This is a genomic window from Methanosarcina sp. UBA5, assembly GCF_002505485.1.
In the GTDB taxonomy this organism is placed as follows: domain Archaea; phylum Halobacteriota; class Methanosarcinia; order Methanosarcinales; family Methanosarcinaceae; genus Methanosarcina.
Window position 1 is genome coordinate 1 of record NZ_DAVG01000126.1, and the last position, 51,746, is coordinate 51,746.

General features: G+C 38.2%; 37 protein-coding genes and 1 pseudogene. 25 read left to right on the forward strand and 13 right to left on the reverse strand.

Annotated features, from left to right (window positions below; translation table 11 throughout):
* Positions 1 to 142: 142 nt before the first annotated feature.
* The 4 genes from larA (BP621_RS15970) to larA (BP621_RS15990) all read right to left on the reverse strand — a co-directional run bounded on the left by larA (BP621_RS15970) (position 143) and on the right by larA (BP621_RS15990) (position 5,572).
* Positions 143 to 1,429, reverse strand: coding sequence for a nickel-dependent lactate racemase (gene larA / locus BP621_RS15970; RefSeq protein ID WP_292391639.1), 1,287 nt, complete (start codon positions 1,427 to 1,429; stop codon positions 143 to 145).
* Between the two features lie 537 nt (positions 1,430 to 1,966).
* The gene (locus BP621_RS15980) at positions 1,967 to 2,536 is read right to left on the reverse strand and encodes a UPF0228 family protein (protein WP_292391640.1); all 570 of its coding nucleotides are present in this window, start codon (positions 2,534 to 2,536) and stop codon (positions 1,967 to 1,969) included.
* A 290-nt stretch (positions 2,537 to 2,826) separates the two neighbouring features.
* Complete coding sequence (gene larA, locus BP621_RS15985; RefSeq protein ID WP_292391642.1) at positions 2,827 to 4,089, reverse strand: nickel-dependent lactate racemase; 1,263 nt, start codon at positions 4,087 to 4,089, stop codon at positions 2,827 to 2,829.
* 214 nt (positions 4,090 to 4,303) lie between these two features.
* Positions 4,304 to 5,572, reverse strand: a complete 1,269-nt coding sequence (gene larA, locus BP621_RS15990) for a nickel-dependent lactate racemase (protein ID WP_349682091.1) — start codon at positions 5,570 to 5,572, stop codon at positions 4,304 to 4,306.
* 591 nt (positions 5,573 to 6,163) lie between these two features.
* On the opposite strand from larA (BP621_RS15990), the gene cooS reads away from it, so the two are divergent.
* The gene (gene cooS / locus BP621_RS15995; RefSeq protein ID WP_292391700.1) at positions 6,164 to 8,068 is read left to right on the forward strand and encodes an anaerobic carbon-monoxide dehydrogenase catalytic subunit; all 1,905 of its coding nucleotides are present in this window, start codon (positions 6,164 to 6,166) and stop codon (positions 8,066 to 8,068) included.
* 138 nt (positions 8,069 to 8,206) lie between these two features.
* Here cooS and BP621_RS16000 read toward each other — a convergent pair whose 3' ends face one another.
* Positions 8,207 to 8,899, reverse strand: a complete 693-nt coding sequence (locus BP621_RS16000; protein ID WP_292391643.1) for a metal-dependent hydrolase — start codon at positions 8,897 to 8,899, stop codon at positions 8,207 to 8,209.
* Between the two features lie 245 nt (positions 8,900 to 9,144).
* On the opposite strand from BP621_RS16000, the gene BP621_RS16005 reads away from it, so the two are divergent.
* The 7 genes from BP621_RS16005 to BP621_RS16035 all read left to right on the forward strand — a co-directional run bounded on the left by BP621_RS16005 (position 9,145) and on the right by BP621_RS16035 (position 17,242).
* Positions 9,145 to 9,294, forward strand: a complete 150-nt coding sequence (locus tag BP621_RS16005) for a DUF2117 domain-containing protein (RefSeq protein ID WP_292391644.1) — start codon at positions 9,145 to 9,147, stop codon at positions 9,292 to 9,294.
* Positions 9,295 to 9,380: 86 nt separating this feature from the next.
* A complete protein-coding gene (locus tag BP621_RS16010; protein WP_292391646.1) occupies positions 9,381 to 9,995 on the forward strand; it encodes a DUF2117 domain-containing protein in 615 nt (204 codons plus the stop codon).
* A gap of 1,380 nt (positions 9,996 to 11,375) precedes the next feature.
* Complete coding sequence (locus BP621_RS16015) at positions 11,376 to 12,014, forward strand: MarC family protein (RefSeq protein ID WP_292391647.1); 639 nt, start codon at positions 11,376 to 11,378, stop codon at positions 12,012 to 12,014.
* Positions 12,015 to 12,235: 221 nt separating this feature from the next.
* The gene (locus BP621_RS16020; protein ID WP_292391650.1) at positions 12,236 to 12,688 is read left to right on the forward strand and encodes a hypothetical protein; all 453 of its coding nucleotides are present in this window, start codon (positions 12,236 to 12,238) and stop codon (positions 12,686 to 12,688) included.
* Positions 12,689 to 12,995: 307 nt separating this feature from the next.
* Positions 12,996 to 13,196, forward strand: a complete 201-nt coding sequence (locus BP621_RS16025; protein ID WP_292391652.1) for a hypothetical protein — start codon at positions 12,996 to 12,998, stop codon at positions 13,194 to 13,196.
* Positions 13,197 to 13,253: 57 nt separating this feature from the next.
* Positions 13,254 to 13,508 (forward strand): hypothetical protein, encoded by a 255-nt coding sequence (locus BP621_RS16030; protein WP_292391654.1) that lies wholly within the window; start codon positions 13,254 to 13,256, stop codon positions 13,506 to 13,508.
* Between the two features lie 2,591 nt (positions 13,509 to 16,099).
* Complete coding sequence (locus tag BP621_RS16035; protein ID WP_292391656.1) at positions 16,100 to 17,242, forward strand: cation diffusion facilitator family transporter; 1,143 nt, start codon at positions 16,100 to 16,102, stop codon at positions 17,240 to 17,242.
* Positions 17,243 to 17,759: 517 nt separating this feature from the next.
* Here the strand turns inward: BP621_RS16035 and BP621_RS16040 are convergent.
* A pseudogene (locus BP621_RS16040) lies at positions 17,760 to 18,284 on the reverse strand (PKD domain-containing protein); the annotation flags it as partial.
* Positions 18,285 to 19,596: 1,312 nt separating this feature from the next.
* Between BP621_RS16040 and BP621_RS16045 the strand changes: the two are divergent.
* From BP621_RS16045 to BP621_RS16055, 3 genes are all read left to right on the forward strand, one after another.
* Complete coding sequence (locus BP621_RS16045; RefSeq protein ID WP_292391657.1) at positions 19,597 to 20,865, forward strand: right-handed parallel beta-helix repeat-containing protein; 1,269 nt, start codon at positions 19,597 to 19,599, stop codon at positions 20,863 to 20,865.
* A gap of 278 nt (positions 20,866 to 21,143) precedes the next feature.
* Positions 21,144 to 21,563, forward strand: a complete 420-nt coding sequence (locus BP621_RS16050) for a hypothetical protein (protein ID WP_292391659.1) — start codon at positions 21,144 to 21,146, stop codon at positions 21,561 to 21,563.
* Positions 21,564 to 21,971: 408 nt separating this feature from the next.
* On the forward strand, positions 21,972 to 22,193 hold the full coding sequence (locus tag BP621_RS16055) for an SHOCT domain-containing protein (protein WP_292391661.1): 222 nt from the start codon (positions 21,972 to 21,974) through the stop codon (positions 22,191 to 22,193).
* Positions 22,194 to 22,427: 234 nt separating this feature from the next.
* Here the strand turns inward: BP621_RS16055 and BP621_RS16060 are convergent, their stop codons facing one another.
* The 3 genes from BP621_RS16060 to BP621_RS16070 form a co-directional block, all read right to left on the reverse strand.
* On the reverse strand, positions 22,428 to 23,066 hold the full coding sequence (locus tag BP621_RS16060) for a GNAT family N-acetyltransferase (RefSeq protein ID WP_292391663.1): 639 nt from the start codon (positions 23,064 to 23,066) through the stop codon (positions 22,428 to 22,430).
* A gap of 513 nt (positions 23,067 to 23,579) precedes the next feature.
* On the reverse strand, positions 23,580 to 26,348 hold the full coding sequence (locus BP621_RS16065; RefSeq protein WP_292391665.1) for a DUF2254 family protein: 2,769 nt from the start codon (positions 26,346 to 26,348) through the stop codon (positions 23,580 to 23,582).
* Between the two features lie 1,257 nt (positions 26,349 to 27,605).
* Positions 27,606 to 28,061 carry a hypothetical protein gene (locus BP621_RS16070; RefSeq protein WP_292391667.1) on the reverse strand — a complete coding sequence of 152 codons (456 nt, stop codon included), beginning with the start codon at positions 28,059 to 28,061 and terminating at the stop codon, positions 27,606 to 27,608.
* 277 nt (positions 28,062 to 28,338) lie between these two features.
* On the opposite strand from BP621_RS16070, the gene BP621_RS16075 reads away from it, so the two are divergent.
* From BP621_RS16075 to pncB, 3 genes are all read left to right on the forward strand, one after another.
* Entirely contained in the window at positions 28,339 to 28,608 is a 270-nt protein-coding gene (locus BP621_RS16075; RefSeq protein ID WP_292391669.1) for a hypothetical protein, read from the forward strand.
* Between the two features lie 86 nt (positions 28,609 to 28,694).
* Entirely contained in the window at positions 28,695 to 29,336 is a 642-nt protein-coding gene (locus tag BP621_RS16080; protein ID WP_292391671.1) for a sugar O-acetyltransferase, read from the forward strand.
* Between the two features lie 2,949 nt (positions 29,337 to 32,285).
* Entirely contained in the window at positions 32,286 to 33,491 is a 1,206-nt protein-coding gene (pncB, locus tag BP621_RS16085; protein ID WP_292391673.1) for a nicotinate phosphoribosyltransferase, read from the forward strand.
* A 348-nt stretch (positions 33,492 to 33,839) separates the two neighbouring features.
* Here the strand turns inward: pncB and BP621_RS16090 are convergent, their stop codons facing one another.
* Positions 33,840 to 36,248, reverse strand: a complete 2,409-nt coding sequence (locus BP621_RS16090) for a PGF-pre-PGF domain-containing protein (protein ID WP_292391675.1) — start codon at positions 36,246 to 36,248, stop codon at positions 33,840 to 33,842.
* An 890-nt stretch (positions 36,249 to 37,138) separates the two neighbouring features.
* Here BP621_RS16090 and BP621_RS16095 point away from each other — a divergent pair.
* The 4 genes from BP621_RS16095 (at position 37,139) to BP621_RS16110 (ending at position 46,005) form a co-directional block, all read left to right on the forward strand.
* Complete coding sequence (locus BP621_RS16095) at positions 37,139 to 38,935, forward strand: right-handed parallel beta-helix repeat-containing protein (RefSeq protein ID WP_292391677.1); 1,797 nt, start codon at positions 37,139 to 37,141, stop codon at positions 38,933 to 38,935.
* 283 nt (positions 38,936 to 39,218) lie between these two features.
* On the forward strand, positions 39,219 to 39,815 hold the full coding sequence (locus tag BP621_RS16100) for a sugar O-acetyltransferase (protein WP_292391678.1): 597 nt from the start codon (positions 39,219 to 39,221) through the stop codon (positions 39,813 to 39,815).
* A gap of 1,183 nt (positions 39,816 to 40,998) precedes the next feature.
* The gene (locus BP621_RS16105; protein ID WP_292391679.1) at positions 40,999 to 44,178 is read left to right on the forward strand and encodes a PKD domain-containing protein; all 3,180 of its coding nucleotides are present in this window, start codon (positions 40,999 to 41,001) and stop codon (positions 44,176 to 44,178) included.
* Between the two features lie 366 nt (positions 44,179 to 44,544).
* On the forward strand, positions 44,545 to 46,005 hold the full coding sequence (locus BP621_RS16110; protein WP_292391681.1) for a WD40 repeat domain-containing protein: 1,461 nt from the start codon (positions 44,545 to 44,547) through the stop codon (positions 46,003 to 46,005).
* Between the two features lie 199 nt (positions 46,006 to 46,204).
* On the opposite strand, the gene BP621_RS16115 is transcribed toward BP621_RS16110, so the two are convergent.
* Positions 46,205 to 46,852 carry a TatD family nuclease-associated radical SAM protein gene (locus tag BP621_RS16115; RefSeq protein ID WP_292391682.1) on the reverse strand — a complete coding sequence of 216 codons (648 nt, stop codon included), beginning with the start codon at positions 46,850 to 46,852 and terminating at the stop codon, positions 46,205 to 46,207.
* A 309-nt stretch (positions 46,853 to 47,161) separates the two neighbouring features.
* On the opposite strand from BP621_RS16115, the gene rpl7ae reads away from it, so the two are divergent.
* The 7 genes from rpl7ae (at position 47,162) to BP621_RS16150 (ending at position 50,957) form a co-directional block, all read left to right on the forward strand.
* A complete protein-coding gene (gene rpl7ae / locus BP621_RS16120; RefSeq protein WP_292391683.1) occupies positions 47,162 to 47,524 on the forward strand; it encodes a 50S ribosomal protein L7Ae in 363 nt (120 codons plus the stop codon).
* A 24-nt stretch (positions 47,525 to 47,548) separates the two neighbouring features.
* Entirely contained in the window at positions 47,549 to 47,770 is a 222-nt protein-coding gene (locus BP621_RS16125) for a 30S ribosomal protein S28e (protein WP_011308299.1), read from the forward strand.
* A gap of 15 nt (positions 47,771 to 47,785) precedes the next feature.
* Positions 47,786 to 47,974 (forward strand): 50S ribosomal protein L24e, encoded by a 189-nt coding sequence (locus tag BP621_RS16130; RefSeq protein ID WP_292391686.1) that lies wholly within the window; start codon positions 47,786 to 47,788, stop codon positions 47,972 to 47,974.
* A 45-nt stretch (positions 47,975 to 48,019) separates the two neighbouring features.
* Positions 48,020 to 48,469, forward strand: a complete 450-nt coding sequence (ndk, locus tag BP621_RS16135) for a nucleoside-diphosphate kinase (RefSeq protein ID WP_292391688.1) — start codon at positions 48,020 to 48,022, stop codon at positions 48,467 to 48,469.
* A 5-nt stretch (positions 48,470 to 48,474) separates the two neighbouring features.
* Positions 48,475 to 48,609, forward strand: a complete 135-nt coding sequence (locus tag BP621_RS16140) for a hypothetical protein (protein WP_292391690.1) — start codon at positions 48,475 to 48,477, stop codon at positions 48,607 to 48,609.
* A gap of 14 nt (positions 48,610 to 48,623) precedes the next feature.
* Positions 48,624 to 50,399, forward strand: a complete 1,776-nt coding sequence (gene infB / locus BP621_RS16145) for a translation initiation factor IF-2 (protein WP_292391692.1) — start codon at positions 48,624 to 48,626, stop codon at positions 50,397 to 50,399.
* 147 nt (positions 50,400 to 50,546) lie between these two features.
* Complete coding sequence (locus BP621_RS16150) at positions 50,547 to 50,957, forward strand: 30S ribosomal protein S6e (RefSeq protein ID WP_292391694.1); 411 nt, start codon at positions 50,547 to 50,549, stop codon at positions 50,955 to 50,957.
* 39 nt (positions 50,958 to 50,996) lie between these two features.
* On the opposite strand, the gene BP621_RS16155 is transcribed toward BP621_RS16150, so the two are convergent.
* Both BP621_RS16155 and BP621_RS16160 read right to left on the reverse strand, forming a co-directional pair.
* Positions 50,997 to 51,158 carry a CDGSH iron-sulfur domain-containing protein gene (locus BP621_RS16155; protein ID WP_292391702.1) on the reverse strand — a complete coding sequence of 54 codons (162 nt, stop codon included), beginning with the start codon at positions 51,156 to 51,158 and terminating at the stop codon, positions 50,997 to 50,999.
* Positions 51,159 to 51,298: 140 nt separating this feature from the next.
* The gene (locus BP621_RS16160) at positions 51,299 to 51,712 is read right to left on the reverse strand and encodes a pyridoxamine 5'-phosphate oxidase family protein (protein WP_292391696.1); all 414 of its coding nucleotides are present in this window, start codon (positions 51,710 to 51,712) and stop codon (positions 51,299 to 51,301) included.
* Positions 51,713 to 51,746 lie beyond the last annotated feature (34 nt).

The following is a 51,746-nucleotide window of genomic DNA, read 5'->3' on the forward strand; positions in this document are numbered from 1 at the left end:
ACTTTGGTTTCTATTATCCAGCCCGCAGGGCAGAGAGATTGGCTCTGTAGAAACCTTCATGAGCCTTTGGCACATGCATGAAACATAAAAAAATTTATACTGATATCTAAGTTTTTCATAGAAAATCCCTTAAATTAAATAGTTACACTGTGTTTTTATAGTTATTATGTCGTAAATCTTTTCTTACCGGTAGGGTCTGCCCTCCATGAGGCATAAGGTGAATTTTTGCATCCGGATTTTCTGAGAGTACTTCAGATAAGGCATCTTCTACACTTGCCATCGGAGTAAAAAATGCATCTCTTGTTTGCTCGTCTGAAAGCTTCGATACCAGATAAAGCTTAAATTTTTTTGACGTTTTTGCAATAATTGCCGTTTTGTGTCCCCCGAACTCAAAACATTTTTTGAAACGCTCGATTGCCTCATCCGGGCTTCGGCATTCTCTGTTCCAGCATTCATAGACCTGATTTCCTATTCCCTCGGCGCATTCGGCTACAAGGATAATGGAACCTCCTTCTTTCACAGCCTGGGTTGCATTGTCAAGCGCCTTATTTGCCTGAAAGAGATTGATATCTTTAGGGAAGCCTCCGCAGGAGACAATTACTGCATCTGCCGGCTCTACAGGCACCTTGTACATAGAATCCACAGCTTCCACGCCTTTCCTGTGAGCCTCGATAAAATCACCGGCAACGGCAGAGACTATCGTTTTTTTGCTGTCAAGCACCACATTCAGAATAAAATCAAGGCCGAAAATTTTTGCGGCTTCTTCCATATCCTGCCTGACAGGGCCGTCGACCCTTCCGGAAACAGCTTTTTCATCAATCATCATTTTATGGTTTGTGATAACTGTTTCTTTGGAGCTTACACCAGGCAGCACTGACTTTGCCCCACCGCTGTACCCTGCGTAATAATGAAATTCGATGCTTCCGGTCCCTATAATAACATCGGCATCCAGAATGTCTTCAAAAATCTCAATCGGGGTTCCACTGGAGGTTATGCCAATATATCTGCACCTGCGGGTATCGTGTTGGATGCAGCGAATTTTTTCGTAGATCTCTTCTCCAACCAGTTTTCGTGATTCATCTTCAGTCTGGTTTCGATGTAGCCCGAGAGCAAAGATAATAGTAATATTTTCGTCCTTTGCCCCTCCAAGATAAAGCTCATCAAGCAAAGGCGGAAGAAGCTTTGCAGTAGGAGTTGGCCGCGTAACATCACTAACTATGATTGCAACCTTTGAATCAGGGTTTACAATCTCAGAAAGCCGTCGGCTTTTTATGGGATTTTCAAGCGCTTTTTTAATCAAAGAAGTAGGATTTTCCTTTTTTTCAGGTTCTGAAGGCAGAATAATGCTGGATATATTCCTTTCCGGAATATCCAGCTCAAGTGCCATGCTTCCAAAAGCTAATGATATTGTTTGTGTTTTTGCAATCATATTTGGCACTTCACTTGACCCTTTTTTGATATTTGTTTTTATAAGTTTTTATAATTGTCTTCTTTTATTTGTTAACTATAGCTGTCCTCTTTTATAGCTGCTGGTTCCATTGTTAAACAATTATGAGAGAGTACGCTGATATAAATAAGAATTTAGAAGTGTATGGTATGCCATAAAACACCTTTAAATGGAAGCATTATGAAAGATAAATTATCTTATTAATGTAAGATGGTATTTAAAATATGCATTAAGCCATAGAAATTTAAAAGAAATGATGGCAAAAAGAAGAATAAAAGTCGACCATACAACAATTATGAGATGAGTGCATCAATATTCACTTGAAATGGAAAGGAAGATAGGAAAGCAGAATTTTGTTCATTATACATATATTTACATGCTTATTCTGAAATTTTTGCAACATAGCCCTCGCTTCTAACCTCGAGAACATATAAAAATAAAAAAACCTTTGAGGCTCAAAAAAGAGCGAATCATTGCCATACTGTTATAAAAATGAAGTTAAGGTATTGAATTTATTGTTTATGAAATAATAGTTTCGAACTCTACTAAGAAAACTTTTTTATTTATTTCAAGTTCACGCTTTAATTCATTTGCGCGTTCCTTTGAAATCCCACTCATCGGACGTTCTCCAAAATGAACATGACACCATACGATTTTTTTCAGCTGAAGATTATTTTTCTCCAATATCGCAAGGAAATTTTTATCCTGAATAGCTTGTCCAGTTACTGTAATTATGTAATAATTTCCTTTGTCTATATCAGGGAACACAGGATCAGTCCAATCTGATCTTTTTCTCAACTCATCTCTTATATCATTCTTTTCATTTTTACCTACTATTATGTAGTATCCTGGCGCGTTATATAGATTATAATCGAGCTTGTATGTGGGCAGGCTGTAGTTATCAAGAATAGTTTTCGCTTCCAGTTCAGTAGTTCCATCTCTAAATTGAATTACTAAACCAGCTACTATATCTGATTGTTTTTCACCGGCTAATGATGGCGTAAAAATTGGCAACTTTAAAAATATTCCTGCAAGTACAACGAGAACAAGAAAAATGATAAAGATAGAAATTTCTTTAGTTTTATTCATATTTATCACCCTAAAAAAATAAGGAAGTTGTCCATTTATATCAGTTCCGTTGCAAAAAAGTATAAGAGGGATATACTGAAGTAAATAAGAATTTTGGGGTGTAATGAGATTAGTACATCAATATTCACCTGAAATAGAAAAGAAGATAAGAAAGTATTTAGACCAAAGAATAATTCACGGAAGGTTGATTTTTTATTATTTTATAATAATAAGGATAAACAAGTATAAAAAGAACTATAAGATAATCTTAAAGGCCGTTCAAACCTCCATCTTTTATCCATAGTACCTTTTTACCGTTTTACAGGGAGAGTCCCTCCTCCGTTGGGCATAATGTGAATTTTAGCATTAGGATTTTCGGAAAAAATCATTTCAAGCGCTTCTTCTACGCTTTTTACTGGAATAAAGAAGGCGTTTCTGCTTTCAGTGTCCGGAAGTTTTGAGACAAGATAAAGTTTGAAGGTTTTTGCAGCTTTCCCAACAGTGGCAGCTTTGTGTCCCCCAAACTCAAAACATTTTCTGAATTTTTGTATTGCCTCATCGGGAGTTTTACATTCTGTACTCCAGCGCTCATAGACCTTATCCCCTATCCCTTCAGTGCATTCGGCCACAAGCACTATTGAGCCTCCTTTTTTTACGGCAAAAACTGCATTTTCAAGGGATTTTGTTGCCTGGAAAAGGTTAATGTCCTTTGGAAATCCTCCGCAGGAGACAATTACTGCATCCGCAGGCTCTACAGGTATTTTATACATGGAATCCACAACTTCCACGCCTTTCCTGTGAGCTTCGATGAAATCGCCGGCAACGGCAGCAACTATCTCTTTTTTGCTGTTAAGCACGACATTCAGGATAAAATCAAGTCCTGCAATCCCTGCAGATTCCTCAATGTTCTGCCTTGCCGGATTATTGGCTCTGCCTGAGAGAGGGTCACCTTCAAACAGTTTGCTATAAAAGCTATGATAAGAAAGAATGGATTTTTCCGAGCTGACTCCTGGAAGGATGGACTTTCCTCCTCCTCCATATCCCGCATAATAGTGAAATTCCAGGGCGCCTGTGCTTATGATAACATCGGAGTCTACTACTTCTTCGAAAACTTCTACAGGCGTTCCGAAACTTGTCTCTCCGAGATACCTGCATTTTTTCCTGTCGTGCTGGATGCACCTTATTTTTTCAAAGATCTCTTCTCCAACCAGTTTTCGTGATTCATCTTCAGTCTGGTTTCGATGTAGCCCGAGAGCAAAGATAATAGTGATGTTCTCATTTTTTGCTCCTCCAAGATAAAGCTCTTCAAGCAGAGGCGGAAGAAGCTTTGCAGTAGGAGTTGGCCGCGTAACATCACTAACTATGATTGCAACTTTCGAATCAGGTTTTACAATCTCAGAAAGCCGTCGGCTTTTTATGGGATTTTCAAGCGCTTTTTTAATAATGGAAGCTCCGTCTTCCTTTTTTTCAGGTTCCGAGGGCAAAATTACGCTCGAGATGTTTCTTTCAGGAATATCCAGCTCTATTTCCGTGCTTCCAAAAGCCAATGAAATCTTCTTTGTGTTTGCAGTCATGTTCATGCCGATACTTTCACTTGTTCTGTAAAATTATACGGATAAACAACTATAAAATATGCTGTAAAGGAAGTTCAAACCTGCGACTTAAATCTATTATTCATCCGTATATAAGGAAACCTGCAGTCAAAATCTACGATTCAACCTTCGATTAGGAATACAGACCCTCAACCGTAAATCAGGAATACTGGCTTCAGTTCAAAGCTCTGTCTTCTTACCTTTTTACAGGCAAGGTACAACCTCCATGAGGCATTACATGAATCTTAGCTCCGGGATTTTCGGAAAGAACTTTCTCAAGGGCTTCATCTACGCTTTTTACGGGCGTGAAGAAGGCTTTTTCGCTTTCTGCTTTCGGAAGCTTTGATATCAGGTAAAGTTTGAATTCTTTTGCAGCCCTTCCGACAATAGCAGCTTTATGCCCGCCGAACTCAAAGCAATTCTTGAATCTTTTGACTGCATCTTCAGGAGATCTGCATTCCCTGTTCCAGCACTCGTAAACTTTATTTCCTATTCCCTCGGCACATTCGGCTACAAGAATAACTGAACCTCCTCTTTTTACAGCAGAAGTGGCATTTTCAAGGGATTTCGTTGCCTGGTAAAGATTGATATCTTTTGGAAAGCCCCCACAGGAAACAACTACAGCATCCGCAGGCTCTACTGGCACCTTGTACATGGCATCAACATACTCTGTCCCTTTCCTGTGGGCTTCTATTAAATCGCCTGCGACAGCAGCAACTATCTCTTTTTTGCTGTCAAGTACAACGTTCAAGATAAAGTCAAGTCCTGCAATCCCTGCAGCTTCCTCAATATTCTTTCTTGCCGGACTGTCGGCTCTACCTGAGAGAGGGTCACCTTCAAACAGTTTGCTATAAAAGCTATGGAATGAGAGAATGGATTTTTCCGAACTTACCCCTGGAAGGATGGACTTTCCTCCTCCTCCATATCCCGCATAATAGTGAAATTCCAGGGTGCCTGTGCTTATGATAACGTCGGAGTCGACGACTTCTTCGAAAACTTCTACAGGCGTTCCGAAACTTGTCTCTCCGAGATACCTGTACCTTTTCCTATCGTGCTGGATACACCTTATTTTTTCAAAAATTTCTTCTCCTACAAGCTGGCGGCACTCTTCTTCAGTCTGTAAACGGTGAAGTCCAAGAGCAAAAACAATAGTGATGTTCTCATTTTTTGCTCCTCCAAGATAAAGTTCTTCAAGCAGAGGCTGAAGAAGCTTTGCAGTGGGAGTAGGCCGCGTAACATCACTAACTATGATTGCAACCTTTGAATCAGGGTTTACAATCTCAGAAAGCCGTCGGCTTTTTATGGGATTTTCAAGTGCTTTTTTAATAATGAAAGCCCCTTCTTCCTTTATTTTTAATTCAGAAGGTCGGATAATACTGGATATGTTTTTCTCAGATATATCAAGCTTCAAAACCCCCCTCCCAAACGCGAGTGGAATCGTTTTTACATCTGTAGTCATGGTCATTCCGATGTCATAGTATTAATTATATAAAATCATATAGGTAAACAATAGAGAATTAAGTTCTAAAAAGAATTCAAATCTATAATTAATATAACTTTTATATTATATTTAGTTTTTTATATTCTATTCGGTTTCCGCATCTTTTTTTCCTGGGGTTTCTACGAAATTTCCGGCTACAGTTGCAACGATTTATTTCCTGCCATTAATTTACATGCTATTTTAAAACTCCGCAGGCGGTACTTTTACTTATTAAGTTTATCCCTAAACCGATCTTATTTAAGAGTATAAATAAGAGTTTCAGAACTGGTTTCATAATCGCGAGATCGGTTGATTATTCAAAATTAGAGATTTAAGGAAATAATTATGAGTTTTGAGATGAGCTCGTAATATATACTTTTTTACTTCTCAAAGCGTTGAGTCCTAAAAAGTAAATATTTCCTGCACTGACTATAATTACTGCTATAATTAAAGTCATTACAAACTGCATACCACTGTTAATCTAAAAAACATCTGATGGCGTAAGTACCGAAAGGAGCCTTTTCGGTGCTTCAGAGAAGGCAGGAAAAGGATATTCATCATGGGGGAATGATTACAATGGAAAAAGAAAGGATTTCTTATCACGAATCCGTTCTGAATATGTACGAGCGAATAAAAAAAGACGGGATGACAAATGTCTGGGACCGCTACGAAGCTCAGGGTCTGGGAGGAAATCCAGACAAAAGATGTACGTTCTGTATGGGAGGGGTGCGCTGTGACCTGTGTTCCAACGGCCCCTGCCGTTCGGATGCTGTAAAAGACAAAAGGGGAGTATGCGGAATCACTGCTGATGGTATGGCAATGCGGATGATGCTTCTCAGAAATGTAATGGGAGCTTCTACTTACCACTATCATACGGATCAGACCATCAGGACTTTGAGGGAAACTGCCAGAGGCAACACTCCTTACACAATAAGGGAACCTGAAAAGTTAAGGACTTTTGCAAGTCGGCTGGGGCTCAAAACCGAAGGATCGGACTCAGAAGTTGCTCTTCGCCTTTGTGAGTTTGTAGAAAAAGAGTTTAACAGACCTGCTTACGAACCAAGCCAGATTGTTGAGCTACTTGCCCCTCCCGAAAGAAAAGAAAAGTGGAGAGCACTGGATATATTTCCAGGCGGAATCTACGGAGAGATGATGCTTTCCACAAGCTCCTGCCTGACAAATGTGGATGGATACTACGCAAGCCTTGCCTTAAAAGCCATGCGTCTGGGAATTGCAATGGGATACCAGAGCCAGATTGTAAACGAATATTGCCAGGACATCCTTTTTGGAATTCCCAGACCCCACACCATGAGAGTAGACCTCGGGGTACTTGATCCTGAGTACGTAAATGTGCTACCGAACGGGCATGAACCATTCCTCGGCTTTGCCATGGTCCAGCTTGCCCGAAAGCTGGAATGGCAGGAAAAAGCAAAAGCTGCAGGCGCAAAGGGCCTGAGGGTTATTGCCAGCATTGAAACAGGACAGGAAATGATCCAGAGGTGGGAAGAAGACAATGCTTTCTACGGATTTACCGGCAACTGGATTTCCCAGGAAGCGGTGCTTGCAAGCGGAAGCGTGGACCTCTTTGCAGCAGATATGAACTGTTCTCTTCCTGTTGCTCCTCTTTATGCCGAAAAATACAATTTTAAACTCATGCCTGTGAGTGAGCTTGTGGCCTTCGAAGGCATAGAGGAACGCCTGAACTATAATCCTGTCGAAGCCGAAAAGCAGGCAGCACAACTCCTAGATATGGCGATTGAAAATTTCAAAAAGCGAAAAAGCCTTGTTGAGCCAGTCAAGAAGCTCCCAATGAAAGAAGCGATGGTAGGCTTTTCAAACGAGAGCATCCTTGCAGCTCTGGGAGGCAGCCTTGCCCCTCTCCTTGATGCCATAAAGAGCGGAGCAATTAAAGGAGTGGTTGGAATGGTGTCCTGTACCACCTTAAGGGACTACGGGCAGGATGTACACAGCGTTGCTGTGGTAAAAGAGCTGATCAAAAGAAATATCCTTGTTCTGTCCCTTGGTTGCGGAAACGGGGCCATGCAGGTGGCAGGCCTCTGTACCCCTGAAGCCCGAGAATTTGCAGGAGACGGTCTGAAAACCGTGTGCAAAGCCCTGGGCGTCCCTCCAGTGCTCAGCTATGGAACTTGCACTGACACGGGCAGGCTTGCCGATCTGCTCGGAGCTATTTCCGGAGCCCTCGGAGGAGTTCCGGTTCCTGACCTTCCGGTTGCTGCTGCAGCCCCTGAGTACATGGAACAGAAAGCCACAATAGATGCCATCTTTGCTCTGGCCCTTGGGCTCTATACCTATGTGAACCCGGTCCCGACCGTCACAGGTGCCCCAAATCTGGTCAAGCTGCTCACAGAAGACTGTCGGGAAGTTACAGGTGGGATCCTGAATGTGGAAAAAGATGCGGTAAAAGCCGTTGATGGAATAGAACAACACATCATGGAAAAGAGAAAGAAACTGGGGATTTGAAAACCAGATATTAAAAATTAGATTTCTGAAAAGAGGAGATCTAATAAGAAGAGATCTTAAAAATTCAGATTTATCTTTCCTCTTTTACATTTTATTTTTAAATAGGGTGGACCAGAACCTGAGAAACCAAAGCTTAAGTCAAAGCTTTATAGATTCTCCGGGTTTCATGATGACGATTTTTGTATCGATTTTTGCCTCAACAGCTCTTTTGAATTCCTCAGGGTCCTGTTTTATTACATCAAAGGTGTTATAGTGCATTGGGATTACGATTTTGGGCTGAATAAGTTCTACGGCTTTTGTGGCTTCTTTTATGCCCATAGTAAATTTGTCGCCTATGGGCAGGAGGGCCAGCTCAGGTTCGTAGAGTTCACCTATGAGTTGCATGTCCCCGAAAACCCCGGTGTCTCCGGCGTGGTAGATTGAATGTCCGTTGATCAGGATAATGAATCCTGCTGGAGAGCCGCCATCGAAGCTGAAACCTGAGGCGTCAATTGAGGAGGAATGGAGTGCTTCAGTCATAGTTAGCTTTATGCCCTCTACGTTTACTGTACCGCCCTTGCCCATGCCCTCTGCAAAAACTCCTTTTGATTTGATATAGTTTGCAACCTCATGAATAGAAATTATCCGGCATCCGGTTCGTTTTCCGATTTCGATTGTATCTCCAAGGTGGTCGCGGTGCCCGTGAGTTACGGCTATTATGTCAGGATTTAATTCTTCAGGGCTGCACGGTGCCAGTGGGTTCCCTGAAATAAAAGGGTCGATCAACAATTTTTTTTCGGCTTCGAACAAAAAAGCCGAATGTCCGAGCCAGGTAATCTTTACGCCAGCCATCTTTTTGCCTCAAAGTCACTACTTTTACAGAGTGTATCAACAAAGAATTAAAACTTAATTTAACTATCAGTAATTTAACTATCAGTAATTTACTCATCAGTACTTCGCTATCAATAATTTATTTTTCTTATAACTCTCGGAAATAGTGAAATATCAATCATTGGTTGTAAATTAAAGAGAAAGGAAAGACAAAGAATTGTACTTAGGATCATATTAATATGTTTCTTCCGTCAAACAAACTGAAAATGAAAATTGGTCTGGTAGTTCACGGGCCCGAAGTGATTGATTCTGGAGAAGCGAAAAAAGTCCTTGAAAAGCTTTCTGAGAGTTTAGGGCTTCCCGTGGAAAGCCATTTGCCCCTTCGAAATTCTATGGTCCAAAATCGGTTTTTATAGAAAAATGCCCGGCAAAAGGTAAAATCAAGGTTATACGCAAACTCTCAGGCGTCTTTCCCTGAGAAAATATTCTGGTAAACGGAATCGTGATTGGAAACGCCTTTTCTTCCAAAGTAATCGTGGTCTCCGAAAATGGGTTTATTGTCACAATCGAAGGGGGAGAAATAAAAGAGCATGGGCTCGAAAAGCTTCATAATTATGAAAAAAGAGGCCCCGTTGACCTTGAAAAAGCCTGGGTAAAAAGCGGCGGCCTGAGAAGAAGCAATTTCTTTCCCCTGCAAGGCAGAAAACCGAACGTGTGCGGCAGAGGTTCTGTTTTTTCTTACAGGCCAGCAGCAGGAAGAGTCGTACTTATAGACCATCCTGCGGAAGATACTTTTGAGCTGGCTGCCAATGCCGAACTTGTAGTTACGGTAGGAGACGATATAACAGCCATAGCAGGCGACATTCTCTCTAGGCTTTGGATTCCTATTCTCGGGATTACAGACGGGGATTGTGACAGGCTCGCCTGCCGGACTGAAATCTTTCCGGGTTCTATCGTGCTCAGGCTGACTGCGGGAAATGATGATATTCTGGGTAAAAGACTGAAACAGGAACTGTTAGGGGGAGAAAATTCTGCTGTTTTAGAGGATATATACACTTTTAAAGAAGATGTTCTGAAACTTGCAGAGCCCTTGATTGAAACTGTTTTTGAATACTGATACTAAAAAAGTAGCGCATGGTTCGAAATCCAAAATTCTGACCTGTACAACATCATTCGTCACACTGTGTCGTTCTTGTCACACTCGACGCAGGAGAGCCGGCCTTTCCTCGGGTTTCTGGGTAGTCTTGTAGGAAAGTGAAGAAAATAGTTGACAAAATTACTAAATTTGTAAACTAGTTGGCATTGCAACAAAAATGGATGGGGTTTTGTATTTAATGTCTGAAGGAGCATTTTAATTAAGTTAGAGTTTTTTCAAAAGCTATCTTACTACTATATACAGCAGGACAAGACCCTCTTGCTGAGTAAGACTTACGCTTATAAGCATCTCAAATAAACTCAATTTTATTTTTTGATTCTGATTGAGTGCTCCTGTATGTAATGTGGAAATCAATTACCGATGCACATCAGTACAAGCTGTAAAAAGAGAAACGGCTTGTATAGCACCTGTTCATAGTGCATAGCATTACCTTCAGGCATCAAAAAATAAGATATAAACATATTAAAAATTTGTTTTTAATATATTTAGTACATAACAGCGAAGTCAATGAAAACACAATCACGTCTAAATCTCATATACTACAATCAAAAATTTATTTATGTGTTGAAGTACATTCAATTTATTGAGTATAAAAGTTTTGGTCATGTTCGGGGGTTATTGATCAATTACGAAAAAGAGAGCACACTCTCCATGTTTTAAAAACGGAGAGGTATTCTTGTGCTTACTTTTTTCAATAACTCACGCCCATTACCGGACTTTAATCAACCAATAAATATAGGAGAATAACATGACAGTGAAAGCAACCAAACCGGTAATAAACCCAGGTAATTGCATGAAAGCCGCATCAGAAAAAGCATCAGAACATAAACTAAAAAAGCCTGAGAAAAAAGGAAAGTAAGACATCTAAAGTATGGCTAGAGGTCACTGGCGTAAAAGATGCTGGATAATCAGTGACCTCCGCCGAATAGCCTGAAAGGAAGGTCACACCTGAATTTCGGAAAAATTTCTGGTATGAATTTTAACGTTAACCTTGCCCATTATCCAATTGTATAAATGATTTGAATTTTAAGACAGCCTCTTAGATATTTAACGGTTTAATGCCTCCGTTTTTCAGTTTAAGTGTGTGAACCCTATCAAGATTATAGAACTAAGTTTAATTTAAAAACACGCTATAAGATTAAAAATTGACTTTGGAAACCGAAAAATGGTTTCAAAGAACTCCAGCAATGGCCGAAAAAATAACTTATCACATATGGAGTTTGAAGGGGAATTATTAACGTTCAGAGTTCCTGTTCAATAACCTGGGGATACAACCGGAAATGGTATAACAGAAAAAAATGATATGAATAAATGAGAGAGTAAAACGGGCAGGAGAAATAAGTGATAACCGAAAACCTCGGGTTTCTAATTCATGTTTTCACAATTATCTTCGTTGTTGTCAACCCTATCAGCGGAGTAGTGACTTTCATTTCTTTGACCAGCAAGATGAAGAATGAAGAAAAAAATGAGATCGCAAAAAAGTCAGTCATACTTGCGTGTGTAATTGCCCTATTTTTTGCAATTGCAGGAAATATCATACTTAATCTGTTCAACATTAGCGTGGATTCGCTGCGTGTTGCAGGAGGAATCCTGCTTTTCAGCATTGCTTTTGATATGATGCATGCTAAAGTCTCAAAGGGGAGGATTACTGAAGAAGAGATTTCTCACTCTCAGGAACGAGAAGACATCTGGATCTTCCCGATAAGCCTTCCACTTCTGACAGGACCCGGTACGATCAGTACAGTGATTGTCCTGATGGGAGGAACAGAAGCAATTGTGCAAAAAATAATAATTCTTGTATCAATCATACTGACGTTCATTATCTGCTATTACATCTTCCAATTCTCAAGGGGAATTCACAAGCTGATAGGATATAATGGGATGCTGGTCTTTACAAGGCTGATGGGACTTTTGCTTGCTGCTCTCGCAGTGGATTTAACTGTTAAAGGTATAATAGATATATACCGGTTAACAATTTGAGACAGTCGGTTTTGCAGGCTGTCTCAAACCTCAACCTATTTTCTAAACCTTTTAATATCCCAGAATTGCCCCGTTTCCGGGCTTCTACACGTCATTTTGAAAGCACATATCCCGGGAAAGATATTTATGGAAATCCTGACCTTTATCATTCCCCTGCTCGCACTCTGCTACCTGAGCGAGTCTGACGAGGCTCAGAGAGTTATAATCTTGAACCGTGCCTTTTGGGTATAAGTCTCGAAAGCACGGAAAGCCTTACGGATGCCTTTGCAGCAAAGCTGAAGACTACAAGTTATATTCTTTACTCGATTTTCATATTTATTTCGCTCGCCCTTGTAGCTCTCTTGCCTTCGGTTACACTTGTAGGAATGAAACCTGAAATAGTATACCTTATCTTCCTCTATGATCTAATTTTTTCGGCTCTTGCCGCTCTCTACTCTGGATATATTTTTATGCGGAGACCGGTTGCTTTTACCCCATACAAATATCGGATTCCCATCCTGACCTTGTTGATATCAAGCAGAAGAAACGCTTTGCTTGATTCTTTCAGTTCTGGTGTTCTTCCTTATAGCCCCTATAGTATATTTCCCACTGAGGTTAGGAAATCCTGGAGGAGTAGTAGAACCGCGCCTTGGAAGGATATTTTTCGCCTACTCTCCCGCTTATTCTGGGCGTAACAGTCGGGATTTCGGTTTACCTGTACTTCTCGGCGTTCCTTAAAAGAAGATAGGAGACCGGATAAAGAAGATGAAGCAGGAATCTGCAGATTCTCTTTTTGTGCTTGGGAGGAGAATTTCGGAAGGAAAAGCCCCGGAAGAAGCTTTTGCCCATACTGCCAGGATTATGGAAGGCTCATAAATCGGGGAAGCCTTTCAGGAAATTTCAATGAACATGCTCCAGTAGAGGACAAATCTCCAAGCCGCGATTTTTAACGAAGATTTCGAAGTCTTCAGGCACATATATTCGGAAAGGATTCGAAATACAATGCTCCTTTTTACGGAAAGTGTCCACAAAAACCATGAAGCTGCAGGTGCCTCAATTATAAAGCTTGCAAACCATCTGAAAAAGCTGGGGACAGTCGAGGAACGAATCCGGCGCTCCCTTTACGGCGTTACCTCAACCATTCGCTCTACTGCTGTGATTTTTGCCCCACTTCTTCCAGAAAATTACCCTTGCCTTTTCTAAAGTTATTACGAAAATCCTGAACCAGGTAGCTGAAGGGTAAACCGAATTCCTGCTGATATGTCTGGAATGCCTGTCGAAATAGGGAAGGCGGCTTTTTCCCAATCAATTTCTCCTGACTGTTTCCTGCTTGCAACAGGGGTTTACATTGTCCTGATCAGTGCTATCTTTACCTACTTTGCAGGTTCGGTGGAATACGGAGGAGACCGGACACATTTGAAATATGACCTGGCCTGTATGCTCCCAATTTCGATTGCAATATTTGCAGTAGTGTCTACCACAACCTCAAGGATTATCTTCAGGGGTCTGGTGTGAAATAGAGAAACAGGAATTACATGAACTTCTTTGCCAATCTTGAATGCAAAGAAAAAAATCGGATGAAAATAAAAAGCAGTATCCAAAGTTTCCTTCTTCTTCATATGGCAGATTTTTCTCATTTGTCCTATGGAATGAAAGCTGGATAGTTTAGTTGGCCTATTTAGAAAATAATTCCACTTAATTGATAAATATTGAACTGATTAATAAATAATTGAAAAAACTGTATGTTTCTAAATTAAATTTCCCTACTAATTATATTGCTTGAATAATAATGATTGCACAATCCAGTTTTAACCAACATTAATGATATAGGAGGGTGAAACAATGATTGTTAGCAAAAATATTCTAATTTTGTATCCTGGCTACGGGGGGGATGCATACATCGGATTACCGATAGTAGAGCCTCAACCTGTACCTCTGTACGGCGTGGTCAGACCTTTATACGGTGTGCCCCTAAAATGAGATTAAATTAGAAATTGTGGGTTGAACTACAAAATCAAAATACAAAATCAGCAGTAAAAAAAGATCAAGAAGTCTAAAATTTACTGGTTTTAACAAACTTACTTGTTCTTTATTTTGTTTCACAAATGCATAAGTCCTGATAGGAAAAAAGGAATTAAAGAGGCTATTTGTAGGGGTGGATGCAGAGGAGCCTGTTATTTTACAACGAATTCCAAATTTGAAAACCCCTACTGCTGTTATCCTGGAAAAACAAATATAAGTAAGGACTGCTTCAAGAATAACTTCTTAAAATACCGTGAGAAAACTTAACTCTTTTTCGGCAGAACCGCAAGCCTTTTCAAAAAACTGCTTGACCGCAAGCCTTTTCAAAAAAGGCTTGATCGAAAACCACTGCAAGATCTAGAAAATCGGTAGTCGGGACGTGATCAACCGGGTCAACGGTTGCGGGTTAACGGTTGCGCTCAAGACGGCTGAATCTAGCGAGAATAATTGTTTTAACGGCTCTTCGATATCTCGAATGGATCATTTAAAAATCAATTCCTAAATTTGGATAACATTTGAACATATTTTGTGTGAAAGCCATGTTCAAGATCGATGTTTATCCATTAGGGTGGCCATGTTTTAACTGAGTAATTATTTTCAACTCACGCAAAAAACAGCGAAGAGCCTATATTTCTAAGGTGAATATCAAGATGCTGAAGTAAAAAAGTTAAGCTATTTAGATTTCCATTGGTGTAGCTTATTTTTCGTTACTGCAAAAATTTGGAAGTTTGCTCGAGAGTGTCTACCCTCGAGCGATTTTGACAAGATATTACATGGTTTTTTACATCGTTTTTTGGAAGTTTGCCAATTACATGATTTTTATAGTTTTATCTATTACATGTTTTTGGAGGTTTGCTCGACAGTATCTGCCCTCGAGCTTTGATAGATTTTTGAAACCGGGTTGTGTTTTTTTAAGTTTTATTTTTATGGCTGCCAATTTTCATTCTTCGTCAATTGCACTGACGTACCTGGGAAACAGGAGCATGTAATTTTCCTGATAAGCTTTCCCATCTTGATTAATACCAAGAGTCCATACGATCTCAGGTGTTCTTGCTATTGATTTTGTTCGAACCGTCTAATTCCTCCGAACTCCATTTCATTTTAGAATTTGCTTTTTTTCGATCTTGATGTACGTCTCCCGGGAGTGCTCAATCCCGGGATGAACGCCAGCTTATTGCATGTCTGTTTGCTCTTACATAGAGGATTGAATTTTTCCCATCTCTAACTAAACTCGAAAACTAAGTAAGGATATGGATTTGGGTAATGGATCTTAGCTTCAGAGGTAATGTAAATTAAAAATAAGGGAATATGCATTCAGGTAGAATTCATTAAAAAACTGTCAAGAGACCTGCTGAGGTTTGCCGATTTCGGCAGAAATAGATAGATATAAAGGTTCCTGTCTAGAGGAGGAGAAAGCCTAATCTCGTGAAAATGAGGTGTGGACATAATTTGAGTTGTGTTCTCAGTTTGTCCTTCTATTTTTCATCTTTCCTACACCTGTTTTTCATATTTACTCATATATCAGGGTAAATTCATCCTTTTTTATTTTCATTTTTGGTATTATTTTTCTAAACATATCATAGCTTTATATTGGATTGTAAGGCTTTTTAATAATAATATTTCAAAACTTATTAAATATTCTTATTTAATCCAGACACTAGAAACTGAAGAATTTACAAATTCATCAATCCGTACGAAAAACACATATCGTATTCGTTTGTCAATTCAGAAAACGGTTTTAGCCCTTACTTTTTGTAATAAATATCCAATTTTTTGTTTCTTTATGGAAAATTAAGTACAAATTGCTCGGGACGAAAAGTACCTTTCTATGGCATTTATCCAAAAAAGCGTATGAACTCCGGCATAAAAAAATTATTTTCTAAAGATAAATACCTATTTATAAATGGGCCTCCAAGTTTGCTTGATGAGCTTATCCCATAAATCAAAGTTTAATCTTTGAATTTAGTCCTTCAGTAACCGATTGAGATTCTTATCGTGAAAGATCAAAACTGAAAATTTATGATAATAGGAATGAAATCGGGTTTGGGATAGGCTCGAAATAGAATACTAATCAAGGTGTCAGTATGTCCGAAAAGCATTCTAATTCTCATTCTCAGGAAAAGGAGGGTGGTTCCGAACTGCCGTATGAGAATATTCAAAAAAATGGACTTTTCAATTTTCTCCGTCGTTTTCACGCTCATTCTCATGACCACTCCTGTACTCATTCCCACGCACACTCCCATGGGCACAGCCACACTCATGGCACCGTGGACCCTTCCATACTTGCTACTAACAAAGGGCTCTGGGCAGTAAAATGGTCGTTTATCGGGCTGATGATCACAGCCATTCTGCAGATTTTCATCGTTTTTATCTCGGGAAGTGTTGCCCTTCTTGCTGATACCATCCACAACTTCGGGGACGCATCAACTGCAATTCCTCTTGCAATAGCTTTTTCCCTGGCCAGAAGAAAACCAAACAAACGCTTTTCCTACGGATACGGCAGGGTAGAGGATCTTGCAGGTATAATCATAGTTTTCCTGATCCTTTTCAGTGCTGCTGTTGCGGGTTATGAGTCTGTGAACCGCTTCTTAAACCCTCAGCCTGTAGGACATTTACAGGCTGTAGCTGTTGCCGCAATTATAGGCTGCATAGGAAATGAAGTTGTGGTCCAGTTCCGGATGAAAGTCGGAAAGGAAATAGGGAGTGCAGCTCTTATTGCTGATGGATATCATGCCCGAGTGGACGGTTTTACCAGCCTTGCGGTCCTTATCGGAGCCATTGGCATTTGGCTTGGGTATCCTATCATTGACCCTCTCATTGGAATGTTAATCACAATCAGCATCCTCAAAATAGTCCTTGATTCGAGCAAGCTTGTATTTACCCGCCTTCTTGACGGCGTTGAGCCAGAAATCATCGATAAAGTAAAGAACATTACTGAAAGTGTCGATGGGGTATGTGAAGTTACGGACCTTAGAGTCCGCTGGATAGGACATCGGCTCCATGCAGAGATCAATGCTTCCGTTGCTACTTCTCTTTCGGTTGGAGAAGGACATGAAATCGCTAATGCAATAAGGGAAAAACTTCTTGAAAACTTCTCTTACCTTTCCGGCACCACTATCCATGTGGACCCCTTCACAGCCTCAGGAGAACACTGCCACTACGGATCTGAGAACCCGGAAATATTACATGGAAAACAAAAGCAGGTTTTGAATACTTGTTCTCAATGAGATCCTATGAAATTTTAGTTTTGGTTGGCACTTTATTGTAACAACCTTATCGTTCTAAGGGTCTGCCTTAATTTCATCATAAGGTTCCGGTAAACTTGCCGGGACCTCAGGTTATTTTCAAGTAAAAAATCATTAATTTCCTAAAAATACTTTTTTTTGCCCTTTATCTCAATCGATTGGGTGTAGCGAAAGTTCTGTAAAATCGTAAATCTCAAAAGGTCGCTGAATCAAATGTGAGACGGTATCCATAAATTTAACTTTGAATTTACAGAAAATTGGTCTACTGCCGGTACGTCTGATTACTAACTGATGGAAAGAGGAAAAAAGTAGTCAATCACTAGAGGAAAAAGTAGTCAATCACTAACACTCTAAGAAAATCGATTCGTATAAGTTTGTCTATTGAATTTTATGAAGATCGCTGTTGATGTTGTTTTACCCAATCTGAATAATTACTATAATTTTGAAGAATAAATCCCCCACTCTTTTTACTTAAACTCCAATTTTTCAATTTAAGGGTTTATTTGTTTTCAGAGTACATGCCAGGTCTTGTGTTCGTTGTCACCTTTATGAAATTTGTCTTCGTTAGAGTACTGGTGCCTGCCACATTGGTTACTGTAAGTGTAACCTTATAACTTCCTTCCTGTAAATACTCATGTTTTGGATTCTGTTCTGTCGAATATGCTCCGTCTCCAAAACTCCATTTCCATGCAGTAGGAATTCCTGCACTCTTGTCAGTAAAGGCAACCGTTAGTGGTGCTTTTCCAGAGGTAGGTTTTGCGGAAAATGAAGCAACCGGCTTTGTTACTACTTTTATATAGTCTGTTTTTGTTACCGTGTTACTGCCTTCAGCATTTGTTGCTGTAAGTTTAACAGTATAACTCCCTACTTTGCAATACTTATGGGTTGGATTCTGCTTGGTTGAAGATGTCCCGTCTCCAAAACTCCATTTCCAGGAAGTTGGCGATCCTGTGCTCTTGTCAGTAAAAGCAACTGTCAATGGGGCTTTTCCTTCGGTAGGGTCTGCAGAAAATTCAGCAACCGGTAAAATATTATTATTAAAACTAAAGTCATCAATGACATAGTAATTGGGAACACCATTAATGACTATACTTGAGATTCCTGACGGACTGCTTACATTAAGATTATACATTATTGGGCCGTGGTTACTACCATCAGTGTCTGAGATGCCAGTTTTAGTCTCAATTAAATTACCATTTGCGTCATACGCATCAAGATATATGTTTTCTTTTGACCAGTAATAAACTTCAACGTCAGAAACCGGATTGGTAAAACTGGCCTGAATTCTACCATCATTAAAACTGCCTGCAACATTTATTCCTGATCGTGGTGGATATCCTCCAACGTTTAAACTCTGACCGGCTGTTAAAATTTGTGGATCCCCTGAAAAAATCACACCTAGGTCTCTGTACTGATCGGAAATGACCGTCCACTCGGGTAAATTTTCAAAATCAATTGTAGTAATGTCAGAGAAGAATATTGGATCCGATGAAAACTTCACACCTTGATTTTCGCGCTGATTACTAGCAAGTTCACTAGGTAATGCCGCAGAATCACTTGTAGTATCTGTAGATGCCATAACAGGAAGAACTGATACCAACAAGAGAACGAAAACTGTTAGTAAAATCAATATTGGCGAATTTTTATTCATATTACACCTCAAAATAATTATATTGTAATTTTTATTACTATGAAGTTTTTAATAAACTAAATTTGCTTTATTTGTAATTCGGTTAAGTTATTCGTTAACCTAAAAATGGCTACTCAAATCAACAGAACACATCGATTTTCAAAATTTAGGTTTACGTAAATCGCTAGAAAATAACACATTATTTGCGTTTTGTATTTGGAAAATCGATGCTTTCTGTTTTCACCGAATACGGAAGAAAGCACGTTTTATTCTTATCCCCGTTTTTGCAGTATATTATAACACATATGAATATATAACATTTTGTAAATATATATACCATATAAAACTATGTTTAAGAAGTTATACAACCGTTTATAAATACTTATATAAAAAGCTCCGTTGCAAAAATAATATTTCCTCAGTTTGATATTATAATTTTTGTCTTTATGTATCGTTTTTGCTTGAATGAAAATGTTTAACTTTCCGAATTGTGATGACTTTTAATGATTTTGTGAAGAAGCCAGATTTTTTGCACCACAACTGGAAATACCATATTAATTTATTAATCAACATTATAATTAATTTGTCAACCAATATAATAGAATTATTTAAATACCTATAAGAATTTGTAGCCGTTATAATTCGTTGTTGGATTACTTCGTTGGTTTGTCTACTCATTTCACAACAGATCTTAGGAATCTAAAATATGAAAATATTTTCCGCTATCATTCTATTTGTGTTACTGTCACCTGGAATAGTTGGAGCAGCAAACCAAAATGATATTAACCAAGAGCTTCAGCAGGGAGGTAGAATTCACCTTCCTGCTGGAATTTATGTTTTGACAGACTCAATAATTCTTCAATCTAATACCATTCTAGAAGGTGAATCTGGGACTGTAATCACAATTCCAGATCACGCTGGATGGCCTGCATGGAAACCATTAATTTCAGGAAATCGTGTTCAAAATGTCACAATTCGAAATTTAGAGATTAATGCGAACAGTAACGGAAATTCAGAAACTCCGCATGGTGCAGGTTTTTATAACTGCATGCATGTGGTCGATTGCGATAATTTACAGGTTTATAACTGCACTTTTCATGATAGTCTGGGAGATGGCTTGAGAACTAAAAGAAGTAAAAACATTAAATTTTATAATAATCTTGTTTACAGACTCGGACATGAAGGCTTCTTTGGCATTGAGAGTCAGTATATTGAATGTTTCAATAATCGAATAACTACAAGAACAAACAGTGGTCTCAGGATCTGGAACTCTGCAAATGTCAGCTTCCATGACAATGTTATAGATGCGCAATTGGATGCTGGTGGGGGTGATTCTGGCATCCAGATCGAAGATTCCAAAGGCACTGTAGGTAACGTGGAGATTTATAATAATGTCCTTAATAGAACATGGGGAAAAGGTATTTGGTTAACTGCCTATGATGCAGGAGTCTCAAACATTCAGAAGGTTTTGATTCATCACAATTTGTTCTATGAAATAGGACTGAGTTATAATATTCCATCTACAGGAGGCATAGTCAATGATGGATTCAAGGGTACTCAGATTTATAACAATGTTTTTGATGGAATGAGAAATAACGCCTTTAGAAATCAAGCTGGAGGACAAGGTACAATAATAAAAGACAATGTTTTCACAAATACAATTCAACATACTGCAATTTCTCAGACTGGAACAGGCTATGCGATTGCTGATCTTGTAGGAGCAAACCTTTCTGTAACTAACAATTGTTTTTACAATAATGAAAATGGGGATGTGTATCAAACAAGTTCTTTTAATGCCGATTTTGCAGATCCTAAAACTCATCAGACTTCTTCAGGTTGGACCTGGACAGGCTCAACATGGACATGTAAGTTTGTAAAACCAATGGAATTAGGCTCTCTTCCACTTACTACAACCCTCAGGTTACGACTAATGGCAATAATATACAGAGTATATTGTATTATAAATTCATTTTAAAATTCTTTCTATATCAAGGTCGGTGAATAATTCCTCATTTTAGCCGATTAAAATTCCCCAATTTCCAATCCTCGAGAAACAAATTCATGAAAAATTGAGTAAACTTTATATCAAAAAGTGGGGAAAATTAATCCGGTCAAAATGGGGAAAAGTAAACCGGCCTTGACAATGGTTGGTTGTCGGTCATAAACAGCGTATTTCTATAGTTACCGAGAATGACTTAAATAAGAATAGATTAGGCATATGGGAAAAAATAAGATGTATTTCATTAGAAGAAAATGATAAAAGAAATGCATCATTTCCAACTTCATGGAAAAATTTATGTAGTTTACAATGATTTTAGAATATTGATTATTATGACAGACAAAGTCGGATATGTTTCCCTCCATAACGGAGGCGGGTTCGTTGTCAAAATGGAGTTTAAATACACAACTGACAATGTGAATTGGAAGACCTCAAACAAAACAGGAGATATCACACTCGGCAAAACGAAAAAAGTTGACCCTGGGGATTTAGGCGTTCCAAATGGTTCGATCATTATATTGAAAGCAATTGTTGTTGCGGGCAAAGACAATGAAGCTCAGCAGCAATTTATATACGAGAAAGGCAACTCGCAAACTGCAGCATACACAATAACGGGAACCACGTTGAGTAATACGCTTGGTTTAATTGGAATCCAACAACAAGTTGCCCATTAATCTAAGGAAATTAGGATTAGTTCTGAAGGTAGCTATTTTTGAGTTCCATGACGAAAACAGAATAGTATCCTGTCTTTTTTCATGCTAATTCTTTTACCTAAAAGCCCAAAATGGCTACTTTTACTTTTAATATTGTGCATCGGTGTTTTTCTTTGGCAGTGTGCCAATTTTTCTGTAAAATTACTTCTTATACAGTTTCTTATAAAAAACGCACTCGGAATAGACTCCATGAAATCCTCTGAAAAACAGTGCTTTTTCCCTAAAACTATTGAATTATATGGCTGCCTGGAAACTTGCCGTTTTCAATCTAGATAATGGTTATCTAGTTTCATATTTTATTATAGTTTATCACATTAGAAACATAATATATTTATTACATTAATTAAATATATCAAATGAGGTCGATCAATGATAGGCTTAAGTGAAATTCTAGCGATCTTTATAGTACTCGGATTTTGGATTTCCATAATTGTACTAGCTTGCCTGGGAATTAAATACATTATTAATCAGAAAAAGACATGCGGATATGAAGAAAAGTCTGCATTGGATATAGCAAAAGAAAGATATGCTAAAGGTGAAATTACAAAAGAGGAATTTGAAGAAATGAAAAAGACTCTGATTTCGAAATAGTAACCTTAAAAGTCTTTTTTGGAATTTCTGGTGAAGAATGGGACTTACGCTTTAGTATTTTTTACATAGATTATAGCAACTTTTGGGTATTTTGTTGTTATAATATTTCTTGAAAGCAGCTACAAAGACTCCAACAAACGCATTATTTTTTCCTTAAAACTACTCGATAGACAGTCTCCTCTCTGTGTTTTTAATATTTTTTGCGTTTGATGAGAAGCGATTGTTAGATGAATGTTACTTCAGGTATGATCTTATTGCAATTGAGAATATCTCTTGGGAAAGGTTGTATCCTTTTTCTTTATGTTCAAATTTTTTATCATATTTTTCTGCATCAATTTCATTAATTTCTAATACCGGACTATATTTGTACTTCCAATTGTGCCCTTTAACAGTTCCTTCTTTTAATTCTAAAGCAAGCATGCCGTAAGGGTATTCACCATTCATATCACTAATATTGAAATCTCTGCTGCTTTTGAAACCGTGTTTGCAATAGTTATGGGGGTCACCGAATATAACAATTACATTTATTCCATCGTTTTTAGCAATATCAATTGTGTGGCGAATTAATGCACTGCCTATACCTTTCCGCTGATATTTTGGTAATACACTTATGGGACCAAAACTCGCAATTTCTATCTTAATTCCATCTTCCGAATACAACCAGGCTTTGGTGTACATAATGTTACCAATTATTTCACCATTATATTCTGCAACAAAATCAAGTTTCTTAATAAAATCAGGATGATATCTCATAATATGTACTAAATAATGTTCGTTACAACCAGGTACATAGAGGTTCCAAAATGCTTCTCTCGTTAAGTTTTCCACTTGATTGAAGTCCTCTACTTTTTCATTGCGAATTATAATATCCATGATTAATTCCTTTTTATTGTTTTATTCAGTATATTTGATTAGTATTAATTACAGCAATTCAATGATATTAAATATCAGTATATTGGGCTGTATATCGTTTAAATACAGTAGTTTTTACCTGAAATTATTGCATTTTTCCCTTTTATCTCAATAAATAATCCTCAATTACAACCCTATTCAGGCAAAAATCATACGGTTTTACGAAAACAACTGTATACTACGTAATATAGCCCCTTTGCAGTTGCACAGGATGACCAGATCACATAGCTTAATGAAGTTACACAGAAACAGGCAGTTCGCATACAGAGAGCCTAATTTTGATAATTCAAAATACAGTATGAGAAGAAAAGCAAGCTATGAAGCTTTTTAGATGTTTTATAGGTAGAGCCCGATTAATTGTTTTATTCTCCTCTTTAATCGTCAGGAAATAAATATGAGTTAACCTTCAAGGAAAGTACAAAGCACAAACTTGTTATTGCGTATAATTACCAAAAAAATGATTTACTCGATTAATTAGTCTTCATCCTTATTGCTTTCCCTATTTTCAAATTCTGTAACTACTCCTTCTGCTCTTAATACAATTTCATTGAGCTCTAGTTCCCGCGCAATTTTCAAAACATTTTTTAAGATCCCATAGTCATGCCATTTATCAGGGTACTTTTTTTCTATACGAATTAAACAAGCTAAACATTCCTCGCATTTTGAAGGTTCAATAAGATTGTATTCTAACCCCTTAACGGTTACTCGGTAAAGTGCTTTTGAGATTTTCCTTGCCAACCATTTAAAATACCACATTGCGTTCTGATCTTTATCGCCATCTGAATATTTTAAGTCATAAACTAGAAAATGTCCCATTGAAATAAGAGAACCTACGAATATTCTATTTAAAGAAAAGGAATCTCGAAAATGAATAGACATCATTGCAAAATTCTCAAAACATTGTATTATCATACATATAGGTTTCACTTTTTCATCTGTTGGTGAAGTTTGAACAAATATTAGACTAGGCTTAAAGATTTCTGCTAATAACTCAGGTATTTTATAATAAGCTTTTACGGATCTATTTATAAATTCGCCTTTAAATAATTTTAGAGTACGATATTCATCCTTTATATTTGTAAGGTAAAATATATTTATACCTTTCATTTCTTTACCATTTATTATCATCGTCTTTTCTTTATCATTCTTATAATCTAGCTCTAGTATTTCCTCATCAAAATAATGTATTTGTAACCTTTCAGTCAAATTATTATACTCTTCATTATCCTTGTCCACGAATGCTTCGTCATAGTCAGAATAATCGATTCGTAAGCCGTTAGCTGAGTCATAAAGGTATTCTTCTAAAAATTCATTTCGTTTCTGTGAATCTCTATCCCAATCAAACATATAACCAAATTGCAACATTCCGATTGAGTATAGTGATTTAATTATGTCTTCAACCAAAGGAAAAGTTTGTTCTTTATTTACAGCATCTAGTCCAATATTTTTTATACGTTTACAAACTTCTCTTGATTCATTATCGTCTTGAAGAATTCTCTCAACAGTTTCTAATGATTTAAGGCATTGTCGTGTTGCATCTAACAGGTTATTTTTTATGGACTCTTCACCAATTATAACTATGTAACTAGAAATATCACTAATATCACGTTTTACTTTATCATTTAAATCTTCTAAAGCATTGTCCGTTCTTTTATACTCATACTTTTGTTTAATATGTTTATAATATTCAATAACCTGATTTTGTGTCTCACCTGCGAGTTCTTTAGAATGACCATCAATTTTGGATGCTAAATTTTCTAGATACTTTACTATTTGTGTAGTTAAGAGTTCAAATTCCTCTCCTTTTTTCGCAGATTCTTCACCAATGCTTTTTAGATTTTTCAGTATGTGGAAGGTACTATGTATGAGGTTGTGATAAATTGCTGCTTCTCCAATATAATTAAAAGTATTACTAATGTTATGTAACGCATCTTTTGAATCTACATTGATTGCAGCGATTCCAATATCTTTTAAAATATACGATAATTCAGAGATCGAACCTTCTAAACTTTCTAAAACTTTTACTGGTTCATTTATCCTCAGTTCGTAACGATTTTCAAAAGTTTTTGATCCAATGTCATGAATACATTTTGTTAATATTATCGATAAGTTTTGACATTCTTCTTCTTTCGCTTTCACAATCGATTTGAAAGCTTCTTTTAGATAATACTCCGATAAAAAAGTAGTATATAATAAATTGCTTAGTGCAACTTTTTCTTCAGAATATGGTTTATTGAGAGCATTGTATAATGGGATCAAAAATTCTGTTTTCAATTTAAATTTAATATACGTTGAATCTGATTTCCATACTGGAGAAGTGCATCTTTCTCCGATGTTACAATATTCTATCAGTACCATTTTTATGAATTCGCTGTCCTCTATTTTCAAAGCTAACTTCCAAATCTCAAAAATACGCTTAAATGCATGCTCCGATATTCGTTTTTCCTCGTGTGGATTGTGTTTAATAATCTCATAAAGACAGTCTGATACTGCTCCAAGCCCATATCTTGCTGTAGTATAATCATATCGCATAATTGAAGCTCGTATAATATCAATGATTGGCAGAAAAGGGTCTTTTTTTTCTTCTATATTTATAGTAACTCTATTAATCTTGGGTTCGTCTTCGGAAATTCTGCTATTGTGTTCATCTACTTCTTCTGAAGAATTAGATAAACTTTTGACATCGATATTTTTAGATAGAGCATCGATTACTGAATTCGGTTTCATCATTTTAAAGACATACAAAATATAAAAAAATAGTGAGAAATATGCAATGATTGAAAGTGCATAAGCTATACTAAAAGACAGGTGTAAAAGTAAGTCATTTGTTTCGTCTGCGATTAATACTATTAGTAAAACTGGATAAAATATCGATAAACCATATAGCAACAGAAATCCCCAGAGTATTGGGTCATTTTTAAATACATCAACAACTCTTGCTGAGTATTTGGATGCAGAGAATTCTATTACAACCAAGCTTAAACTTATGACTATGGCAAGAATAGTAGCGTTGCTTTGAGCCAATGTGCCTAATGCGGATAATACATTACCATTTGAATCTATAGTTATACCTTTAAAAAAGACAGTAGATATTGCACCTAGTATAAATGATACATTCTTTGAATCTAGAGTTATACCTTTAAAAAGTATTGTGTAGAGCAGGGGAAATAAAATAAGAACGACTACAATAAATAAAAGCCACTGTTTTTTGCTTCGTTGAATATGAGATTTTATTTTCCTCAACCGTTGTATCATAACACGACTACTTAAAATGTCTAATTTATATAAACATTATTTTTTGAGTATGTTTACTGGCATTTTTTCATGCCTATAAAATTAATTAAGAAAGTTTTGTAATTTTATCACGGGTAAACTTTCATAGAGCATTTAGTCCTTCTAGAGTAGAGTTGATTGACTTTCCCTCTATGTTTTTTCAGTTTGTCATATACATTCCAACTCTCTGATTTTTGCCTCTTTTCGTACTATATTTTTCTAAACACAATTATTCTGCATCATATAGGAATACAAAACATATGGTCGATTTCTGTCCCGGTTAAATATCTAAAACGTAGGAAAGTAAGCCCAAAAGTGAAGCGTTTCTGACTTGGTAAAGGATTTCGGGGAGCCTCTTATTCAAATACAGGGGCTTAGAATAAGCCGTCCTTTACTCTTAAGTTAGCCAGGATTTACTCACGGATTTTTTGAAATCCTATACGGCTTTTTCCTTTTTTACATGTATGTTCTTTCACGTTCGGTTTCCACTTTTTTTAATAGTTCCTTTGTTATGCATTTTCCTGCATACAGCAATATAATTAAGTATGTCATAAAGAATCGGTGGTCGGGTCCTGGGAATGATATAAGTGGAAATGATATCGTGAGAACAATAAGTCCTAATGCAAACCACGTAATTACTTTAGTTATCCAGTTTGACGTATCATTAGAATAAGCGCGTGTTATTTTATAGTATGTCCACGTTCCTAGAAGAATAGACACCGTAAAGGAAAATGCGGCTAGAAATAATATTGCTTTTATTAATGAACCGTCGTCAATTAATGTACCATTTTCATATTCGTTAAAATTGATTGTTCTGATCGCGTATACTAAGAGCCATAGTAATAATGCAGAGAACCCGATAATTTGGATTATTCTATCTTTTGTAGAATATATAGATGGTTCGATTTTATTATAAGTCCGAAGACTTTCAGTACCCAATCAATCACCTTTCTCAAAACTTAATGATTAAGCTTAGGCACGTCTTCCTAAATTTATCTTTCTATTTTCAAACAAATTTTACTGAAGCTTTTCTGAACTCGATTATTTCATAGACAATAGGAATTAAGAGTTTTCACCGATTAATAGATGGTTAAATGTCTAAAACATAGGAAAATAAGCCCAAAAGCTAAGCGTTTCTGAACTGGTTAAGGATTATGGGTGAGCTTCTTATAATCAAATACAGGGGTTTAGAATAAGCCGTTCTTTACTCTCAAGTTAAGCCAGGATTTACTCTGGATTTTTTGAAATTTTTTCCATTACGTGTTTTCCTGCATACGTCAATGCAATTAAGTATATACCAAAGAATCGGTCGGATTCTGGGAAAAATATCTGTGGAATTGATGTCATGAGAACAAAGACTCCGAATGCAAGCCACTTAATTGCATTCATTATTCCTATTGATGGATCATTGGAACAAGTACGTTTTGTTTTATAATATGTCCATATTCCTAGAAGAGTAGACACCGTAAAGCAAAATGCGGCTAGAGATAATATTACTTTTATTAATGAACCGTCGTCAATTAATGCACCGTTTTCGTATTGGTTAAAATTGATTTCTTTGATCACATATACTACAAACCATAGTAGTAATGCAGAGAACCCGATAATTTGGATTAATCTATTTTTTATAGAATATGAAGATGGTTCAATTTTATTATAAGTCCGAAGACTTTCAGTACCCAATCAATCACCTTTCTCAACATTTAACGTTTAACCTTAGGCGCGTCTTCCTAAATTTATCTTTTTATTTTAAACCAATTTTTATGAAGTTCTCTGAAATCGGTTATTCCATAGACATTTGGAATATAAGAGTTTTCACCGATTTATAGAGGTTAAATATCTAAAACGTAGGAAAAAAGCCCAAAAGCGAAGTGTTTCTGAACTGGGGCCATTTTCGCGCTCTCTGAACAAAACGGCACTTCCTTATATCTGTAGTTAGGATGGTTAGTTGGTGTGTTAAATGAATTGTAAACATTTGAACCCGATTAACCCATGTAGTCCTAGGATTCCTGATATGCCGCGTGATGAGCCGGTTCGTTATTTTTGCAGTTGCGTAAGTCCTTTGCGTGGTCTCGGTGATTCCCATGTGCGCAGGTACTGCTTTAAAGGTTTGGGTGCTTACGAAAATTGTCCTTTATACAAAGCGGATAAGAATCCACACAGCAGGCCAAACACGAATCTCCTTCCAGAGACCACGGAGAATAAAAAACATTGGTGGAAGTTCTGGTAATCCCCAAAAAAAGCTTCTGTTACCGTTATTGTTATATAAGTTACAATGTCCAGAATCAATATTTAACAAATGGAGGAAACTCTCAGATGAAAGAAGAAGAAAAGATATTTTCGGGCAAAATGTTTGATCCACGCAAAAAAGAACTGAAAGACATCAAGCATAAAGCGCACACTGCATGTCAAAAATACAATGCAATGGACGAATATGATCCCGACCGTTTGCCAATTATCAAGGAATTTATCGGCGGCATCGGCAAGACTTATTATTTTCAGGGACCTATCCAATTCAATTACGGCTGTCACACTTTTATTGGAGAAAACTTTTTTGCGAATTTCAATCTTATGGTGATGGATGATGCACGTATTTATATTGGCGACAATGTATGCTTCGGGCCAAATGTTTCGTTAATGGCCACTTCTCATCCCCTGATCGCCCAGGAACGTATGGGAATAGATGAAAACGGAAATACGACAATGGCCGAATACGCCGAAGAAATCCATATCGGCAACAACGTGTGGATTGCATGTAATGCTGTTGTATTAGGCGGCGTACATATAGGAAACAATGTGGTAATCGGTGCCGGTAGCGTCGTAACAAAAAACATTCCAGATAACTATCTTGCTTTTGGCGACCCTTGCCGTCCAGTTCGCCCGATCACCGAAGCCGACAGTAAAAAGCATTTGATTTTGAAAGAAGATCTCAAGCATTTTGAATATAATATTAAATAATCCGGATGGATTGAATTGAATTCTGCTTATAAGGAAAGATTATGAACGCAGACATGTGCATAGTCTTATACTTTCAAATTCCAATTTGCCGGTAAGATAATATGTATAATAAGGCACAATTATAAATATACCACTCAAAAGATGATTAGTTTTTTAAGGACTATTAAGCTTTATTTGCCCAATTGAATGTAGTTTCAGTCCTTCCCCAGCTAAGGTACATTAATTAAACAATTTATTTGCTATTTAGATGATTTAGGTACTTCAATTAATTGATTAAACATCTTTTTTCCTCGTTTTTATCATTTAATCTCGTATGGATGAAAATGACAACAGCCGCCCTAACTATAAATAAACATAAATTGTGAACAAATAAAGTTTTTATCTCGCTCATTTATCAATTTTAAAGATTATTATGAATTATTTTTCCTAAAATATTGGTTTTTAGAGCGCAATTTTGCAGGGAAATTCTAAATGTATATCTATCTCCCAAAATAAGCATTCCATCTCCTTAGTTTTAACACTGATTTGGAAGGATCCTAAATTATAAAGATAAAGTAGGTCACAACACTTTTCGGATAGGCTCTTGGTATATATAAGTAAAAGAGTTATTAAGGAGAAAGGATAGTTTTCTAGCATGATACTAACTTAAATCATTTCTAAAGTTTTATAAACTGGGCATTTCTGCATATCCCATCAAACAGTTAGAAAGAAAGTTTTCAGGTTTAATTTTCAAAGTACTTGCATTTTTAGCCCATAAACATAGCATAAATTAGATTTTTACCTTTACTTCCTGTGGAACTGAGAAAATAGCCTATTTTTGCCTATGAGAGTGCAAACACAACTATTACATAGTATATAGGAATATACTTGTTTCCTTCGATAAATGGTTACTTTAGAACAAAATCTTTTTGAGAAATAAATATCAAGTTTAAAAATAAGCCTTTTGATGATGGCTGTTTACTGCTTTTTATCTTTACCTCTATTTACTTAAAAGATGCAAGAATTATTAATAGTTTAAATTAATAATTAATATGAAAGGCTTTTATATTTTTGTTATAATACCCTTATATTGTGGGGAAGGATAATATGGAGCTGCTAAGTGATTTATTCAACTTTCTTGAGGTTCTGTCAAGTCTATGAAAGCTAAGGAATTTTTTCAGCTACAGTTGAGCCTGTAGAATGACCAGCCCTCGTAAATTTGAAAGTACAGTAAATTGTATGAAGAGGTGAAATCTTAATGAGTCACCAATTTCCTCCAAAAAGAAGAGGTCAAAAACCAAAATTCGATCATGAAAAAATCGAAGAACTCCTCAAAGCAGGTGAAAAACCTTTTAAAATTATGCTCCTGTTGGGTTGTTCTTATGGGGTTTTACGGTATGTACGAAAGAAAATGGGAAGAAAAAAAGTATAATTTTGAAAAGATATTGATTTGTATTCGGTTAAGATACGATCTGTAAGAAATGTGTTGCTTTTAATGCATTTTCCTGCAATCTATTATTATTATTATTATTATTATTATTATTATTATTATTAAGTTTAGTGAGTCGTTGAGGGTGAAAAATATGACTAAAAGACTATTTGCAATCACTTGTACCTTCTTATTCGTAATAGGTCATATGTTCAAGCGATGGAAACATATGCAAAAATCTCTTGTCTGGAGAGGATTTCTAAGCGAATCTATGTGGATAGAGGACTATAGAAATCTATCGCTTTTCAAAAAATTGGTTTTTTGGGTGAATTATCCTTTTTCTTATGCTAAATTTTTGTGGGTTGTTTTATGGGATCGTATTGACAGATTATGCTTTAGAGATTCAAGAACAAAATGTACTAAAACAAAGATGAAATACCAAAAATCCTGTAAAATACAATAATATGAAAAGTTATTAGTTATAGAGCCTATCCCATAACTCAAAACTACTTCTCTGAATCTCTAATTGGAATAATCAGTGAGTTTCTGATCACGGAAATAATTCTGTAACTTTACTAATTTGAGAATAAAATTGGTTTTGGGATGAATTCATAGTGAAAAAATCACTATTTTTTGGCTTTATTTATGTCAGAAATGAACGAGACCTTTTATTAAATTATTTTTATAAAATAACTATTTTTTGTTATTCTAGTTAGGGCAACTTTAAGAACTATGGTTGTACATCATCTCTCCAAAAGCGTATACTTTTTTAGCGTTGTATATCTCCCAGACATATTTTAGTGCGAGGTGTGAGATTGGAACCTACAAAAAGACCTGATTCTTAGACAAAATAGAATCGAGAAAAAGAAGATTGATTCAAAAATCTCACAAATCCCAAAAATCCCTAAAATCACGAGTCTCTTATATCAACATTCTATCATTATTTTATTTAATTAATTATATAACTAATTTATTAATTTTACTTCTGTAAAAGACTAGGAGATTTAGGAGACTTTTGAGATTCGAGAGATTTCTTATAAAAAGAGCTAATAGAGTACCATACTCTTTATGGTTGCCAAATTAAAATATGCGCCCACAGAGTTGCCTGAATATATAAACCAACGCACTTAAGTATCACAGCCAAAAAGACTTAAATAATTTTTGAAAAATTGAAGGCATTTAAACTTTATTCCCGTAAAAAATTATATAATCTTCTGATTATATTTATATTTGAGCTTACGGAAAGGCGTCAGGTTGAATTAAAATAACCTTTTAGTAGTTTTAATCAAATTGATTTTGTGTCCTCTCAAATAAGTATGTAAAAACCTAAACTTTTAGGTGGGAATATACGAGTTTTTTAAAGTTAATAACCTTGGTTTTTTTGACATAGTTAATAAAGAAACATGACTTTGTCTCCAGGAGTTATCACAAGGTGTCAGAAATTTTAAAAATATAATGGCTATATATCTGGAGCAAAAGGTGTGATTGAATAAAAAGATATTTGCTTTAGAAGCATTTAAAACGCTACAGGAAGACCTTCAGTGATAAAATCCATACTTGATAATGACCTTTACAAATTCACAATGCAACTTGCAGTGCTTGAACTTTTTCCCAGAACTGAGGCCGAATACCGGTTTACTAACCGGGGCACCCAGCGCTTTTCTACGGAATTTGTAGAAGAACTGGAGAGGATCATAAGTGAAGAAATCTCGAAATTAGTATTAACAGAAGAAGAATACAACTGGCTTTCCGAGCACTGCCCTTACCTGAAACCCATGTACCTTGAATACCTCAAGAATTTCCGTTTCAAGCCAGGTGAGGTAAAAGTCTGTCTTACAGAAGAAAAAGATCTGGATATTCGGATAAAAGGACCATGGCATAGCACAATTCTCTGGGAGATTGTCCTTATGGCTGCGGTTTCGGAACTTTATTTCACAACCATTGAAAAAGAGTGGAAAGGAAATTCCCAAAAGGACTGTACTTCCGAATCTGTACTGGCTGCCTATGAAAATAAGATTCTTGAAATAGGAAAAGCCCTTGAGGAAAATAACTGCTTTTTTTCGGAATTTGGAACCCGCAGGCGAAGAAGTTCAGAACTCCACGATCATGTGATGAAAACCCTTACTGGAATAAAAACCCTTACTGGGACAAGTAATGTATATTTTGCAAAAAAATACGGCCTGAAACCGATCGGGACCGTCGGGCATGAGTGGATTATGGGCACCTCAGCGCTTGTAGGGTTAAGGTATGCAAACCGTTTCGCTTTTGAAAACTGGGTGGAAGTTTATAACGGGGACTTGGGAATTGCCCTTACGGATACTTTCGGTTCAAAAGCCTTTTTTAAGGATATGGACCTGAAGTTATCAAAAATTTACGATGGGTTCAGGCACGACAGCGGAGATCCTTACGACTTTGTGGACGCTGTGATAGAGCATTACCAGAAAATGGGAATCGATCCCATGAAAAAGTTAATCGTTTTCAGTGATGCCCTCGATGCAGACACTGCAATCCAACTCAAAAAATATTGCGATGGTAAAATCAACTGCAGTTTCGGCATAGGCACAAGCCTTACCAATAACTCCGATTTCTTCCGTGAAAGCCCTCCTCTTAATATGGTCATAAAGCTGCACAGCATTGACGGCATTCCTGTTGTAAAACTGAGCGACTCCCAGGAAAAGGAAACCGGAGAAAGAGACGCCATAAGGGTTGCAAATTACATTTTCGGAAGAAAAGGACTCGATGAATAGTTAAAATGGAAAGCAGATAATTAATATCCCGCTTGAGCGCAACCGTTGACCCGCAACCGTTGACCCGGTTGATCACGCCGATAGGGTTTGGGGATAAGGCTCTCAAACTCAACCATTGCTAAAGGGTTTTCGATCAAACCTTTTCTCAAAAGGTTTGCGGTCAAGCCTTTTTAATAAAGCTTGCAGGTAAATCAGCCCCTTTCAGCAAATTGAAAACAACTTATCTTGTCCATATAGTTCAGCCCTCTTGAGCAAAGCGAAAAGGGCCCCGTCCTCCCAAGACGGGACTCGGGTGACGGAATTCGGGTGACGAAACAGAAATCGAGTGGGAACTCGGATAAAGAAGTGTTAAGCTCGCTTTTTTACCCCCAAATAGATTAGTAGAGCCATAAGTAGCAAGGAGAATACTATTATAATATTCTTGATTTTGCTATCAGGTTCCTTTTTATTTCCTTTTTCTTCTTTTTCGCTATTTGCTCCAATGTCTGAAGGCTTATTATTTTCATTTTTATTTATTGAGCCGTTTCCTGAGACTTTCTTAGACTCTTTTTGTTCAATTTCCGCTTTTTCGGAAGCATTTTCTTCTTTGGTGTAAGAGGTTATGGCAAACGGTGAAAAGCCAGGAGTTCTGGCTTCGAAATAGGAGTATAGATTATCTTCGCCTTTTTTCTGAGCCTCAAGTCTGTTCCAAGATGTCTGATTATATCTCCACAGGCATATTTCGGATTTTTTGCCAACATTTTCGCTGATCCAGGTTTTTTCTACCTTAAACCTGATACATGCATTCTCAATATTTCCCGCCAGGAGAGTTCCTGTCTTTCCAACCTGAATATTCACGTTTTTATATATTTTACCAGGAGGGAGTTGCGGAACCTGTACGGATTTCTCTTTAAGCATCTCAATAGTTGCAGCCGTTCTTTTAAAAGTTTTCTTCGGATCAAACTCCAGAGTTGTTATACAGGTTGCATTCATCGGGAAATCAAATCTGACGTGAGAACCGCTGTTTATGTATCTAGATGCTGTTTCTTTGGAAGCGATGTTTCTGGAAGGTTCAAGGCTGGTAATTACACCCCCTCCACCGTGTCCTCCGCCTGAAGAAGAACTGCCGGACTTACTCTGTGTATAAGTTCCCGTATTGACCGAATCTCCGTTTATTGTAACAGCCATGTCATTCGGTTTCTTCCAGCCTGAGAGATCATAAAACTGGATTACGTAATCTCCAACAGTAAGATTATTGATTATGTAATTGCTCGGGTGCCATTCCGTATCGGGTCCGGTAGTAATCTTCCATTTTGCTTCGGTTTCAACATCTTGAGGTTCAAGAATAACTTTTAGGGAATATTTTTCTAGGGAAGATTTCGATACGTTAATAGAATAAGGATAAACATTGAACCCCTGCTGGTCAATATCTGTAGAAATTAGAGGATCATTTTCATAAGCTCCTGTAAAGTTATTTTTGAAGGAGGCTCGTGTAAAGAATATGATTTTTTCTGCACCATTACTCGGTTTTACCTTAATATTGAGAGTTTCTTCCTGTTGCGTGTCCCATTGGGACTGCAGTAATTCGACTGATGGATATTGTGCCTGGACTTCTCCGGCTTTTCCCTGGATCGGATCACCTATTGTATATGTTTTGATATTGCTGCTTGTGCCTTCCACTCTTTCAATTCTCTCACCATTGGGGAAGGAAACCGAAATATAGCCTTCACTTGCACTTTTGCCTTCATTTTTTACGGTTACGGAAATATTTGCAGCCTCACTTTCAGAAATTCTGCCATATGGTTCGATTCTAACATCTGTGATTTTTGGAGAAGGGAAGATCTCAGCTGAAGATGTGAGTTCTATTACAGCAATATCCGAGCTATTATCTGAGCTGTGCCCTGTAAAAACTATTTTTGAGCCGTCTGGGCTCCACTTGGGGTAAGCATCTATTATTCCAAGGTTTTCTGTAAGCTTAACCCTGTAATTTCCCTGTATGTCTCTGAGCCAGAGTTCGGGACTTCCTCCTTCGTCTGAGACATATACGATTTGTTTTCCGTCAGGACTGAAAGCAGGATTCCATTCTCCGTAAGGTGTATCGGTAAGCTGTGTCTGGTTTGTGCCATACCACTCTATTGTCCAGAGATCGGGTTTCTCTTTTGAGTTATTGGCACTGTATATTACCTTCAGGCCAAGAGGGTTCCAATCTTTTCCTGTTCCAACATTTTCTGAGGTGCCGAGCCTGGTCTTATTACTCCCATCCCGATCAACTATCCAGAGCTGAGAAGGAGAACCTGTGGATTCCTCAGTATGAATTATTTTTCGTCCAAGACGGCACCAGGCCCCCCAGCCTTCGGACTTTTGAGGGTCATTTGTAATAGGGGTTGCGATTCTACTGTTCATATCTATTCTGTATAGATCGGACTGAGAACCGTCCGATTTTGTTACAATCAGCTCTGTTCCATTGGGGTTCAGATCGTTAAAACCGATAAGATTTCCCTCTCCAATGCGTGTTCGCTCGATTTCACTCCCATCGGCCTTCATTCTGTACGAATTAAGAGCTCCGGATTCGTTATTTTTAACCGTGTACAGAATATAGTTCCCGTCTGCAGTCCACACCGGAAATAGTTCCAGTTCTTGACTGTTGGTAAGAAACTTTACAGTCTTTACAATGTTGTTTTCAGAAATATTTTCTCCATATCCCTCAGCTGCTTCCACAGGTATTGTGAGAATACCAATTATTAATATCAGACACACGTATTTTAAATTTAATTTCATAAGTTTTCACCGTTAACATATTAAATTAATAATACATGTACATTCTAAAATATATAATCTGTGGAAGTTCAATCCCAAGAATATATTCTAAATCAATTGACTAAATATAAACAACCGATAAAAAGAGTAATAACGGATGATATCTGGAGAAAGTAAAAAATAGATAAATTGGAAATTCAAAAGTAGGTCGTGCATTAGTAAGTGATTGATATTTTTTTCGTTGAGTATTTTTGCGAAGTTGCNNAGCAGAAAACGAGAGCAAAAAGCGAATGTGTAAGTACTCTGGAAAATATTAACTGACTATTAAGGAACCACCCATTGTTCATGGCTAAGAAAACCTTCAAGCTCAGTTGCTAATTTCAGGCGTTTTTCTATCCTTTCATTTTCGTAAGCATGCCTGAGAGGTAAACACTCACATCAATATCACTTGAAGGCCCTCTATTCTCCTCGGGCCGTTTAACCGAAAAAGTAGGCCAGCTCAACACCTGCTTATAATTCGAAAAACTCTGCAAGTTTAGAAATTAGAGTTTCCTTATCGAGTTATGGATCTCAGGAATCATTCGTTTCCTATGCCGCATTCTTTCAAATAGATTCTCTTGATTTCTTTCTAGATTCTTCAGGATAATTTGAAAATCTATTTAAGTCCTATTGGAGAGCTGAATAACTTCCTTTCTCTCATTTTGGAAAAGTTCTCTATTCTTAGACTTCAGAGTCGTATAAAACCCATAAAATACTTCCTAAAATAAAGAAACAGTTAATATATAAATTATTAATTTCATCTATATATTAACAAATTACGTTCTTTATAAACAATAGTTGCCTAAACAATAACTGTCGGCTTAAAGTTATCATATTCTAAGCCGGAGGGACTACGTAAAGTTTCTGGGGGGTTGGTTCTGAGAATTGTGCTTATCGAAGATTGTCATAGCAGGCGGAGGTTCAGTACCGCGCTGGTTGTTATTTTATCTTTGCTTTCGGCAGGCGTCGGGAGTGCCGAGGTCATTTATGTAGAACCTGGGAATTCAATCCAGGCTGCAGTAAATAACTCTACGGCCGGAGATCTCGTTATTGTAAAAGCCGGGGAATATCAGGAGAACATTGTTGTCAATGTTTCCGGAATAAAGATCAGCTCGGAATTTGATAACCCTGAAAATGTGCTTGTAAGATCCAGGAATGAAAATTCCAGCGTGTTCAAGATTAAAGCCGACAATGTAACTGTCAGTGGCTTCAATATAACCGGGTCAGGGGAGGTTTTCAACATCTCTGTTTTCAGCATCTCTAACACTTCAGGTTCTGCAAACTCTTCCAAAATAGGTAATAATTCCAGTGATTTGAATGATTCCAGTGATTTCAATTATTCCAATGATTTCAATTATTCCAATGATTCCAGTAATTCAGAAAATGTCAATCAGGGGCAGGCTTCCAGTTCAGGGCCAGATAAGCCTACTTACCAATGGGATGGGCTCGGTTGTCCTGCAGCAGGGATTTGCCTTGAGCAAGTTAACAACTGCACAGTCGAGAATAACACGTTTTTCGAAAACAGGTACGGGGTTTATCTGCAGGATTCTAGGAACAGTACGGTCTTAAAGAATACTTTCTTCCGTAACGGCATCTGGCTTGATGAAGGGTGCGGCGAAAACCTGCTGATAAATAATGCTATTGAAGAGAGTAAACTCATTATTGGGGCCCACTGCTGGGACAATATTATGTTCCAGAATCGAGTATCAAACGGCGAAGGGATAAGTATTGCCTGCTGCGGGGGAAACAATCTTGTCTCAAGGAATGAAATCATAAACTGCAGTACAGGCATTGACATTTATGACGTTCAGGCAAGGACTGTCCTGCGTGACAACGTGATTATGGGCTGCGGAAACGGGATTTATCTAACTTTCGTCTTCGATTCAAGAGTTTATAATAACAAGATTTCAAACGGCAGTACAGGCATTTTTTTAAGAGAAGACTGCCACGATAACGAGCTGGCTAACAATACAATAATATCGAGTAAAGAATCCGGAATTTACCTGCTGGACTACAGTGCGGACAACCGTATTTATAATAACTACTTCAATAATAGCGTAAATGTGAAATCTGAGAATACTAAAGGAAATATCTGGAATACTACACAGTCACCAGGAACAAATATCGTAGGAGGACCAAACCTCGGAGGAAATTTTTGGGCGAATCTGGAAGGAAACGGCTTTTCTCAGGTCTCGAACGATTCGGACTCGGACGGAATTTGTGACTTCCCATTCCAGATTAACGGAAGCGACTTCGATTATCTTCCGCTTTCCAAACCTCCTTTTGTAACTGGGGTGGATCTTGAGGTCACAATAGGAATACCTGAAACAAATAATACCTCAGATATTCCCATTCAAATTGACAGAGATGACCTTAATTTTGGAACCCTGCTCCCCGGGCAGTCAACAGAACAGACCAGTAAACCTCAGGTTTTGACGGTAAGGAACACAGGAAAAAATAACGTCAGTATTTCCACTGAAGTTAGCGATTCTTCATATGCGGTTTTTTCTGAAGGCATCTATATTTCTTCCCGCTTCTGGCCGGACTTTTCTGAAGTAATTCCAAACAACACAAGTAAAACTCTGGAAATTGAACTTAAAGTCCCGATGAACTACTCTGGAAACGACACTAAAAAAGGATCTCTTGTTTTCCTGGCTGAAAAGGTTTGAGAGCCCTGGCTTTTATCTTCAATTTTTTGTTTTATATTTTTGGTTGCCCAGTGGTGATACAAAATTGGTTTTTTTCAGGATAAAATCTCCAATGCGACTTTCGATTGCGTTTTGAAGTATCTGTACACGACAGTTCCATGAATCCCAAAAGCATGGAAAAAGAATATAATTAGGCGTTATTTCGATTGTTGTGAAACAACAACAATTGAATACAAGTAGACGACAATGAAAACGATATAAGAAATATATAAGGTAAGATGAGAGAAAAAGAAAGGAGTTTAAAATGAGAGAAAAAGAAAAAATGCTGGCAGGCAAACCATATAGAGCTTTTGGAGAAGAACTGCTGGCAGAACGTCAGGCTGCAAAGGAATTGATTTTTGAATTTAATGCTCTGCACCCCAGCAAAATTGAGCAACGCAATAAAATCATTAAAAGACTTTTTGGCAAAACGGGCAAGAACTTCATTATTGAATCACCTTTTCGCTGCGACTACGGATATAATATTTCTATCGGGGAGAACTTTTACGCCAATTATAATTGTACAATTATCGACTGCGCGAAGGTTACCATAGGTGACAACGCTTTTATTGCACCCAATGTGAGTCTTTTTACTGCGGGACATCCTGTGCATCCGGATGTGCGGAATACCCGGTTGGAATATGCTACTCCTATTTCCATAGGCAACAATGTTTGGCTTGGCGGTGGCGCTATTGTGAACCCGGGGATTACCATTGGTGATAATACCGTTATTGGTTCTGGAAGCGTAGTGACAAAGGATATTCCAGCCAATGTAATAGCTGTTGGCAATCCGTGCAGGGTGAGATGCACCATTACAGAAAAAGATAAAAGTGATTTTCTGAAAATGTTATCTAACGAATAAGCTTATCAAAAGATCCATAATCTCAACATCCATTTTTATTATCAGTTCTCATAATTATTTAGGTGGTGTGGAAGCTCATAATTGATTTACCCAGCTTATCATGCTAAGCTTATATGCTATTCTGTTTTTCATATCTGACCCAGCCTCTTATCACTTCATCTTCTTTTCCGCCTTCTATCTTAAAAACTGTTTTTTTGTTCTCTATCTTTAAAACTGCTTCTCCTGTTCTCTATCTTAAAAACTATCTCTTACTTCCGATCTCTCTTACTTTTCCAACTGCGATTAGATAATTATATCTGCTTTATGCTTAGCTTCTTTAAAGGATACTGTAAAAACCCTCATACCTGACCATAGTTAATAATAAATCTTGATATCTCGAAACATGCCTGGATTTATCTTCATTATACCACGTAAAAGTCTTACAATGTTAAAGTCTTGAATAAAAGTGCACAGGTTCAAGGAAGGGTTTTCACAGTTCCTATATGTAATTCAATGAATCTGTTTGAATCCCGAATTTTGTTTTTTCTGGTCGGTATCTTACTGGAGATAAAATAATATTAAAAAGAGATCAAAAATAGCAAAATTCTGGCTGCTCTCAAAACAGAATTAAATTGAATTTTGAACTGGGTCGGCAGGAGTGGGAGTAATGGGAGCACGCAGAATAATTTTTTAGTAATTATATTTATAGCAGGGATGATAGCAGGCACGATTTACAGTTCAGATAACTGCCAGTGAATCAGATAAGTTGAATTCTGCTATTTACGGTGACAGAATTGTCTGGGTAGATTATCGCAACGGAAACTCCGATATTTATATGTGCATTATTTCTTTGAAAGGTGGGTCAAGATAAAAATAGCTGTCGAGGATTTAAAGGGATGCTTTCTGCGTCCCAAACTTCTTGAAGCTCACCGTTAATCGTGAAAGTCAACAGCAGTATAATAAACAAAGTTTTAACGTTATTTCATTAATTAATGCAAAAATTAAAGGATAAGCATCGTTAGAACTCAATACTAATAGTTTTTAACAATTTATACGCAAAATAACTTCTCAACTTGCTGTACTTTCCTCAAAGAAAAACTTAAGATTATATAAAGCTCCCAAAATAAGGTCTATTTATTGTTAAATAGCTGAGTTTTAGGGCTTTTGTGATGAGATATTTCTGATTTAAGGGGGGAATTAACAGATGTGGGTAAATAAATTCACAATTCTTTTAGCGGTTGCTATTTTACTTATGATTTTGGCTTATAGCCCTGCATCCGCCAAGGAGATTACAGTAGATAATAATGGCTCAGGTGCAGATTTCAGATCTATTCAGGAAGCAGTGACTAATTCGTATTCTGGAGATGTAATTTTAGTTTGTCCAGGAAATTATAACGAAAGTGTGGATGTAACGGAGGAAAATATAAGTATCCTTTCTGAATCTGAAGATCCTGAAAATACTATTGTTCGGAAATTTAAAATGGGTGCAAACAATACTACTATAAGTGGGTTTAGTATACAGGAAGGTTTAATTTTACGGAAATATATACCTACTGGTGCCTCTACTGGTTATAGTTATCGAGACCCCATTGAAAACTGTACTGTTAAAAATAACATTTTAAAACTGGGCATTGATGCTAAAGTATGTCATAATTTCACATTTGAGAAAAATGTAATTTTAAATTCAGGTATCCTTATATCTGCCCCTGAAGACGCCGTGATTTCTAATCTGAGAATTTCTGACAATCTAATTGTTGACGGAAGTATTGATATTTCTCAACAACGGGGTAGTTGTTTTTTACTTAATTCAGGTAATTTTATTTTGCTTAATAATACTGTTTTAAAGGGTAGAATAGTGCTGAATAACTGTTGTGGCTACAAAATCATCGAGAATCATATTTCAAATGATCCAAATGCTGGCTCGGGGGGTATGGGAATTGCCCTTTATGAATCTGATTCTAGTGAAATAGAAAACAATACGATTGTAAATTGTAGTTCAGGTATGCATATAATGTCAGGGTCTTGTACAATTAATAATAATACCCTGACTGATAATGGTCAAGGAATTATGGTTGGAGCATCGCTAAAGGGGAACTCATTTTTAAACAATACAATCTTAAACAGCAATATAGGGATATTCTTGAGCGGTCCAGCTTATGGTCCCGCTTATATTGGAGATTCGACAGGAGGAGACTTACTTTTAAATGGAGGAAACTCACTATTAAATAATAATATTTCAAACAACAATATAGGTATATTTTTCGAAAGTGATTCCTCTGGCAATCTGGTGGCCAATAATAGGGTGGAGCTAAACAATCAATATGGGATATGTGTCGAAGATGTCAGCTATGAGGTTCCATATAATGGAACTAATCGGTTTTATAATAATATATTCAATAATACTGTCAATTTCTTTAACGGTGAAGGCAACTACAATAGCAATTATTATACTGTAAAGACAATAAACAATAAAACTGGAATATTTTTTGCTATCTGGAACACCACAAAAGTCTCAGGTACTAATATTGTATGCGGCCCTTACCTTGGTGGCAATTACTGGGCAAAACCTGATGGAACTGGATTTTCCCAGAACTGCGTAGATTCGGATGAAGATGGAATTGGAGATTTATCCTACAAAATTAATGAGAATTATACGGACTATCTCCCGCTCGTATCTGTATCAACATCACAGGAATCAATAATTCCCGTTGCAAACTTCAGCACCAATATAACACAGGACCTTGCCCCAGTTGCTGTTCAGTTTACAGATCTATCGAAAAATGCAATTTTATGGAAATGGGATTTTGACAGTGATGGTATATCTGACTCCACAAACCAAAATCCGATTTATTTGTACAAGACTCCGGGAACCTATATTGTTAATTTAACAATGAGTAACGGAAAAGATACGTCATCAAAAAATATGGAAATAATTTTACAGGAAGCTAAAACTCCTCCTGTAGTAGATTTCAAAACTAACGTTACAAGCGGTCAGGTTCCTCTTTCAGTCCAGTTTACAGACCTTTCTAAAAACGCAACATCATGGGTATGGGACTTCAACAATGACAGAATTACTGATTCTACAGAAAAAAGTCCAGTTTATGTATATACCTATCCTGGAACCTATACTGTTAACCTGACTGTAGACAATACAAAGGGAACTGCCTCAAAGTTGTCTACAATAACAACGTCTCCTGCACAGCATATAGATGGGGACTTTATCCTCACTGAATATCAGATTACAACAAATGAATCAGATCAGTTCGGTCCTGCCATCTACAAGGACTGGATAGCATGGCAGGATGACCGCAATGGAAACTCTGATGTTTATATGTACGATCTCAACACTCAAGAGGAAGCTCAAATAACCACCAGTGACTCAAATCAGTACTATATTGGTATCTATGGTAACAATATAATATGGAATGACTGGCATGAAGGAAGTGAAAAAAGAGATGTCTACCTGTACAATATCTCCACTTCCAAGGAAACTCAGATAACTACTAACAAATCAGATAAATGGCTTCCTGCTATCTATGAGGATAAGATTGCATGGATTGATTACCGTAGTGGTAAATCCGATGTATATATGTATAATCTTTCTACTTCTATGGAAACTCAGATTACCACCAGTGAATACGATGGTAAGTATGATAGTAAGTATGATCCTGATATCTATGGTGACAGAGTAGTATGGGTAGGTGGAGGTATTTGCATGTATAATCTTTCTACTTCCAGAGAGACAAAGATAACTTCTGTTAACTCATTGAAACACCATCCTGTAATTTACGGGGACAAAATTGTGTGGCAGGATGAGCGCAATGGAAACTCTGATGTTTATATGTGTGATCTTTCCACTTCCAGGGAAACTCAAATAACCACCAGCGGACGAGTAAGCTGGCCTGCCATTTATGGTAACAGGATAGTATATGCCGATACTCGCAATTGGAACACTGATATCTATATGTATGATATCCCCACTGGAAAAGAGACTCAGATCACTACCAGCGGATCAGCGTCGGGTCCTGCAATCTACGGGGATAGAATTGTATGGACGGATTCTCGCAATGGACTTGAAAACTCCGACATCTATATGTGTACTATTTCAAAGAAGGACTCAGAATCAAAAAAGCCAGTTGCAGACTTTTTTGCATCTCCAACTTCTGGAAGCGCGCCGTTAAAAGTACTGTTCACTGATAATAGCATAGGTGAACCGACTTCCTGGCTCTGGGACTTTGGGGACGGCATTAATTCAAAGCACGCGATGAACGCGACCCACACTTTCACAAAACCTGGAACTTATAACGTTACTTTAAACGTAACTAATGCCGCTGGCAGCAATTCGATAATCAGACAGAGCTATATTACTGTAAAAAGCGAGTAACTTCTAAAAAATAGTGAAAACTATCATTCTCTGAGAATAATGAAAACAGCTAGGGCTGAAAGGTAGTGGAAAATCACTGACCAAACCTAAAAAACGGACAAGATTTATTCTGTTTGATCCGATTTCAGGGTCATACTTCGGTTTGCAGTATTCAATAATTGACCCTCTGCCTGATTATTTGGATAAAGAAAAAGATTAGTAAGCCATTTTGATCAAAATCGCACATTTGAAATTATTATTTCAAACTTTTTCAAGTTTAAAGAGGTATAAATGTGAATAAACTAAGTAGTCGTTCTTTTTTCCTTTTACTAACATAGAACTTTTACAAAAAATTCATGTGGAATAAACTCCTAAATTATAACTACTATGAGACAGTCAGCGGGAATATGGTTATTTATTGCACTGGGTCTGCTTTTCGGCCTGTTTGCAGATTTGGGAGCTGCAGATCCTGTTGCCCCGGACAGCGGGGACGTAAATCTTTCGGAACTCAGAGCTTTTAACCTGCTCTGCAAATGTGAAACAGGATGCATAGTTAATACAGTTTCTCTTTCTTCCAGCGGGAGTTATCTTGCAGTCGGGGATTTTAATCATAATGTTTCTCTTTTTAATTCAGAGGGGAAGAATCTCTGGAATTATACTACTGGAGATATTGTTTATACCGTATCAATCTCTCCCGATGGGACTTGTGTAGCTGCAGGAAGCAATGATAAGAAGGTATACTTTTTTAATAGGGAAGGCAAATTGCTCTGGAGTTACGAAACCGGGGGCAGCGTGAATTGTGTTGTGGTCTCTTCTGATGGTTCATACGTGGCAACAGGCAGCGAGGATGGCAAGATTTACTTCTTTAATAAAGAAGGCAGGCTATTATGGAATTTTGATTCCGGGGATTCCGTCCGCAGTATAGCCATCTCCAGAGACGGCTCTTACGTTACCGCCGGAGGTTCCAGTTATTGCATTTACCTCTTTGACAGCGAAGGAAATAAAATATGGGAACGAAGGACAGGCAGTGTAATCAACTGTGTGTGTATCACTCCACAGGCTCACTATGTGGCTGCCGGGGGTTCCAATTATAATGTCTATCTGCTTAACAAGAAAGGGGATTTTTCTTGGGTGCACAACCCTGCTTACTGGATCAGCAGTGTTTCCCTGACAAATAATGGCTCATATCTGGCAGCAGGAAGCTTTGACGATAAAATCTACCTGTTTAACAGCACAGGTACAAAACTCTGGGACTACAAGGCAAAAGATGATATCTACAGTGTTACAATTTCGCCGGATGCTTCATTCATTGCAGCCGGAAGCTGGGATGATACGCTTTACGTGCTCGATCTGAATGGGAAGGAGTTCTGGAACTGCAGTTGCGGAGGAAATATTAATAGTGTGTCCGTTTCTCGCGATAGCTCGGTCCTTGCTGCAGCGAGTGATGACGGAGCAGCGTATCTTTTTGAGCGTAATTCCACGGTTTTTGCACGGCTCTTTGGAGATGAACGTTTCCTTTCAAAAGAAGGATTCGGATTGCCGTTAACAGGTACTGCAGAGACTGGAGGCATTGAAAATGTAGTTGAGATTGCTTCGGCCTCCTCAGGTAAAGTGTCAGGTGATATAAAAAGTGAAAACGATCCTGCTGTAGATAATTCAGCCTCTACAAAAAGTTCGTCAAGGCTTCAGGGAATCCTTAACTTCTTTAAATATCCCATATTTCTTTTACTGGTAGTTTTAATAGTGGCTATCTACCTGAAAAATCGAAAATTAAAAAAACGGACCGAAGAGGAAAACCTAGAAGACTTTGAGAACCTTGATGATGAGAAACACAGGCCTGAAAATTAATACAAAAATCCGGAAACCTGAAATTTCAGCTCTGGAGGCGTAAACTTCCAGTTCTGTAAATTTCAGTTCTGCAATTTCAATTCTGTAATTTTCCAAATCTGTTGACTTTCAACTATAGAGCTGATCAATCTTTCTGGATTCTTAAATATCTGAATTTCTTAAGTCTAGATTTCTTAAATATATTCACTCTTAACAGCCTTTAGATTTCTTTGCTTGCAGCTTCGGACAAAGCCCTTATGTGGAAGCCCGAGTCAAGCTCATCTGCAAGTTTTTTACATTTTTCCAGGTCAATTTCGGGCACATTAACCACTGTAACCCTTGTACTGATTCCTGCTTTCCTTGCTCCCTTAACAAAATCAAGTACTGCAGAATAAGAATTTTTATGAATCGGCCTGCAGAGTTTGTTATATTTTTCTTCGGATTCGGCATTCAGGCTTACGGAGACGGAGTCTATTCCTGCGGTTTTTAGTTCAGAGACCACATCTCTTCCCGGATTTATCAGGGCTGCCTGTCCGTTGGTATCCAGCCTGACTCGAATATTCCGGCTTTTCAGCCAGCGGGTTACTGCGAGCACTACGTCGAACCTGAGGGTAGGCTCTCCAAGGCCTGTAAACACTATTTCTCTATATCTTGAAAGGTCCAGTCCTTCCAGGGCTCCTATAACTTCCTCTGCTGTTGGTTCTCTTGAAAGCCTTAGGTCATATCCGTAAACCCCGTCTGCAAAATTACGGATGCAAAAAACACAGTCTGCACTGCAGCGGTTTGTAAGGTTAATATATATATTTTTATGAGCTTCATAGTAAATTGTGTCCATGAAATCAAAATTTCTTACATTCCTTATAACCATGACGTATTAATTCATTTTTTATCCGGGAGCTGAAAATAGCTTTATATATACAAATTTCTCATAACTCTACTTCTGCTTTTCGTTTATGACTTACGTTTTCAAGCAGAAAGTTTATAGGTGATCATGTACTTCTAAGGTTCGATCTGCAGCATTTAGCTAGCAGTATCTATGTTTCAACTCATTTACTCTTCACATTGAAGTCTCTCAGGTTTCTATTTAAGATTTGATTTCAATGTTGACAGATGTGTGTTAAAAAACCTATGATTGATGAAAAATTGCGATACTCGCAATTTCGAAGGAGAATCTTATATGGCACAATTAGCTAAATTCGACGTTCCAGAAGAACTTACAAACAAAGCACTTGAAGCTCTGGAGCTTGCCAGAGACACTGGAAAGATTAAAAAAGGCACCAATGAAGCCACAAAAGCAATCGAAAGAGGAAATGCGAAGCTTGTCCTGATCGCAGAAGATATCGAGCCTGCCGAGATTGTTGCTCACATCGCTCCCCTTTCCGAAGAAAAGAAGGCACCTTTCATCTTCATCAAAAACCAGAAGGAACTCGGTGCAGCCAGTGGGCTTGGTGTGTCCTGCGCAACTGTCGCAATCGTAGATGCAGGAAAAGCAGCTGAAATGGTTCAGGACATTGCACAGAAGCTTGAAGCCCTTAAATAATCCTGATGACATGAGGTGCTAATTATGGCTGATGAAAACATAACCGGCGGCTTTGCTGCTGAGGTTATTGACGTTATCGGGAATACAGGTATGCATGGTGAAGCCAGCCAGATCCAGTGCAGGGTCCTGGAAGGCAGGGATAAGGGCCGTGTTATTACAAGAAACTGCGTGGGCCCTGTCCGCGTAGGTGACATCCTGATGCTTCTCGAAACTTCAAGAGAAGCGAAGAAACTGACCACCAGATAAGAAAGCGGTGAGATGATGGAACAGAGAAAATGCTATTTCTGCGGAAAGATGCTGGAGCCCGGAACCGGTAAGCTCTACGTCAAGAAAGACGGTTCTATCTACTATATGCATTCTTCCAAATGTATGAACAACTTCAACCTGGGTAGGCTTCCAAGGCGTACCGAGTGGACCGAGAAAGGCAAAATCCAGTTGAAAAAAGCATAAGATTAAAATTGCCAGTTTATTTGTTCGGATTATTAAGGTGTGTACATGGAACAGACATACGTTATGGTAAAACCTGACGGAGTCCAGCGCGGGCTGGTTGGAGAGATAATTTCCAGAATCGAGAAGCGAGGTCTGAAGCTCGTAGCCCTCAGGATGAACGTTATCAGTGAAGCCACTGCAAAAGAGCACTACAGTGAACATGCAGCCAAGCCTTTCTTCCCCGGCCTTGTCGAATTCATCACGTCGGGCCCTTCGGTTTCAATGGTCGTTGAAGGAAAAGATGCAATCCGGGTTATGAGGGCTATAAATGGGGCTACAAACCCTGTAGATGCGGCTCCCGGAACAATCCGTGGGGACTTTGCTCTGGATGTGGGCAGAAATGTAGTTCATGCCTCTGACTCCCCAGAAGCTGCAGCAAGGGAAATTGCAATTCACTTTAAGGACTCCGAAATCGGGAACTATTCCAGAATCGATGAGGTCTGTCTGTACGAATAAAGCAGGTGCACCAAGGCTTTTTCGTGTTCCTGAAACTTCAGGGCATGATTCCAGGCCTTTGTTTATCCGACCTGCAATATGGGTCCGTCGGGGTAAACCCGGACCCTTCTGGACCTGCAGCAAATAAGACGCGGGAATGAGAGAGGTTTTGCATATGGCCGACAAGAATAATTTGAGGACTCCTATAGTCTGCGTGATGGGGCACGTCGACCACGGGAAAACGACTCTGCTGGACAAGATCAGGGGTACTGCAATTGTCAGTGGAGAAGCCGGCGCCATCACCCAGCATATCGGGGCAACTGAAGTCCCAATAGATGTGATTATCAACAAGCTTGGAGACCCAAGGCTTCGGGATAGGTTCATAGTGCCAGGGCTGCTCTTTATTGACACGCCTGGACACCATGCCTTTACAACCCTCAGGAGCAGGGGAGGCGCTCTTGCCGATCTTGCAATCGTTGTAGTGGACATAAATGAAGGCTTCAAGCCTCAGACCTACGAAAGCCTGCAGATCTTAAAGCGGTTCAAAACTCCTTTTGTTGTTGTTGCTAATAAGATTGACAGGATTGGCGGCTGGATCTCACAAAAAGACCTGCCTTTTGCGGCTACTTTCAAAAAACAGCCAGAAGATGTTCAGTCCCGGCTTGAGACAAAGCTCTACGAGGTAATCGGTGAACTATACAACCAGGGTTTTGCAGCAGAACGGTACGACAGGGTTACAAACTTCCAGAAAACCCTGGGCGTAGTGCCTGTAAGTGCTGTGACAGGCGAAGGAATTCCTGATGTCCTGATGGTACTCCTTGGCCTTGCCCAGAAATTCCTTGAAGCAAATCTGCATTATAGTGCCAAAGGTCCAGGAGTCGGCACTGTGCTTGAGGTCAAGGAAGAAAAAGGCCTTGGCGCAACGCTTGATGTTATTCTCTATGATGGCACTCTGAAAAAGGGCGATACTGTTGTTATCGGAAGTCTGGGTAAACCAATCCAGACAAAGGTCCGGGCTCTTTTAAAGCCAAGGGAACTTTCTGAGATGCGTTACGAGAGTAAGTTCAAGCAGGTGAATAAGGTTACTGCTGCGGCTGGGGTAAAGATTTCGGCTCCCGGGCTCGAAGGTGCGCTTGCAGGCTCTCCAATAAGGGTTGCTTCCGAAGAAACTCTTGACGAGATTGTAGCCCAGGTAAAATCTGAAATCGACGAGGTCAGGATTGATACTGGTTCGGTTGGAATTATGATCAAAGCTGATACCCTCGGCTCCCTTGAAGCCCTTGTCCATGAGTTCCAGAAAGATGAGGTGCCTATCAGGAAAGCTGAAGTGGGAGATATCTCGCACCGGGATGCAATTGAGGCTTCGACAGTTGAAGACCCGCTCTATTCAGTGATTATAGGTTTCAATGTCAAAGTTCACCCTGACGCCAGAGATTTCCTGCAGGAAAGCAGTGTGAAGGTATTCACAAGTGACGTGATTTACCGCTTGGTTGAAGATTACCAGGAATATGTAAAAAAGCAGCAGGAACAGGCTGAAAAGAAGATTTTCGAAACAATAATCCGTCCGGGAAAATTCAAAATCCTTCCAGGCTGCGTATTCCGCCAGAGTAAACCCGCGGTTGTCGGCGTAAGAGTGCTTGGAGGAGTCGTGCGGACAAATGCCGATGTTATGCTTGAGAACGGAAACGTTGTGGGCAAGATCAAGGGTTTGCAGATCGAGGGAGAAAATATTCCGTCTGCAGGGGTAGGCAAAGAGGTTGCAATGGCAATTGAAGGCGCAACCGTAGGCAGGCAGATCAAAGAAGAGGACGTGCTCTATATCAATGTGCCTGAAAGGCATGCCAAAGTTCTTGAGCACGAGATCTATGATTCCCTTTCAACCGATGAAAAGGAAACTCTTGATATTTTTCTTTCCCTGAAAAGAAAAGATAATCCTTTCTGGGCAAAATAACGCTTATAAGTGCATAATTATTCGGAAGTTATGTTCAGAATGCACGGAAGGTTCAGGTAAGAATTCAGGAAAATCCGAGTAAAGTTTCGGACGAAAAGGCAAGGCAAAGGAATTATTAAAAATAAATCTGATATTGGAGGATTTCACATGGCTAATTTCAAAGTTGTAGTTTCTGACCCAAAGGAAGGGCGTGCTTACCAGGTCGATTTAAAAGATGCTGAAGCAAATGCATTAATCGGAAAGTCAATAGGCGACATTGTTGATGGTTCTGTTTTCGGCCTGGCCGGTTACAAAGTCAAAATCACCGGCGGTTGTGATGGCAGCGGTTTTGTTATGAAACCTGACCTTCCGGGTCCCAGAAGGCAGAGAATTCTTATGGCGGTAGGTGTGGGTTATACCCCCAAACATCCGGGGCAGCGCAGGAGAAAGATGGTCCGTGGCAAGGAAATTGCATCTGACATCGTCCAGATAAATGCAAAAGTCGTTGAATACGGAAGCAAATCCATAAAAGCTCTTCTCGGCCTTGAAGCCGCAGCAGAAGCTCCAGCAGCAGAGTGATTTTTCAAGTTCCGCCTGCGGGCGGGCTTTAAACACTTTTTATTCTGTTTTTCTTTCTGATTTTCGTTTTTGATTTTCCAGTATATCTGTTTTCTCAATCTCCACATGACTTCCATCGCAGAACGGTTTATTCTGTGATTTCCCACACCTGCAGAGAGCATACTGTTCCTTTATGGGGTATTTCTTTACTTCACGCCATATTAAGCGGTCAGTGTTTTCATCCTTGCAAAATCATCCTCAATATTTTCAAAAAAGATTGTGAAGATTTTTTCATCTTCAAGGCTAGAAAAAATCATAAACTTATAGATTCGACTAACTTATGGATTAAGTTTTGAGCGGGATCAAAGTAGTTTCTTTCCGGGCTCAGTCCCGATTCCGGGTTTGCACTCATAAACTTCAGTAATTTTCATAACTGCAAGGGCTTTTGCAGGGAATCTGTCTCCTTTGCTCTTGACCATTTTATACATCTTCTTGTAATCTTCCCCTTCGGTCTTGATCTCAATATCTCCTTTTATCTGGTAACAGCCTTTGATTTCCGGGCCCCACATATAGATTGCTCCCCTCGGGTTTTCATCAAGATTGTTGCGAGTTTTATTAAAATAATTGTCTGCGATCCAGATTGTTTCTCCGTCTTCCTGCAAATCACACATGCCGATTGGTATTACGTTCGGATCTCCGCCTTTAGACGCCGTTGCAAACGGAAAAATTTTCATTTTTGCAAAGTCTTCCTTCATCTCATCAGTTAATTTCACCATTTATTTCCACCCCTCATTGAATCGGTTTTTACTA

What these genes read in the sequence shown, in the direction of transcription:
- BP621_RS16115 (WP_292391682.1), bottom strand. Translation starts at nt 46,852, where the DNA reads ATGGTTATAAGGAATGTAAGAAATTTTGATTTCATGGACACAATTTAC.
- larA (WP_292391642.1), bottom strand. Translation starts at nt 4,089, where the DNA reads ATGACTGCAAACACAAAGAAGATTTCATTGGCTTTTGGAAGCACGGAA.
- BP621_RS16110 (WP_292391681.1), top strand. Translation starts at nt 44,545, where the DNA reads ATGAGACAGTCAGCGGGAATATGGTTATTTATTGCACTGGGTCTGCTT.
- cooS (WP_292391700.1), top strand. Translation starts at nt 6,164, where the DNA reads ATGGAAAAAGAAAGGATTTCTTATCACGAATCCGTTCTGAATATGTAC.
- BP621_RS16080 (WP_292391671.1), top strand. Translation starts at nt 28,695, where the DNA reads ATGAAAGAAGAAGAAAAGATATTTTCGGGCAAAATGTTTGATCCACGC.
- BP621_RS16075 (WP_292391669.1), top strand. Translation starts at nt 28,339, where the DNA reads ATGAATTGTAAACATTTGAACCCGATTAACCCATGTAGTCCTAGGATT.
- BP621_RS15980 (WP_292391640.1), bottom strand. Translation starts at nt 2,536, where the DNA reads ATGAATAAAACTAAAGAAATTTCTATCTTTATCATTTTTCTTGTTCTC.
- BP621_RS16000 (WP_292391643.1), bottom strand. Translation starts at nt 8,899, where the DNA reads ATGGCTGGCGTAAAGATTACCTGGCTCGGACATTCGGCTTTTTTGTTC.
- BP621_RS16130 (WP_292391686.1), top strand. Translation starts at nt 47,786, where the DNA reads ATGGAACAGAGAAAATGCTATTTCTGCGGAAAGATGCTGGAGCCCGGA.
- BP621_RS16030 (WP_292391654.1), top strand. Translation starts at nt 13,254, where the DNA reads ATGTCTGGAATGCCTGTCGAAATAGGGAAGGCGGCTTTTTCCCAATCA.
- BP621_RS16050 (WP_292391659.1), top strand. Translation starts at nt 21,144, where the DNA reads ATGATAAAAGAAATGCATCATTTCCAACTTCATGGAAAAATTTATGTA.
- larA (WP_349682091.1), bottom strand. Translation starts at nt 5,572, where the DNA reads ATGACCATGACTACAGATGTAAAAACGATTCCACTCGCGTTTGGGAGG.
- BP621_RS16005 (WP_292391644.1), top strand. Translation starts at nt 9,145, where the DNA reads ATGAAAATTGGTCTGGTAGTTCACGGGCCCGAAGTGATTGATTCTGGA.
- BP621_RS16035 (WP_292391656.1), top strand. Translation starts at nt 16,100, where the DNA reads ATGTCCGAAAAGCATTCTAATTCTCATTCTCAGGAAAAGGAGGGTGGT.
- BP621_RS16160 (WP_292391696.1), bottom strand. Translation starts at nt 51,712, where the DNA reads ATGGTGAAATTAACTGATGAGATGAAGGAAGACTTTGCAAAAATGAAA.
- larA (WP_292391639.1), bottom strand. Translation starts at nt 1,429, where the DNA reads ATGATTGCAAAAACACAAACAATATCATTAGCTTTTGGAAGCATGGCA.
- BP621_RS16105 (WP_292391679.1), top strand. Translation starts at nt 40,999, where the DNA reads ATGTGGGTAAATAAATTCACAATTCTTTTAGCGGTTGCTATTTTACTT.
- BP621_RS16055 (WP_292391661.1), top strand. Translation starts at nt 21,972, where the DNA reads ATGATAGGCTTAAGTGAAATTCTAGCGATCTTTATAGTACTCGGATTT.
- ndk (WP_292391688.1), top strand. Translation starts at nt 48,020, where the DNA reads ATGGAACAGACATACGTTATGGTAAAACCTGACGGAGTCCAGCGCGGG.
- infB (WP_292391692.1), top strand. Translation starts at nt 48,624, where the DNA reads ATGGCCGACAAGAATAATTTGAGGACTCCTATAGTCTGCGTGATGGGG.
- rpl7ae (WP_292391683.1), top strand. Translation starts at nt 47,162, where the DNA reads ATGGCACAATTAGCTAAATTCGACGTTCCAGAAGAACTTACAAACAAA.
- BP621_RS16045 (WP_292391657.1), top strand. Translation starts at nt 19,597, where the DNA reads ATGAAAATATTTTCCGCTATCATTCTATTTGTGTTACTGTCACCTGGA.
- BP621_RS16025 (WP_292391652.1), top strand. Translation starts at nt 12,996, where the DNA reads ATGCTCCTTTTTACGGAAAGTGTCCACAAAAACCATGAAGCTGCAGGT.
- BP621_RS16060 (WP_292391663.1), bottom strand. Translation starts at nt 23,066, where the DNA reads ATGGATATTATAATTCGCAATGAAAAAGTAGAGGACTTCAATCAAGTG.
- BP621_RS16090 (WP_292391675.1), bottom strand. Translation starts at nt 36,248, where the DNA reads ATGAAATTAAATTTAAAATACGTGTGTCTGATATTAATAATTGGTATT.
- BP621_RS16150 (WP_292391694.1), top strand. Translation starts at nt 50,547, where the DNA reads ATGGCTAATTTCAAAGTTGTAGTTTCTGACCCAAAGGAAGGGCGTGCT.
- BP621_RS16125 (WP_011308299.1), top strand. Translation starts at nt 47,549, where the DNA reads ATGGCTGATGAAAACATAACCGGCGGCTTTGCTGCTGAGGTTATTGAC.
- BP621_RS16100 (WP_292391678.1), top strand. Translation starts at nt 39,219, where the DNA reads ATGAGAGAAAAAGAAAAAATGCTGGCAGGCAAACCATATAGAGCTTTT.